Source organism: Kribbella sp. ALI-6-A (assembly GCF_001984195.1).
In the GTDB taxonomy this organism is placed as follows: domain Bacteria; phylum Actinomycetota; class Actinomycetes; order Propionibacteriales; family Kribbellaceae; genus Kribbella.
This window is the reverse complement of record NZ_MTQN01000012.1, coordinates 1,691,944-1,747,342: the sequence shown is the minus strand read 5'-3', so window position 1 is coordinate 1,747,342 and position 55,399 is coordinate 1,691,944. Positions and strand designations below refer to the sequence as shown.

General features: G+C 69.8%; 57 protein-coding genes (2 of these 57 running past the window's edge). 28 read left to right on the top strand and 29 right to left on the bottom strand.

Translation table 11 applies throughout. The annotated features are described in order from the left end of the window. Nucleotides 1–282, top strand: partial view of a TetR/AcrR family transcriptional regulator gene (locus BWI15_RS34830; RefSeq protein WP_077018734.1) — the final stretch only. 321 nt of this gene lie to the left of the window's left edge; the window shows 282 of its 603 coding nt (coding positions 322–603); the start codon falls outside the window, past its left edge; it ends in the stop codon at nt 280–282. 84 nt (nt 283–366) lie between these two features. Further along, entirely contained in the window at nt 367–1,776 is a 1,410-nt protein-coding gene (locus tag BWI15_RS34825) for an NAD(P)/FAD-dependent oxidoreductase (RefSeq protein WP_083751172.1), read from the top strand. On the opposite strand, the gene BWI15_RS34820 is transcribed toward BWI15_RS34825, so the two are convergent. The 8 genes from BWI15_RS34820 to BWI15_RS34790 all read right to left on the bottom strand — a co-directional run bounded on the left by BWI15_RS34820 (nt 1,760) and on the right by BWI15_RS34790 (nt 9,633). Continuing rightward, nucleotides 1,760–2,182, bottom strand: a complete 423-nt coding sequence (locus tag BWI15_RS34820) for a hypothetical protein (protein WP_077018733.1) — start codon at nt 2,180–2,182, stop codon at nt 1,760–1,762. The two genes, BWI15_RS34825 and BWI15_RS34820, sit on opposite strands and share 17 nt — an antisense overlap. Before the next feature lie 135 nt (nt 2,183–2,317). Continuing rightward, on the bottom strand, nt 2,318–2,662 hold the full coding sequence (locus tag BWI15_RS39120) for a hypothetical protein (protein ID WP_143466086.1): 345 nt from the start codon (nt 2,660–2,662) through the stop codon (nt 2,318–2,320). A 2-nt stretch (nt 2,663–2,664) separates the two neighbouring features. After that, complete coding sequence (locus BWI15_RS34815) at nt 2,665–4,551, bottom strand: ArnT family glycosyltransferase (RefSeq protein WP_077018732.1); 1,887 nt, start codon at nt 4,549–4,551, stop codon at nt 2,665–2,667. Then, the gene (locus tag BWI15_RS34810) at nt 4,551–5,777 is read right to left on the bottom strand and encodes a glycosyltransferase (RefSeq protein WP_077018731.1); all 1,227 of its coding nucleotides are present in this window, start codon (nt 5,775–5,777) and stop codon (nt 4,551–4,553) included. The genes BWI15_RS34815 and BWI15_RS34810 overlap by 1 nt, the downstream gene beginning before the upstream one ends. A gap of 63 nt (nt 5,778–5,840) precedes the next feature. Continuing rightward, nucleotides 5,841–6,233 (bottom strand): hypothetical protein, encoded by a 393-nt coding sequence (locus BWI15_RS34805; protein ID WP_077018730.1) that lies wholly within the window; start codon nt 6,231–6,233, stop codon nt 5,841–5,843. 1 nt (nt 6,234) lies between these two features. Next, nucleotides 6,235–6,591, bottom strand: a complete 357-nt coding sequence (locus BWI15_RS34800; RefSeq protein ID WP_083751171.1) for a hypothetical protein — start codon at nt 6,589–6,591, stop codon at nt 6,235–6,237. A 3-nt stretch (nt 6,592–6,594) separates the two neighbouring features. Beyond that, the gene (gene purB, locus BWI15_RS34795) at nt 6,595–8,031 is read right to left on the bottom strand and encodes an adenylosuccinate lyase (protein ID WP_077018729.1); all 1,437 of its coding nucleotides are present in this window, start codon (nt 8,029–8,031) and stop codon (nt 6,595–6,597) included. Nucleotides 8,032–8,172: 141 nt separating this feature from the next. Further along, complete coding sequence (locus BWI15_RS34790) at nt 8,173–9,633, bottom strand: alpha/beta hydrolase (protein ID WP_077018728.1); 1,461 nt, start codon at nt 9,631–9,633, stop codon at nt 8,173–8,175. Between the two features lie 177 nt (nt 9,634–9,810). Between BWI15_RS34790 and BWI15_RS34785 the strand changes: the two genes are divergently transcribed. After that, nucleotides 9,811–11,388: an alkaline phosphatase D family protein gene (locus tag BWI15_RS34785; RefSeq protein WP_143466084.1), complete on the top strand. Its 1,578-nt coding sequence runs from the start codon at nt 9,811–9,813 to the stop codon at nt 11,386–11,388. Between the two features lie 24 nt (nt 11,389–11,412). On the opposite strand, the gene purD is transcribed toward BWI15_RS34785, so the two are convergent. After that, nucleotides 11,413–12,690 carry a phosphoribosylamine--glycine ligase gene (gene purD, locus BWI15_RS34780; RefSeq protein ID WP_077018727.1) on the bottom strand — a complete coding sequence of 426 codons (1,278 nt, stop codon included), beginning with the start codon at nt 12,688–12,690 and terminating at the stop codon, nt 11,413–11,415. Between the two features lie 87 nt (nt 12,691–12,777). On the opposite strand from purD, the gene BWI15_RS34775 reads away from it, so the two are divergent. The 8 genes from BWI15_RS34775 (at nt 12,778) to BWI15_RS34740 (ending at nt 19,398) form a co-directional block, all read left to right on the top strand. Beyond that, nucleotides 12,778–13,695, top strand: a complete 918-nt coding sequence (locus BWI15_RS34775; RefSeq protein WP_237771586.1) for a carbohydrate ABC transporter permease — start codon at nt 12,778–12,780, stop codon at nt 13,693–13,695. Continuing rightward, nucleotides 13,692–14,543, top strand: a complete 852-nt coding sequence (locus BWI15_RS34770) for a carbohydrate ABC transporter permease (protein ID WP_077018726.1) — start codon at nt 13,692–13,694, stop codon at nt 14,541–14,543. Before BWI15_RS34775 ends, BWI15_RS34770 begins: the two co-directional genes overlap by 4 nt. Nucleotides 14,544–14,557: 14 nt before the next feature. Then, a complete protein-coding gene (locus BWI15_RS34765; protein WP_077018725.1) occupies nt 14,558–15,967 on the top strand; it encodes an ABC transporter substrate-binding protein in 1,410 nt (469 codons plus the stop codon). Nucleotides 15,968–16,052: 85 nt separating this feature from the next. Further along, nucleotides 16,053–17,273 carry a helix-turn-helix domain-containing protein gene (locus BWI15_RS34760; RefSeq protein WP_077018724.1) on the top strand — a complete coding sequence of 407 codons (1,221 nt, stop codon included), beginning with the start codon at nt 16,053–16,055 and terminating at the stop codon, nt 17,271–17,273. After that, on the top strand, nt 17,270–17,824 hold the full coding sequence (locus BWI15_RS34755) for a flavoprotein (protein ID WP_077018723.1): 555 nt from the start codon (nt 17,270–17,272) through the stop codon (nt 17,822–17,824). Before BWI15_RS34760 ends, BWI15_RS34755 begins: the two co-directional genes overlap by 4 nt. 79 nt (nt 17,825–17,903) lie before the next feature. After that, nucleotides 17,904–18,164, top strand: a complete 261-nt coding sequence (locus tag BWI15_RS34750) for a hypothetical protein (RefSeq protein WP_077018722.1) — start codon at nt 17,904–17,906, stop codon at nt 18,162–18,164. Between the two features lie 259 nt (nt 18,165–18,423). Continuing rightward, entirely contained in the window at nt 18,424–18,957 is a 534-nt protein-coding gene (locus BWI15_RS38545; protein ID WP_168197419.1) for a DNA/RNA non-specific endonuclease, read from the top strand. 18 nt (nt 18,958–18,975) lie between these two features. Continuing rightward, the gene (locus BWI15_RS34740) at nt 18,976–19,398 is read left to right on the top strand and encodes a hypothetical protein (protein ID WP_077018721.1); all 423 of its coding nucleotides are present in this window, start codon (nt 18,976–18,978) and stop codon (nt 19,396–19,398) included. On the opposite strand, the gene BWI15_RS34735 is transcribed toward BWI15_RS34740, so the two are convergent. After that, the gene (locus tag BWI15_RS34735; RefSeq protein WP_077018720.1) at nt 19,395–21,674 is read right to left on the bottom strand and encodes an SNF2-related protein; all 2,280 of its coding nucleotides are present in this window, start codon (nt 21,672–21,674) and stop codon (nt 19,395–19,397) included. The two genes, BWI15_RS34740 and BWI15_RS34735, sit on opposite strands and share 4 nt — an antisense overlap. 45 nt (nt 21,675–21,719) lie before the next feature. Beyond that, nucleotides 21,720–22,430, bottom strand: a complete 711-nt coding sequence (locus tag BWI15_RS34730; protein WP_077018719.1) for a hypothetical protein — start codon at nt 22,428–22,430, stop codon at nt 21,720–21,722. A 75-nt stretch (nt 22,431–22,505) separates the two neighbouring features. Here BWI15_RS34730 and BWI15_RS34725 point away from each other — a divergent pair, with 75 nt between their 5' ends. From BWI15_RS34725 to BWI15_RS34715, 3 genes are all read left to right on the top strand, one after another. Next, entirely contained in the window at nt 22,506–23,375 is an 870-nt protein-coding gene (locus tag BWI15_RS34725) for an alpha/beta fold hydrolase (RefSeq protein WP_077018718.1), read from the top strand. Between the two features lie 129 nt (nt 23,376–23,504). Continuing rightward, nucleotides 23,505–23,876 carry an FKBP-type peptidyl-prolyl cis-trans isomerase gene (locus BWI15_RS34720; protein WP_077018717.1) on the top strand — a complete coding sequence of 124 codons (372 nt, stop codon included), beginning with the start codon at nt 23,505–23,507 and terminating at the stop codon, nt 23,874–23,876. 106 nt (nt 23,877–23,982) lie between these two features. Beyond that, on the top strand, nt 23,983–24,606 hold the full coding sequence (locus BWI15_RS34715) for a hypothetical protein (RefSeq protein WP_083751169.1): 624 nt from the start codon (nt 23,983–23,985) through the stop codon (nt 24,604–24,606). Nucleotides 24,607–24,646: 40 nt separating this feature from the next. On the opposite strand, the gene BWI15_RS34710 is transcribed toward BWI15_RS34715, so the two are convergent. The 3 genes from BWI15_RS34710 to BWI15_RS34700 are packed head-to-tail and all read right to left on the bottom strand — an operon-like array spanning nt 24,647 to nt 27,705. Then, on the bottom strand, nt 24,647–25,567 hold the full coding sequence (locus BWI15_RS34710) for an ABC transporter ATP-binding protein (protein WP_077018716.1): 921 nt from the start codon (nt 25,565–25,567) through the stop codon (nt 24,647–24,649). Between the two features lie 3 nt (nt 25,568–25,570). After that, nucleotides 25,571–26,632 carry a FecCD family ABC transporter permease gene (locus BWI15_RS34705; protein ID WP_077018715.1) on the bottom strand — a complete coding sequence of 354 codons (1,062 nt, stop codon included), beginning with the start codon at nt 26,630–26,632 and terminating at the stop codon, nt 25,571–25,573. Continuing rightward, nucleotides 26,632–27,705 carry a FecCD family ABC transporter permease gene (locus BWI15_RS34700; RefSeq protein WP_077018714.1) on the bottom strand — a complete coding sequence of 358 codons (1,074 nt, stop codon included), beginning with the start codon at nt 27,703–27,705 and terminating at the stop codon, nt 26,632–26,634. Before BWI15_RS34700 ends, BWI15_RS34705 begins: the two co-directional genes overlap by 1 nt. 121 nt (nt 27,706–27,826) lie before the next feature. On the opposite strand from BWI15_RS34700, the gene BWI15_RS34695 reads away from it, so the two are divergent. Beyond that, nucleotides 27,827–28,654, top strand: a complete 828-nt coding sequence (locus BWI15_RS34695) for a siderophore-interacting protein (protein ID WP_077018713.1) — start codon at nt 27,827–27,829, stop codon at nt 28,652–28,654. A 537-nt stretch (nt 28,655–29,191) separates the two neighbouring features. Here BWI15_RS34695 and BWI15_RS34685 read toward each other — a convergent pair. Next, a complete protein-coding gene (locus tag BWI15_RS34685; RefSeq protein WP_077018712.1) occupies nt 29,192–30,409 on the bottom strand; it encodes an alginate lyase family protein in 1,218 nt (405 codons plus the stop codon). A gap of 272 nt (nt 30,410–30,681) precedes the next feature. Here BWI15_RS34685 and BWI15_RS39640 point away from each other — a divergent pair, with 272 nt between their 5' ends. Further along, on the top strand, nt 30,682–30,831 hold the full coding sequence (locus BWI15_RS39640; RefSeq protein WP_168197418.1) for a hypothetical protein: 150 nt from the start codon (nt 30,682–30,684) through the stop codon (nt 30,829–30,831). On the opposite strand, the gene BWI15_RS34680 is transcribed toward BWI15_RS39640, so the two are convergent. Beyond that, a complete protein-coding gene (locus tag BWI15_RS34680) occupies nt 30,828–31,418 on the bottom strand; it encodes a TetR/AcrR family transcriptional regulator (protein ID WP_077018711.1) in 591 nt (196 codons plus the stop codon). The genes BWI15_RS39640 and BWI15_RS34680 overlap by 4 nt on opposite strands. A gap of 94 nt (nt 31,419–31,512) precedes the next feature. Here BWI15_RS34680 and BWI15_RS34675 point away from each other — a divergent pair, with 94 nt between their 5' ends. After that, the gene (locus tag BWI15_RS34675) at nt 31,513–32,217 is read left to right on the top strand and encodes an SDR family oxidoreductase (protein ID WP_077018710.1); all 705 of its coding nucleotides are present in this window, start codon (nt 31,513–31,515) and stop codon (nt 32,215–32,217) included. Here the strand turns inward: BWI15_RS34675 and BWI15_RS34670 are convergent. Beyond that, the gene (locus tag BWI15_RS34670) at nt 32,214–32,774 is read right to left on the bottom strand and encodes a DUF4232 domain-containing protein (RefSeq protein WP_202817792.1); all 561 of its coding nucleotides are present in this window, start codon (nt 32,772–32,774) and stop codon (nt 32,214–32,216) included. The two genes, BWI15_RS34675 and BWI15_RS34670, sit on opposite strands and share 4 nt — an antisense overlap. A 62-nt stretch (nt 32,775–32,836) precedes the next feature. Further along, entirely contained in the window at nt 32,837–33,700 is an 864-nt protein-coding gene (locus BWI15_RS34665) for an SDR family NAD(P)-dependent oxidoreductase (RefSeq protein WP_077018709.1), read from the bottom strand. A 98-nt stretch (nt 33,701–33,798) separates the two neighbouring features. Between BWI15_RS34665 and BWI15_RS34660 the strand changes: the two genes are divergently transcribed. Both BWI15_RS34660 and BWI15_RS34655 read left to right on the top strand, forming a co-directional pair. Beyond that, a complete protein-coding gene (locus BWI15_RS34660) occupies nt 33,799–34,365 on the top strand; it encodes a TetR family transcriptional regulator (protein WP_077018708.1) in 567 nt (188 codons plus the stop codon). A 51-nt stretch (nt 34,366–34,416) separates the two neighbouring features. Continuing rightward, on the top strand, nt 34,417–35,559 hold the full coding sequence (locus BWI15_RS34655) for an SAM-dependent methyltransferase (protein WP_077018707.1): 1,143 nt from the start codon (nt 34,417–34,419) through the stop codon (nt 35,557–35,559). Here the strand turns inward: BWI15_RS34655 and BWI15_RS34650 are convergent, their stop codons facing one another. Continuing rightward, a complete protein-coding gene (locus BWI15_RS34650) occupies nt 35,560–36,153 on the bottom strand; it encodes a DJ-1/PfpI family protein (protein WP_077018706.1) in 594 nt (197 codons plus the stop codon). An 837-nt stretch (nt 36,154–36,990) separates the two neighbouring features. Here BWI15_RS34650 and BWI15_RS34645 point away from each other — a divergent pair. Next, nucleotides 36,991–38,454: a sialate O-acetylesterase gene (locus BWI15_RS34645; RefSeq protein WP_077018705.1), complete on the top strand. Its 1,464-nt coding sequence runs from the start codon at nt 36,991–36,993 to the stop codon at nt 38,452–38,454. Between the two features lie 45 nt (nt 38,455–38,499). On the opposite strand, the gene BWI15_RS34640 is transcribed toward BWI15_RS34645, so the two are convergent. After that, complete coding sequence (locus tag BWI15_RS34640; RefSeq protein WP_077018704.1) at nt 38,500–38,820, bottom strand: DUF1330 domain-containing protein; 321 nt, start codon at nt 38,818–38,820, stop codon at nt 38,500–38,502. Nucleotides 38,821–38,949: 129 nt separating this feature from the next. Between BWI15_RS34640 and BWI15_RS34635 the strand changes: the two genes are divergently transcribed. Next, a complete protein-coding gene (locus BWI15_RS34635; RefSeq protein WP_077018703.1) occupies nt 38,950–40,995 on the top strand; it encodes a serine/threonine-protein kinase in 2,046 nt (681 codons plus the stop codon). Nucleotides 40,996–41,045: 50 nt separating this feature from the next. Here the strand turns inward: BWI15_RS34635 and BWI15_RS34630 are convergent, their stop codons facing one another. Both BWI15_RS34630 and BWI15_RS34625 read right to left on the bottom strand, forming a co-directional pair. Continuing rightward, nucleotides 41,046–42,338 carry an adenylosuccinate synthase gene (locus BWI15_RS34630; protein ID WP_077018702.1) on the bottom strand — a complete coding sequence of 431 codons (1,293 nt, stop codon included), beginning with the start codon at nt 42,336–42,338 and terminating at the stop codon, nt 41,046–41,048. Nucleotides 42,339–42,641: 303 nt separating this feature from the next. Then, nucleotides 42,642–43,139, bottom strand: coding sequence for a VOC family protein (locus BWI15_RS34625; RefSeq protein WP_077018701.1), 498 nt, complete (start codon nt 43,137–43,139; stop codon nt 42,642–42,644). Nucleotides 43,140–43,196: 57 nt separating this feature from the next. Here BWI15_RS34625 and BWI15_RS34620 point away from each other — a divergent pair, with 57 nt between their 5' ends. Beyond that, nucleotides 43,197–44,015 carry an AraC family transcriptional regulator gene (locus BWI15_RS34620; protein WP_077018700.1) on the top strand — a complete coding sequence of 273 codons (819 nt, stop codon included), beginning with the start codon at nt 43,197–43,199 and terminating at the stop codon, nt 44,013–44,015. Here BWI15_RS34620 and BWI15_RS34615 read toward each other — a convergent pair. The 3 genes from BWI15_RS34615 to BWI15_RS34605 form a co-directional block, all read right to left on the bottom strand. Next, nucleotides 44,006–45,202, bottom strand: coding sequence for an MFS transporter (locus tag BWI15_RS34615; protein WP_077018699.1), 1,197 nt, complete (start codon nt 45,200–45,202; stop codon nt 44,006–44,008). The two genes, BWI15_RS34620 and BWI15_RS34615, sit on opposite strands and share 10 nt — an antisense overlap. Before the next feature lie 165 nt (nt 45,203–45,367). Continuing rightward, nucleotides 45,368–46,105 carry a 2-phosphosulfolactate phosphatase gene (locus tag BWI15_RS34610; protein WP_077018698.1) on the bottom strand — a complete coding sequence of 246 codons (738 nt, stop codon included), beginning with the start codon at nt 46,103–46,105 and terminating at the stop codon, nt 45,368–45,370. 139 nt (nt 46,106–46,244) lie between these two features. Further along, entirely contained in the window at nt 46,245–46,652 is a 408-nt protein-coding gene (locus BWI15_RS34605) for a DUF3151 domain-containing protein (protein ID WP_077018697.1), read from the bottom strand. 145 nt (nt 46,653–46,797) lie between these two features. Here BWI15_RS34605 and BWI15_RS34600 point away from each other — a divergent pair, with 145 nt between their 5' ends. The 3 genes from BWI15_RS34600 to BWI15_RS34590 all read left to right on the top strand — a co-directional run bounded on the left by BWI15_RS34600 (nt 46,798) and on the right by BWI15_RS34590 (nt 49,540). Further along, nucleotides 46,798–47,247 carry an HNH endonuclease gene (locus BWI15_RS34600; RefSeq protein ID WP_077018696.1) on the top strand — a complete coding sequence of 150 codons (450 nt, stop codon included), beginning with the start codon at nt 46,798–46,800 and terminating at the stop codon, nt 47,245–47,247. A gap of 89 nt (nt 47,248–47,336) precedes the next feature. After that, nucleotides 47,337–48,416 carry a type IV toxin-antitoxin system AbiEi family antitoxin domain-containing protein gene (locus BWI15_RS34595; RefSeq protein WP_237771585.1) on the top strand — a complete coding sequence of 360 codons (1,080 nt, stop codon included), beginning with the start codon at nt 47,337–47,339 and terminating at the stop codon, nt 48,414–48,416. Between the two features lie 80 nt (nt 48,417–48,496). Beyond that, nucleotides 48,497–49,540 carry a hypothetical protein gene (locus BWI15_RS34590; protein WP_143466078.1) on the top strand — a complete coding sequence of 348 codons (1,044 nt, stop codon included), beginning with the start codon at nt 48,497–48,499 and terminating at the stop codon, nt 49,538–49,540. A 12-nt stretch (nt 49,541–49,552) separates the two neighbouring features. Here BWI15_RS34590 and BWI15_RS34585 read toward each other — a convergent pair whose 3' ends face one another. From BWI15_RS34585 to BWI15_RS34575, 3 genes are all read right to left on the bottom strand, one after another. After that, nucleotides 49,553–49,900, bottom strand: a complete 348-nt coding sequence (locus BWI15_RS34585) for a hypothetical protein (protein WP_143466076.1) — start codon at nt 49,898–49,900, stop codon at nt 49,553–49,555. 123 nt (nt 49,901–50,023) lie between these two features. Next, the gene (fbaA, locus tag BWI15_RS34580; RefSeq protein ID WP_077018693.1) at nt 50,024–51,049 is read right to left on the bottom strand and encodes a class II fructose-bisphosphate aldolase; all 1,026 of its coding nucleotides are present in this window, start codon (nt 51,047–51,049) and stop codon (nt 50,024–50,026) included. A gap of 192 nt (nt 51,050–51,241) precedes the next feature. Then, nucleotides 51,242–51,964: a GntR family transcriptional regulator gene (locus BWI15_RS34575; RefSeq protein WP_077018692.1), complete on the bottom strand. Its 723-nt coding sequence runs from the start codon at nt 51,962–51,964 to the stop codon at nt 51,242–51,244. Between the two features lie 142 nt (nt 51,965–52,106). Between BWI15_RS34575 and BWI15_RS34570 the strand changes: the two genes are divergently transcribed. Beyond that, nucleotides 52,107–53,126, top strand: coding sequence for an SIS domain-containing protein (locus BWI15_RS34570; protein ID WP_077018691.1), 1,020 nt, complete (start codon nt 52,107–52,109; stop codon nt 53,124–53,126). 65 nt (nt 53,127–53,191) lie between these two features. Here the strand turns inward: BWI15_RS34570 and BWI15_RS34565 are convergent, their stop codons facing one another. Beyond that, on the bottom strand, nt 53,192–53,974 hold the full coding sequence (locus BWI15_RS34565; RefSeq protein ID WP_077018690.1) for an IclR family transcriptional regulator domain-containing protein: 783 nt from the start codon (nt 53,972–53,974) through the stop codon (nt 53,192–53,194). A 60-nt stretch (nt 53,975–54,034) separates the two neighbouring features. Here BWI15_RS34565 and BWI15_RS34560 point away from each other — a divergent pair, with 60 nt between their 5' ends. Together BWI15_RS34560 and BWI15_RS34555 are read left to right on the top strand one after the other, a co-directional pair. Beyond that, nucleotides 54,035–54,871: a CoA transferase subunit A gene (locus BWI15_RS34560; RefSeq protein WP_077018689.1), complete on the top strand. Its 837-nt coding sequence runs from the start codon at nt 54,035–54,037 to the stop codon at nt 54,869–54,871. Next, on the top strand, nt 54,864–55,399 hold the 5' portion of the coding sequence (locus BWI15_RS34555) for a CoA-transferase subunit beta (protein WP_077018688.1). The gene runs 217 nt beyond the window's last position; the window shows 536 of its 753 coding nt (coding positions 1–536); the start codon lies at nt 54,864–54,866; its stop codon lies off the right edge, out of view. Before BWI15_RS34560 ends, BWI15_RS34555 begins: the two co-directional genes overlap by 8 nt.

Below are 55,399 nucleotides of genomic sequence, written 5' to 3'. Positions count from 1 at the left end.
CAGCTCGCGCGCTACGAGCTCTCCCTGGAAGCGAGCCGACGCCCGGAGTTGCTCGACGCCATCACCCACGGCGGCCGGGTCCTGCGCGAACACCTCGCCGGCCTGCTCGGCCCGCTCGGCATCCGCGATCCCGAGCAGGTCGCCTGGCCGTTCGCCGCGATGCTCGACGGACTGCTCTGGGACCGCGTCGCCGGCGCCGGGCGGACGTTGTCCGAGCACGCCTTCGAGGCCGCCGTACGCCGGGCCGTCCGCGCGTTGCTCGAGGGCTTCCGCACGGACTGACCCCGGCGACATGCGGAGTCAGGCGGAGCCGTCATTTCGTCTCTAACGTGGAAGTCACTGTCACTTTCGCGCTCTGGGGGTCATGTGTCACTCGCCGACCGTTTCGCCGCCATCACCACGACGGAGCGTCCCGCGCGGACCGACGTGATCCTCGGCCGAGCCGTCGTGCTGGGGTCGAGCATGGCCGGGCTGATGGCGGCGCGGGTGCTCAGCGACCATGCCGACGAGGTGCTGGTGATCGAGCGCGACGAGACTCCCGCCAATGACGAGCCGCGGCCCGGCGTACCGCAGGGGACGCAGGTGCACGCGCTGCTGCCGTCCGGAGCCGCGCAGCTCGACCGGTGGTTCCCCGGCTTCTACGCCGACACGATCGCCGAAGGGCTGGTCGAGCCGACGCCGGACCAGGCCTACACGTACGTGAACGGCGTACGGCGGGTGACGCCGCCGCCGCTGACCGAGAGCCGGACGCTGATCAGCACCCGGCCGTTCCTGGAGTCCCGCGTACGGCAGCGGACGCTCGCCCGGCCGAACGTACGGCTGGTTCACGGTCGCGCCGACGGCATCGGCTTCACCGGCGACCGGGTCACGAGCGCGCAGTACGTGCCGGCCGGATCAACGGAGAAGGTCAGCGTCGACGCCGACCTGGTGGTGGACGCGACCGGGCGATCCAGCCGGCTGAGCGACTGGCTCGGCGCCGCGGGCTGGCCGCAGCCGCGGCTGACGCGGATGCCGATCAAGCTCAACTACGCCTCGGCGCTGTTCGACCGCAAGCCCGACGAAGTCCTGCTGTCCACGGCCCAGACGATGGCCGGAACCGGGCAGAAGCCGCGGATGGGCGGCGTCCTACCGGTCGAGAACAACCGGTGGCTGGTGCTCGTGGCCGGGTTCGCCGAGGACCGCCCGAGCCGCGAGTTCGAGGACTTCCAGCGGCGGTGCCGCGAGGATTTCCCGTGGGTGTACTCGCACGTCGTCGACAACAACGCGATGGCCGGCGAGGTCGTCACCTACCACCAGGCCGACAGCCGGCGCCGCGACTACGACGAGCTCGACCGGTTCCCGGCCGGGCTGATCGTCGCCGGGGACGCGGTCGCGTCGTTCAACCCGATCTACGGCCAGGGCATGACCTCGGCGACCCTGCACGCGTCCTGCCTGTCGGCGTACCTGCGCTCGAACCCGCCGCTGGACCAGCCGGCCTGGGGCTATCTGCGGGACGTGCGGGTGGTGGTCGACGCCGCGTGGCAGATCTCCACCTTCGCCGATCTCGCCCTGCCGCACGTCAACGGGCCGTTCCCGCGCGGCTACCGGCTGACCAAGTGGTTCACCGGCCTCATCTTCAGCGCGTCCCTGTACGACGCCCGCCTGAACGACGACTTCGCCCGGGTGACGACGATGCTCGCGCATCCCAACTTGCTGGCGCAGCCGAAAACGCTCGCGCGGGCGCTGCGCGGGCTGATCCCTCGTCCGGTTCCGGTGGCGGCTACAGGCGATCGGTGAGGGTGACGAAGGTGAAGTAGGCAACGCCGGCCACCATGCCGAGGTGACCGAGCAACGACAGTCCGGCGCCCGATCCCCAGGCGTCGGCGGCCTTCTCCTCGGCGTGCCGGCCGCCGCTCGGCAGCCAACGGGCCAGCAGCAACAATCCGATGATCGCCAGCAACCACCAGCCGGCCAGGGCTCCGAGCGCGAGCTCCCGGCGAGCGGTGACCAAGGCAACGACCCAGGCCACCAGCGTCAGCACGCCGACGATCGTGTGCAGCCGCAACAGCGCCGAGGAATATCCCGCGACGCCGCTGGCGCGATTCTGCTCACCCGCGCTCTCACCGCCGAGCCGGATCCGCGTCAGCAGCACGACAACAGCACCCAAGGCGGTCAGGAACCAGGTGACGTTCGACCATTCCACGAGGTGATCATTACCCCGCCGGGGCCGGACCGAACGCACGACGTGCCGGTCCGCTGGGTTGGCGGTGGACCGGCACGCCGTCGGGTGTTTCGTCAGCTGGGTTGGCGGTGGACCGGCACGCCGTCTGGTGTTTCGTCAGCTGGTTCGGGTCTGGCCGGGGAGTTGCTGGTCCGGGGTTTGCTGGTCCGGGGTTTGCTGGTTCGGGTCCTGCTGCTGGGTGCCCGGCTGGGTGCCGGGGAACTGCCGCACTCGACCACCAGGCCCACCGAACTGCGTCTGCTCGGTGCCGCTGGATCCACTCCCCCAGGCATGGCCCACCGCGGTCCCGCCGAGGAAAGCCAGTGCCGCCAGCACCGATCCCGCGCCGGCCAGCGCCAGCCCACTGGGCTTCTTGAACCCTCTTTGGCTACCGTCCCCCGCAGCCCACCCCGGGGCCGGCGTCGGGGTTGGGGGCACTGGATTGTTCGTGTTCTCGGTCATCGTCACACTCCGTTGCTGGTCAGGTCGTAGATGGTCGTGCTGCCGATGGTCTGGGCCTGGAAGTTCTGCTCGACCCAGGTGGAGATCTCGCTCGAGGTGCCGCCGCCGCGGCCGCCGAAGCCACCGCCGCCGGATCCGACGAAGTAGTGGATGCTGCCCTCGGCAACCAGTTGCTGGAACCCGGCCAGCGACGGCGCCGGGTCGGTGCCGTTGAACCCGCCGATCGCCATCACCGGAACCTTCGCGGCGATCTGGAGTGGAGCGGCGCCGTTCGCGGTGACGGCGGCCGCGGCCCAGGTGTAGCCGCTCGCTCCTTGCTGCAAGAGTGCGACCAGTTCGCTGGAGGCTCCGCGGGTCCCACCGCCGCCGAGGAATCCACCGCCACCTCGTGCTCCGAAGCCGCCCGCGCTCGCGGGACCCGCCGTCGGGAGTGCACCGGCGTGCGCCGAGTCGACGGTTGAGACCGAGTACGCCGCCGGACCGGCCAGAGCGGTCACCACCAGCAACGTTCCCGCGACCACCCCGGCCCGCCGCATCGCCGTACGCCGCAAAGTGAGCTCCGGCAGCAGCATCACCGCGCCCGCGGCCGCTGCACCGAGAACCAGGACGGTCCAGCGCAGCCAGGGCAGATAGTCCGTCGCGGACGACAGCAGCGAGAAGCTCCACCCGGCGGTCAGCAAGATCCCACCGGCGAGCACGACCCGCGGCAACCATTCGGCTCGCCGCCGCCACAGCACCATCGCGGCCGCGCCGATCAGCGCCGCGATCGCGGGTGCCAGCGCCACCATGTAGTAGCTGTGGATGATCCCCTGCATGTAGCTGAAGACGAGGCCGGTGACCACGAGCCACCCGCCCCACAGGACCGCGAACGCCCGCGTCCGGTCGGTCCGCGCAGCACGACCGGCCGCGACCACCAGCACCACTGTCGCAATCAGTGCCGCAGGCAACAACCACGCGATCTGCCCGGCGAACTCCCCACCGAACAACCGCTGCACCCCGGTCGCCCCACCCCAGCCCGGGTTGCCAGTCCCGCCACCCACCGATCCAGCCTCGTTGCCGGTCAACCGGCCGAGACCGTTGTAGCCCAGCGTCAGCTCGAGCACGCTGTTCGTCTGCGACCCACCGACGTACGGGCGCGCCGAGGCCGGCAGCAGCTCGACGATCGCGATCCACCAGCCGGCACCGACGATCATCGTGCCGAGCGCGACCAGGCTGTGGACGACCCGCTTCCCGAGCGCGGGCCGGCCGGCGATCAGGTACGCCAGCCCGAACGCCGGCAGCACCAGGAATGCCTGCAGCATCTTCGTCAGAAACCCGAACCCGACCAGCAGGCCGGCCAGCGCCATCCACCGCCACGCGAACCGCTCCGAGTCGATCGCCCGCGTCACCGCCCAGGCCGCGGCGACGAGCAGCAGAACCAGCAGCGCGTCCGGGTTGTTGAAGCGGAACATCAGCACCGCCACCGGGGTCAGCGCCAGGATCCCGCCCGCCAGCAACGCCGCCGGAGCGGAGAACCACCGCCGTACGGAGACGTGGACGAAGCCGACGCTCGCCACGCCCATCAACGCCTGCGGGACCAGCATGCTCCAGACGCCGAAGCCGAAGATCCGCCCGGACAGCCCCATCACCCACAACGAGGCCGGTGTCTTGTCCACCGTGATGAAGCTCGACGCGTCGAACGACCCGAAGAACCAGGCCTTCCAGCTCGTCGATCCCGCCTGCACGGCGGCCGCGTAGTACTCGTTGGCGTAGCCGTTCTTCGACAGTCCCCACAGGTAGGCGAGCGCGGTCAGGATCAGCAGTCCGCCGTACAGGGCCTTGTCCCGGCCGATCCGGTACGACGTGGCGACTGCGCGAGGTCTGGTCACGGGTTCGGTCAGGGTGCTCATCAGTGGCTCCGGGTCTGGTCGAGAACCGCCGGGGGTTCGAAGGTGGGCAAGGTGGGCGCCTCGTCGTCGAAGACCCAGCTCTGGAAGAGGCTGAACCGGACCACCGTCGCGGCCAGATTGGCGATCGTCAGCACGGTGACCTCGACCGCCGTGGCCGGTACGGCGACCGACGTGTACAGCAGCCACAGCGACGACGCGGTCAGGCTCCAGCCGATGAAGAAGGTGACGAGGCCGCGCAACTGGTGCCGGCCCCGGTTCTGGATGCCGCGGACGCCGAAGGTGACCCGGCGGTTCAGCGCGGTGTTGCCGATCGCCGTCACCAGCAGGGCCAGCACGTTGGCGACCTGCGCCGGCATCGTCTGCCGCAGCAGCAGGTACAGCAAGGCGTAGGCGATCGTGCTGAGTACGCCGACGCTCGCGAATCTCAGCACTCGCGCGGCGAGCGCCGTCCGGGGATCGGCGACGGCCGGGCGCCCGAAAGCTCTGCGCACTGGATCCAGTGGGAGCCGCCCGAGCGTGCGGTGCAACCGGGCGATGCCGCGCAGGTCGTCGGCGACCGTCCGGGCGATCGCGACCCGCGAGTCCAGGTCGTCGACCCAGTCGACCGGGACCTCGTGGATCCGCAGGCCGGACCGTTCGGCGAGCACCAGCAGTTCGGTGTCGAAGAACCAGCCGGTGTCCTCGACCAGCGGCAGCAACGCCTCGGCCACGTCACGCCGAATCGCCTTGAACCCGCACTGCGCGTCCGAGAACCGCGTCCCGAGTGTTGCCTTGAGCAACAGATTGTAACCGCGCGAGATGATCTCCCGCTTCGGCCGCCGAACCACCCGCGACCCGCGCGCCAGCCTGGTGCCGATCGCGACGTCGCTGTGGCCGGCCAGCAGCGGGGCGACCAGCGGAAGCAGGGCGTTCAAGTTCGTCGACAGGTCGACGTCCATGTACGCCACGACCTCGGCAGTGCTGCCGGACCAGACCTGTTTCAGCGCCCGGCCACGCCCCGGTTGCTCGATCCGCACGATCCGGACGCCGGACAGCTCCGTGCTGAGCAGCGAGCCGATCTCGAAGGTGGCGTCGGTGCTTCCGTTGTCGGCGATGCAGACCTCGGCCGGGAACGGAAAGGAGGTGTCCAGGAAGTCCCGGAGCCGCCGGATGTTCGGGCCGAGGTCGTACTCCTCATTGCGAACGGGTACGACGATCTCGACCCGCGGACGACCTGAGTTCTGCATGCCACCCAGGCTGTCGGGCCAACCTGAGGCGGTCCCTGCGCGCGGCTGGGAGTTGCCTGGGAATCAGGCCGTACGGCGGAGCCAGAGCAGGCCGAGGATCGGCAGCACCAGCGGGACGAATCCGTAGCCCTGGCCGAAGTGCGACCAGACCGTCGCGTCCGGGAAGTCCTCCGGTACGGCGTAGCTGAACGCGCCGATGCCGACCACCCCGACCAGCTCGACGACGATCGCCACCGTCGCCACCCGCCGGGACAGGTTGGTTGCCTTCGCCAACGCGAAGGTCGCCAGGCAGTAGATGACCGCGGCAACGGCCGACAGCAGGTACGCGATCGGAGCCCGGTCGAACTGGGTCGCGATCTGCACCGCCGCCCGCGCGGTCGCGGCGAGCGCGAACACGCCGTACACGAGAATCAGGATCCGTCCCGGGCCGTGCCGCGTGGCGGCGGCGTCGGTCATCTCACGCGACCCAGATCTCGTGCATGCGCAGCTCGAGCACCGGGACCACCAGACACGCGACGGCCAGCGCGCCCGCGCCCCACCGGCTGCTCTCCGCCAGCGCCCACAGCGCGCCGAGCGGCAGCACCAGCAGCGCGCCGATCAGGTAGCCGACGAAAAACGGTCCGGAGACGTCCCGCGAGGTCCCGGCCAGCTGCACGATTCCCACGACGAGCTGCGCGAGCAGCCCGACCTCGATCACGCCCAGGACGCCGAGCAGGGTCCAGTTGATCCGGCGGTCCAGTGCCGCCAGCACGATCGCGAAGACCATCGCGGCCAGCGACAGCCCGACAAGCGTCCAGGTGAGCGGTTCGTACACGAGCTAGAGGATGTCACCAGGCGCGTACGTCGCCGCGTCGGGGTAGCGCTTGGCGAGCTGGTCGATCTTGGCGACCACCGCGTTGACCTGCGCGACGGCCGCGCCGGTGAAGCTGAGCGGCTCCCCGACGATGCCGGCGATCTGCTCCTCGGTCAGGCCGAGCCGGCCGTCGGCGCCGAGGCGGCGGAACAGGTCGTTGCTGGGCAGTCCCTTGCGCAGGTCGAGCGCGGTCGCGACGGCGTGCTCCTTGATCACCTCGTGCGCGGTCTCCCGGCCGACGCCGTTCTTCACCGCGGCCATCAGGATCTTCGTCGAGGTGAGGAACGGCAGGTACCGCTCCAGCTCGCGGTCCACCACCGCCGGGAACACGCCGAACTCGGACAGCACGGTGAGGAACGTCTCGAACAGCCCGTCGAGCGCGAAGAACGCGTCCGGCAGCGCGACCCGGCGGACGACCGAGCAGAAGACGTCGCCCTCGTTCCACTGGTTGCCGGCCAGCTCTCCGGCCATCGACGCGTAGCCGCGCAGGATCACCGCGAGGCCGTTGACCCGCTCGCAGGACCGGGTGTTCATCTTGTGCGGCATCGCCGACGAGCCGACCTGGCCCTCCTTGAAGCCCTCGGTGACCAGCTCGTGCCCGGCCATCAGCCGGATCGTGGTCGCCAGGCTCGACGGCCCGGCCGCCAGCTGGACCAGCGCGGAGATCACGTCGTAGTCGAGCGACCGCGGGTAAACCTGACCGACGCTGGTGAGCGTACGGCGGAAGCCGAGATGCTGGGCGACCTCCGACTCCAGGCCGGCGAGCAGCTTGTCCTGGCCCCCGAACAGGTCGAGCATGTCCTGCGACGTGCCGACCGGGCCCTTGATGCCGCGCAGCGGGTAGCGGTCGATCAGCTCCTCCAGGCGGGCGATCGCGACCAGCAGCTCGTCGGCGGCCGAGGCGAAGCGCTTGCCCAGCGTGGTCGCCTGCGCGGCGACGTTGTGCGACCGGCCGGTCATCACCAGCGCGGCGTGCTCGGCGGCCTTCTGACCGAGCCGCACCGCCGTCGCGACGGCGCGATCGCGGACCAGTTCCAGCCCGGCCCGGATCTGCAGCTGCTCGACGTTCTCGGTCAGGTCCCGGCTCGTCATGCCCTTGTGGATGTGCTCGTGCCCGGCGAGCGCGTTGAACTCCTCGATCCGCGCCTTCACGTCGTGCCGGGTGACCCGCTCGCGGGCCGCGATCGACTCCAGGTCGACCTGCTCCAGCACCCGCTGGTAGTCCTCCAGCACGCCGTCCGGCACGTCGACGCCGTACTCCTTCTGCGCGCTCAGCACCGCCAGCCACAGCTGCCGCTCGAGCACGATCTTGTGCTCCGGCGACCACAGCTGGGCCATCGACACACTGGCGTAGCGCGACGCGAGAACGTTCGGGATCCGGGGCTTGCTGGAGTTCGGCACGCTGCCATTCTCCCTGGTCGGGCCTACTTCACCTGCCGGACCCCCACCACCGACCTCACCGCAGTCTCAACCGGGCACCGAGCGTGACGTAGGCGGTCTGAGCGGTGATCGCGAAGGTTGGTCAGTGGTGGAGGTCGGCCGTCAGGCCGGAACGGACCGGAGGTCGGCGCCGATCAGCTCGACCGCGTGCCGTCCGGCCGACAGCACGCCGGGGAAGTTGAGGAAGGCGTGCATGGTCTCGGCGTACTCGACCAGCCGCACCGGTACGCCGTCCGCCGCGAGCCGGTCGGCGTACGTCCGGGCGTCGTCACGCAGCGGGTCGCGGCCGGCGGCGAGGATCAGCGCGCGCGGCAGGCCGGACAGGTCCTTGGCCCGCAACGGCACCGCGGCCGCGGGCATGTCGCCGGCCGGGAAGTACTGCGCATCGGCCCAGCCGCCGGGAGCGATGCTGTGGAAGACACCGTCGAACAGCCGGTACGACTCGGTGTCTTGGCCGTCGTCCAACGACGGATAGCAGAGCACCTGCCGATCGGGCAGCGGCCGATGCTCGTCGCGCGCGACCAGACAGGCCCCGGCAGCCAGGGCCGCTCCCGCACTCTGTCCACCGATCACCACCCGACCGTCGCCGCCGAGCTCCTCGCGGTGCTCGCGGATCCAGTCGAGTGCATCGAGGGCGTCGTGGAGGGCGGCGGGAAAGGGGTCCTCGGGAGCCAGCCGGTAGTTGAGCGACACCACGACGACCTGGCCGGCCGTGGCAATGCCCGAGGTGGCGTACTCGATGTCGCGCAGGTCCCCGCCGACGAACCCGCCGCCGTGCAGCCAGAGCACCACCGGCCGTGGTTCCCCGGTCCGCGGCCGGTAGACCCTGGCCTGCAGCGTTCGCCCGGGCAGCCGCAGCTCGAGGTCCTCCGGCCGGGTCGACAGGTCGACCACTCCGGCGAGCTCGGGATCGGGCAGTTCCTGCCGGTCCCGGAGCAGCGCGGCGTACGGGTCGAGCTCCTCGCCGGGCGCCTGGGCGGCGAATCGCGCCAGCAGCTCGTCGGTCTCGGCCCGAAACCCCGGCCGCGCGACGATCTCCCGCGCCGGCTTGCCGAGATGACGGCCGACATGCGCGTACGGCGTCCAGTCGGGCGGCGAGGCCGCGTACTCGGCCAGCGCTCCGATGCTGCCGTCGAAGCCGCCGCCCGTCGCCGGATCCAGCCACGCGTCCTCGTCGTACCGGGAGATCTCGTCGATCAGAGCGTCCACCCCGGCGCGGAACCGGTGCAGCAGCAGCGCCGACGACACGTGCCGTCCGGCTGCGACGCCACCGAGATTGAGCGCGCTTCCGGCGTCCGCTGTCTCCCACCCTGGGTCGAGGCTCCAGTGCGCGCGACCGGCGGCCGCCTCGCGCAGGACAGCGAGGGTGATCTCGTCCCACATCAGGATGTGCGCGATCAGGTCGTGCAGCGAGTCGCAGAAGTGGCCGAGCGGTCCTGCCGTGACGCGGTACGGCTCGCGGAGCCGAGCCTCGGACAGCCCGTCGGCCAACTCCAGCAACAGCTGCCGATCGGCGCGGATCAGCTCCGCGGCGCCGGCCGCGGACATCGTCGGTGTGTGCATGGCGTCAGTCGACCACCCGGAACGCCGGTGGCGTCTTGGACTGACGAACTTGCGCAATCCACCGGCGTGGACGCCAGTCGTTCCCCGGGCGTTCACACCACGGCGGAAAGTCGTTGCCGCGGCAGTGATCGGCTGGCTCGGCCCGCCCTCGTGGCGGCCGACCCGAGGAGAATCCCCATGCAGGACCCGAGCGTCACCCCCGCCACGCCGTGGACGCCGAGCCGGCGGCGCCTGCTGTGGAGCGGAGCCCTCGGGGCCGCCGCGTTGGGGACGTTGTCGCCCGGCCCTGCCTCGGCGGGGACGAGCCGAGCCGGCACGACCGGGCACGGCCCCGTGCGTGGGCCTTTCACCCTCGGCGTGGCATCTGGCGACCCGCTGCCCGACCGCGTGGTGCTCTGGACCCGCCTCGCCCCCGAGCCGCTGGCCGAGGACGGCTCCGGCGGCATGCCGAACCGGCCGGTCCCGGTGCACTGGGAGATCTCCGAGGACGAGACGTTCCGCCGAATCGTCGCGCGCGGCATGGAGCTGGCCCGCCCGGAGGAGGCCCACTCCGTCCACGTCGACGCCTCGGGACTGCAGCCGCGGACGACGTACTTCTACCGATTCCGCACCGGCGCCGAGCTGAGCCCCGTCGGCCGAACGAAGACCGCGCCCCGGCCGACCGACCGGCTGGACCGGTTCTCCTTCGCGTTCGCGAGCTGCCAGAACTACCCGGCCGGCTTCTACACGGCGTACCGGCATCTGGCGGCGGAGGACCTGGATCTGGTCGCGTTTCTCGGCGACTACCTCTACACCGGGGACGGTCAGGGCACGATCGGCCGCGGGTACGTGCCGGTCCGCGAAGTCCAGACGCTGCCCGACTACCGGGTCCGGCTGGCTCAGGTGAAGAGCGACGCCGATCTGCAGGCCGCGCACGCGGCGTTCCCGTGGCTGATGACGTTCGACGACCACGAGGTCGCCAACAACTGGGCCGGCACCGACGTGGACCCGAACGTACCGGTGGACGAGTTCCTGGCCCGCCGCGCGGCCGGCTTCCAGGCCTACTACGAGCACATGCCCGTACGCCGTGCGCAGCGTCCGAGCGGTGCCGACATCCAGTTCTACCGGCGGCTGACGTTCGGCGACCTGGTCGACTTCTACCTGCTGGACACCCGGCAGTACCGCAGCGACCAGGTCGGCCCGGCCCGCCGGTACGAGCCCGGCCGGACGATGCTCGGCGACGTTCAGGAGAAGTGGCTGACCGACGCCCTCGCCGGACCGACCGCGCGCTGGAACGTGCTGGCCCAGCAGGTCGTGTTCTCGCAGCGCGACTTCACCGTCGGTCCCGAGCAGGGGTTCAACGACGACTCGTGGGACAACTACCCGATCGCACGTGACCGGCTGCGGGACCAGCTCGCTCGCGCGGGCAATCCGGTGGTGCTGACCGGCGACGTCCACATGAACTACGTCTCGGACATCACCGCGGACTTCGACGACCCGACGGCCGCGGTGGTCGGCACCGAATTGGTCGGGACGTCGATCAGCTCGGGCGGAGACAGCGATCCCAACGCCGCCGGTGACGCCCGCCAGCTGGCCGAGAACCCGCATCTGAAGTTCATCAACCGCGAGCGCGGGTACGTCCGCAACGTCGTCACGCCGGCCGGCTGGACCGCGGACTTCCGGACCGTGGACTACGTGTCACGGCCCGGCGCGCCGGTTCGGACCCGGGCGAGCTTCCGGATCGACGACGGCCGCCCGGGGGCCCGCCGGGTCTGAGCGGACCCGGCGGTCGCCGAGCGCTCAGACGGTGATCTCGCCGCGCGCCGCCTTCAGCGCGATGTCGGTGCGGTGCTGCGAGCCCTTGATCCGGATCTGGCCGACCCCGGCGTACGCGCGCTGGCGGGCCTCGTCGAGGTCCTTGCCGGTCGCGCTGACCGCGAGTACCCGGCCGCCGGCGGTGACGAGCTCGTCGCCGTCCTGGCTGGTGCCGGCGTGGAACACCCGGACGCCGCCGGCCTCGGCCTGCTCGATGCCGGTGATCGCGTCGCCGCTGCGCGGTTTGGCCGGGTACTTCTTGGCCGCGACGACGACGGCGACCGCGGAACCGTTCTTCCACGACAGCGACCCGGCGTCGGCGAGCTTGCCGGTCGCCGCGGCGTACAGGACGCCGCCGAGCGGCGTCTTGAGCAGCGGCAGCAGGGCCTGGGTCTCGGGGTCACCGAAGCGGCAGTTGAACTCGATCACCCGGACGCCGCGGCTGGTCAGCGCCAGGCCGGCGTACAGGAGTCCGCTGAACGGCGTGCCGCGGCGGCGCATCTCGTCGACGGTCGGCTGGAGCACCTTCGCGGTGATCTCCTCGACCAGCTTGTCCGGTGCCCAGGGCAACGGTGTGTACGCGCCCATGCCGCCGGTGTTCGGGCCTTCGTCGTTGTCGCCGAGCCGCTTGAAGTCCTGGGCCGGCTGCATCGGCAGCACCGTCGTCCCGTCGGTGATCGCGAACAGCGACACCTCCGGACCGTCCAGGTACTCCTCGATCAGCACCTGGTCGCACTCGGCCGCGTGCGCCAGCGCCTCCTCGCGGTCCGAGGTCACCACCACGCCCTTGCCTGCGGCCAGCGCGTCGTCCTTCACCACGTACGGCGGACCGAACGCGTCGATCGCCTCGGCGGCCTGCTCGGGCGTCGTGCAGACGTAGGCCCGGCCGGTCGGCACGCTCGCGGCGGCCATCACGTCCTTCGCGAACGCCTTCGACCCCTCCAGCTGCGCCGCCTCCTTGGACGGGCCGAAGACCGCGATGCCGGCCGCACGCAGCGGATCGGCGAGCCCGGCCACCAGCGGCGCCTCGGGACCGACCACGACCAGGTCGGTGCCGAGCTCCTGGGCCAGCGCGACGACCGCGTCGTGGTCGGAGCTGTCCACCGGGCGGCACTCGACCGTCTGCCCGTCGTACGCCGGTCGCAACGCGGCGATGCCCGGGTTGCCCGGGGCCGCCACCACCTGCGTAACGTCGGGATCCTGACTCAGTGCCCAGACAAGTGCGTGCTCACGGCCGCCAGAGCCGATGACAAGAACCTTCACGGACGACGAGCCTAGTGCACCCGCCTGGGTACCGGCGTCGTCCGGCCCTGGGTGGGTGCAAGACTGCGGCTTACTGGAGGTACTCGATTGACTACACGTTCCGCACCGGCGCCGCTGCGGCGCCGGCCCACCCCGGCGTCCTTGCTGTCCTGGCTGATGCTGGCCCCCTGCCTGGTGATCTTCGCGCTGTTCATCGTCTGGCCGCTGGGCAAGTCGGTCTCGCTGTCGCTGCACGGCTCCGACCTGTTCGGCAGCCCCGACGCCTTCGTCGGCCTGCAGCACTACCGCGACATGCTCGGCTCGGCGGAGTTCCGTCACATCCTGTGGGTGACCTTCGCCTTCGTGCTGCTGACCGTGATCCCCGGCGTGCTCGGCGGACTGGCGATCGTGCTGCTGCTCGAGCAGCACATCAAGGGGATCCGGATCTTCCGGACCGCCTTCGCGCTGCCGTTCGCGTTCTCGGTGGCCAGCGCGTCGGTCATCTTCGCGACCATCTACAACCCGGCGATCGGACTGGCCAACGGCCTCCTCGGCCGGTTCGGCGTGGACCGGATCGGCTGGCTGACCGACCCCGACTGGGCGCTGATCAGCGTCGCGATCACCACGGTCTGGATGAGCATCGGCTACAACGTGCTGGTGCTGTCGGCCGGCATCGGCGCGATCCCGCAGGAGATCAACGAGGCGGCCACCCTGGACGGCGCCGGCGGCTGGCGCGCGGCCCGGTTCATCACCGTGCCGATGCTCGGCCCGCAGCTGTTCTTCCTGGTGGTGATCTCCACGATCCAGTCGCTGCAGGGCTTCGGCCAGATCAAGATCCTCACCCCCGAAGGCGGACCCGAGCAGTCCACCAAAACCCTCGTCTACTCGATCTACCACACCGCGTTCGCGAACAACGCGAGCGACTTCGGCGCCGCGTCGGCGCAGGCGATCGTGCTGCTGGTCATCCTGCTGGCCTGCACGGCGATCCAGTTCGGCGTACTGGAGAGGCGGGTGCACTACAAGTGAGGCAACTGACTCTCGGCCGGGTTGTCACGTACGCCGTACTGATCGTCGCGGCGATCGCGGTGATCTTCCCGGTGTACTACGTGATCGCCGGCTCGATCATGTCGCCCGGCCAGATCTCGGCGTACCCGCCGGACCTGTTTCCGCACGGCATCTTCACCGGCAACTACGAGGGCGCGTCGTCGTCCGGGACGCCGATCGGCCGGCAGTACCTGAACTCGATCCTGCAGACCTCGATCATCACCGTGTCCCAGCTGGTCACCAGCGTGCTGGCGGCGTACGCGTTCGTCTTCATGAAGATGTGGGGCCGGACCGTGCTGTTCGGGCTCTTCCTGGCCACCTTGATGGTGCCGTGGGAGTCGATCGTGCTGCCGAACTACCTGACCATCACCAGCTGGGAGCTCGGCGGCGAACGGCTGACCGCGTCGTACGCCGGAACGATGATCGCGCTGGTGCTGCCGTTCCTGGCCAACGCGTTCGGGGTGTTCCTGCTGCGGCAGTCGTTCCTGCAGTTCCCGACCGAGCTGCGCGACGCGGCCACGATCGACGGCTGCGGGCACTGGCGGTTCCTGCGCCAGATCCTCGTCCCGCTGAACAAGCCGGCCCTGGCGGCGGTCGGGCTGTACGTCTTCCTGTCCGCGTGGAACCAGTTCTTCTGGCCGCTGCTGATCGGCGACTCGGCCGACCGCCGCACGCTGCAGATCGGCATCAGCCAGCTGAACGACGCCGAGGCCGCCGATCCGGGGCTGATCCTGGCCGGCGTCACCTTGTCCATCCTGCCCACCCTGGCCATCGTGATCTTCGGCCAGCGCTTCATCGTCCGCGGGCTGACCGCGGGCGCGATCCGATGAAAGAGGTATTGAGCATGCGATCGATCCGACAACGGCGTACGGCGACCGCTGCGTCCCTGGTGGCGATGCTCGCCCTGGTGGCGGCCGGTTGCGGGAGCAGTGACTCCGGCGACGGCGAGTCCAGCGGCGGGCAGGACGCACCCGACGCGAGCGCGCTCGACAACGCCGGCGGCGTCACCAAGGTGACCTTCTGGCACGGCATGAAGGGCGCCAACGGCGAGGCCGTCGACAAGCTGGTGAAGGCGTTCAACGCCAAGAACACCGGCAAGATCGAGGTCCAGGCCGTCTACCAGGGCGACTACGACGAGACGATCACGAAGTACAAGACCTCGGTGCAGCAGGGCAACACGCCCTCGGTCGTGCAGATCTACGACATCGGCTCGCGGTTCATGATCGACTCCAAGCAGACCGTGCCGATCCAGAGCTTCGCCGACAAGGACGGCTACGCGCTGGACTCGATCGAGCCGAACATCGCGAACTACTACTCGATCGACGGCAAGCTCAACTCGATGCCGTTCAACACCTCGATGCCGCTGCTGTACATCAACAAGGAAGCCTTCGTGAAGGCCGGCCTCGACCCGAACAAGCCGCCGTCGAACCTGGACGAGATCATGGCGGCCGCGAAGAAGCTGACCGTCAAGCAGGGCGGCAAGACCGTCCAGTACGGCTTCAACGCGGCGATCTACGGCTGGTTCGTCGAGCAGCTGATCGCGCAGTCCGGTACGACGTACTGCGACAACGAGAACGGCCGCAAGGACCTGGCCACGAAGGTCGAGTTCGACGGTGAGCAGGGCGTCAAGGTCGCCACCTGGTACCAGCAGATGGTCAAGCAGGGCCTGATGCCGAACACCGGCAAGAAGACCGACGACGCGCAGGCCGTGTTCAAGTCCGGTACGTCGGCGATGCACCTGGAGTCGACCGGCTCGCTGCGCGGCTACCTGGACGCGGCCAAGGGCAAGTTCACCGTGATGACCGCGCCGTTCCCGAAGCTGTCGGCCGACAGCACCGGCGGCCCGATCATCGGCGGCGCCTCCCTGTGGGTCAACGGCCCCGGCCACTCCGACGCCGAGAAGCGCGCGTCGTGGGAGTTCGTGAAGTTCGCCTCCACACCGGAGCAGCAGGCCGCCTGGCACACCGGCACCGGCTACTTCCCGATCAACTCCAAGGCCCTCGACCTGCCCGAGGACAAGGCGTGGGTGGCGCAGTACCCGCAGTTCACCACCGCCATCACCCAGCTCCACAACACCAAGCCGTCGAACGCGTCGTCGGGCTGCATCCTCGGCGTCATGCCCCAGGCCCGCAAGGCCTCCGAGGACGGTCTCGAAAAAGCAGTCCTCGGCACCGACCCGGCCGCCGCGATGAAGGCCGCCGCCGAATCCATCAAGCCCCAGATCGACCAGTACAACAAGACGGTCAAGAAGTAGCACGCCCACCTGAAGCGGCCGACTCGCCCCGCGATCGGCCGCTTCGGCGTGCGTAGCGGGTCCACCTGCTTCTATCGTTGTCGACATGCGCGGCGCAGGGGACCAACTCACCGTCGGTGAGCGGATCGCGTTCTACCGCCGTCGTCGTGGACTCACCCAGGCCGTGCTCGCGGGTCTCGTCGGCCGGAGCGAGGACTGGCTGAGCAAGATCGAGCGCGGCGAACGCCAAGCCCGGCGACTCGATGTCCTGGCCGACCTGGCCCGGGCTCTCCGCGTCACGATTGGCGACCTTCTCGGTCAGCCCGTATTGGTCGGGACCGATCGCGCCGGGCATGACGACATACCGGCGATCAGAGACTCCTTGATGTCTCCTCGGAGACTGTCGAAGACTCTTTTCGCGGCCGTCGAACCTGCCCTCCCGGTCGACCATCTGACGCGGCTGGCCGAGGCCGGTTGGAACGACTTCCAGAAAGGCAGGCTCGGCAAGGTCGTGTCCGTACTCCCGACGTTGATCACTGGCGCTCAGGCGGTCGAAGGCCCAGCGTCCGGCCCACGGAACAACGGCTGGGCCGTATCTGCACGGGTTCATCACCTGGCCGCGACCGCACTGGCGAAAGTGGGCGAGGCCGACCTCGCCTGGATGGCTGCCGAACGGGCGATGTCCGCCGCGGATCAATCGGAGGATCCGCTCGTGCTGGCGTCGGCGGCCAGGGCCGGCACGCATGCGCTCTTGGCAGTCGGCCGGTACGACGATGCGATGGCTCTGGGTATGCGGGCCGCGGAGTGGCTACGAGGGCGAGCACCCGATGGTCCCGCAGCCCTCAGCTTGCTCGGCATGCTGTATCTCCGATCAGCCACCGCTGCCGCCCGGCGACAGGATCGGTCGACGACTTCCAGCTTTATCGAGGAGGCTGAACGGATCGCGGATCAGCTCGGCGTCGACGGCAACTACTGGCAGACCGGCTTCGGCCCGACCAACGTGCGTCTCCACAGGGTGAGCGCGGCACTGGAGCTCGGCGATGTCGAAACCGTTCTCAACCAGCCCCGGCTGCGCTGGACGCCTCACCTTCCACAGGAGCGGGCGGCCGAGTACCACATCGCTCTGGCGAGGGCGTTGTCCATGGTCGCCAGGGACTCCGACAGTTTGGAGGAGCTGCTCGCCGCCGAGGCACTAGCACCCGAGCTGGTCCGGCACAGCGCGGTCGTTCGAGAGACGCTGAAGACGATGTACCGCCGTTCATCCCCGACGGCGTCGAAATCGCCAGCGCTGTCGCGCCTCGCACAGCGATGCAGCGTCCTGGAATGACCGGCTCGAAGGTCGTCGCGGTGGTCGGAAGCTCGGCAGGAGGCGTCGAAGACCTGCGAGTCGGTCTGGTGGAGCCATTGCTCGATCGTGGCTACCAGGTGCCGGTGACGCTGACGCCGACCGCTGCTGGTTGGCTCGACGCGATTGGCGAGGTCGACGAACTGGAGAAGCTGACCGGGCTGCCAGTGCGATCTGTCCCCCGCCTTCCAGGAAGTCGCGCGCCCCATCCCCGACCCGATGTCATAGCTGTTGCACCTGCCACCGCGAACTTGGTGGCGAAACTGGCGCTCGGTATCGCCGACAATCAGGCCCTCACGATGCTCTGCGAGAACATCGCTGTGACGCCGATGGTGGTTTTTCCTCGGGTCAACGCCGCGCACGCGCGCCAGCCTTCATGGGAGAACCACCTGCAACTCCTTCGTACAGTTGGTGTGGATCTCGTGTACGGCGACGACTTCTGGCCTCTGCGCGAGCCTCGCACCTCGGCTCCGTCACGTCCGCTCCCCTGGAGCGAATTGCTGCGCCGACTGGACCGGCTTCTGGCGGCGTGAGAGTACCCGGACAGTTTGTCCGGCCAGCGGCCGCTTCTGCGCGATTGACTCGAGGCTCGAACGAGCGAGGAGTCGACATATGTCAGCTGTCACTCAGGTCAAGGAGCAGCTCCATCACCTGTCGCTGGAGGCCAACCGCGCCGCCGGCAGTCTCGGCGGGTTCAGGAACAGCTTTGGTCAGAGCAGTGCCCAGGTACAGGCGTTGATCGCAGGCACCGCGACCGGAGCAGATCGGGACATCAGCGAGGTGCTGGACGCCGCCCGCCGGGCAGTCGGTCAAGCCGTCGAGGCGCTGCAGATCGCGGCTGCTGGATGCGCGCGCTACGCGAACCAGATCTAGCCCAGGGATGCCGTCCGAACTCCAACGAGCCGCCCAAGGACTGCTCGACTGTTTGGATCAAGTCCCACAGATGGTCGTCTATCTGCAGCGACTTGCGGTGGAGTGCCGGCAACACGCCGCGTTGGTGGCCGGCATCTCGTCGGGAAATCCAGCAGCACAGCAGGCTGCGGCTCACCTGGATGGGGCGGCGAGGGCATGCGAACAAGCAGCTCACTTCGCCGCACTCGCACCAATCCGGGCCCGGGAGTGGGCAACCCAGATGGTGGGCGGGGCACGCGAGGGAACGCCCGCCGCGCTGCCGTTGCGGCGACAGTCGGGTACGAAGGGAGCCTGGAACCAGGATCTGGACCGGCCGGCCCCGAACTCGAAGTACCTGGTCGACGAACGCTACGAGTTCACCACTGACGACAAGAGCCGGGTAGTGCTCGTCGAGGGCAAGCTGGCGATCGGCGCCAAAGATCGATCGTCGTACCGCCAGCGCCAGGCGGGTGGGACCGACCGGCGGTCCGAGGACGATGGTGGTCACCTCATCGCAAATCGGTTCATGGGACCGAGTGAGGCGATCAACCTGGTGGCCCAGCTGCGCGCTCAGAACCGGCCGAGCGCGTTGGACAGCGCCAACTGGTACGCCCTCGAGAAGAGGTGGGCGGCAGCGGCCACCGACGACCCGCCGAAGGTGGTCGAGGTGAGCATCGCGCTGCGGTACCCCACGGATAGTCTGCGGCCGTCGTCGTTCCGGGTTCGGTACCGCGTTGACGGAGGCGACTGGCAGGTTCAGCGCTTCAAGAACTGACAGGTGGAGGATGAATTCATGGAGACAGAAGACGCGGCGCGCATCGAGGGGATCGCCGAAGCGTTCCGGGCGGCGGCGCCGGAGGGGTGGGAGTCGCTGCGCATTCGGATCAACACGATCAGTTCGGTGACGGCTTTTGTCGCTCATGCCACGCTCGAATCCGGCGCGGTCGAGAGCTACTACATCGATGACGACGATGCGGAGGAAGAGGTGCTCGACGGAGTCGAAGGGCTGCGTCGTCAGATGGCAGAGAGCAATGGCGATCGGGGTGCCTGGTTCAGTGCGAGCATCGAGGTCGACCGGGACGGGAAGTTCTCGGCAGCCTTCGACTACGACTCGAAACCCAGCTTCGACTTCGAGGTCGACCACGAGTCGTTGCTTGCCGACCTTCGTGAGTTCCCCCGTGCGGAGAAGTTCTACCCGCCGTGGGCTCGGGGCTAGTTCTTGTCCTGGTGACGAATTGTCTCCGCGGCGATGCCGAGGCGGTGTTGTTCGGCCAGGACTATTCGTTGTTCGGTGGGGAGGTTTTCGTCGTCCAGGGCGCGGGGGCGGGGTTTGTCCTGCGGGCGGGGGACTTCGTCCTGGATGCGGGATGGTTGCTGTAGGGGATCTACGGCCCGGCGGTCCAGGTCCTTCGCGTCGCTCTTGCGGGCGTACTCGTCGAAGAGCAGGCGTTTGTGTTCCTGGACCTCGCGGATGCGTTCGTCGACGCTGTCCTTCGCGAGGACGCGGTGGACCTGGACCGTGCGGATCTGGCCCATGCGGTGGGCTCTGGCGATCGCCTGTTCTTCGGCGCTCGGCTTCCAGTGGGGCTCGGCGAGGATGACGACCGAGGCTGCTTGCATATTCAGGCCGACGCCGCCGGCTTCGATCTGGCAGAGCAGGACGGCGTGGTCGCGGGCGGCGGTGAACTCGTCGACCAGGCGTTGGCGTTCGGCGGGGCGGACCGCGCCGCGGATCGAGCCGGCTGCGGGGCAGATCGTTTGCTGGATCCGGTCCAGCACGCCCAGGAAGAAGGAGAAGACGATCACCTTGCGGCCGTCCTCCCGGGCCTCCTCGATGATCTCGCCGATTCGTTCCAGCTTGGCCGAGTCCTGGGCCTCGAACGCGGCCTGGCGCATCTTCATCAGGTTGCCGGAACGGACCGCCGCGACGTACGCCGTCTGGTCGGCCGGACTCGGCAGCACCCAGTCGTCGATCTCGATCTTGTCCGGCAGCTCGGTGAGCACGTCCTCCTGGTTGCGCCGTAGGTAGACCGGTGCAACGGCGCGGCGGAATTGCTTGGCTCCGGCAACGGCATTCGTTGCCTTGAGCCCCCTTGCGGTCGCCGGTTGCAGCTGCTCGACGAGGTTGCGGAACTCCTCGACCCGGTTTTCCATCGGCGTACCGGTCAGGAACACCACCCGCTGCGCCGCCGCCACCGCCGCGGCGACGACCTGGGTCCGACGGGCCTTCGGGTTCTTGACGTAGTGCGCCTCGTCGACGATCAGCAGCGCCTGGTCGTGGCCCTTCAGCACCTCGAGGCTGCCCAGAGTCCCGAACGTCGTCACCGCGACCCCGCCGTCGCGCAGCCACCGTCGCGCGGCACCCTCGCGGTGCGCGCCGTGCAGGTTGTGGGCTTCCAGCCGGGTGTGCTTGGAGATCTCGTTGAGCCAGTTCATCTGGACGCTGGCCGGGCAGACCACGAGGAACCGCTGCTGCCCGCGGGCCGCGAGATGCGCCGCGGCGGCGAGGGCCTGGATCGTCTTGCCGAGTCCCATCTCGTCGCCGAGGATCGACCGCTCCTGGTGGATCAGGTACTGCGCGCCGAAGACCTGATACCCGCGCAGCGTCGACTTGATCAGCGACAGGTCCAGCGGTATTGCGGTGATCCGCTGCCGCAGCTCCTCGGGGATGAATCCCTGCGCCGCCTCGACCTCGACCTCGACTCCGCCGACCGTCGACAAGGTCGCGTTCACCGCCGCGGCGTCGTCGGCATACTCGCGCCAGAGCTGCTCGTCGGTGTAGCCGGTGAGCGCGACCGCCTGCTCGTGCCGGGTGATCTCGCCCGCGAGCCAGCCGGTCCGGGGATGCTTGTCGATCGTCTCGAGCCGGCTCAGCGCCAGCAGCGCCGCCTGCTTCTTGTCCCGTCCCGAGAACCACATCGACAGCCGGCGCCGAGCGGGAGCAGCGGCGGCCAGCCACTCATGAGTGATGCCCGTCAGCTCCCGCACGGGCCCGATCAGTTGGGTGGCGGCCCGGTCCGCCCGCCGGATCGCGGTCAGCGTCGCCAGCAGGTTCCGCTGCTCGTCGTCAGGCCGGTCCGGCTGGAACCTGAAGCGTGCCGACTTCGCGACGTCGGCCACGACGGCCCGGACCGCTTCGGTGATCTTCTCGGCGGTCTTCGGCCCGATCCCGGGCAGCGCGACGAGTTCGGCGGTCGACACTCCGGCCAGCCGCCCGATGGTCCGGTAGCCGGCCTGCTCCAGCGTGCTGACCCGCTTGCCCATCACCTCCTGCAAGGCGGTGACCGGCAGGTTCTCCAGTTCGCTGCCGATCTGCCGCCGGGTCAGTACGGCGAGCTGCTCGCGGGCCTGCTCCCGCAGCGCCTCGGGCTTGCCGACCAGCGCCTCGGCCCGCGTCCGGAGCTCGTCGATCCGGCGGATCAGGTCGCGCGCCGGCTTGCCGACACTCGACCGCATCCGGTCCGCGTCCGGCGACTCCCCCTGATCGCTCACCGAGCCAGTCTGCCGCCCGTCACGCTGCGCGTTCAACGGGTGGGGTCAGTAGTGCCAGTAGGACTTGCCGTCGGCGTTCCAGATGAGCGGGACGGTGGTGCGGTTGGTGAAGGCCATGCCGAGCCCGCGGGCCAGCTCGATCGAGCGGGAGAGCTGGAGCGAGTACGGGTGCTTGTTGTCGTCCCACCACTGCTCGATCTGGGTGATGCAGGTCTGGTTGGCGAACGTCGGGTTGGAGCACGGGTGCGGCGGCAGCCACTTCTGCAGGTGGCGGAAGTTCACCGCGGTGGCGCCGTCGAGCGGCTTGATGGTGCCGGTGGCGTCGAGGCAGTAGCCCGCGCTGGGAATCGTCCATTTCACGTAGTGCTGGCGCCCACCGGTGGAGGGCAGCGGCTGCATCCCCGCGCAGGTCGCGTCGCCGATCTTCTCGGAGGTGACGCGCTGGACCTGGGTGAGCGGGCGACCGGCGCCGTCGTTGAAGCCGTCGAGCAGGACCCAGTCGCCTTCGCGCACGAACCGCTCGGCCGACTTCGGCGGCCAGGCCTTCGGGTCACCCCACGAGATGTCCGAGGTGGTCTTGCTCAAAGGCGTCCAGACCCACTGCCCGGCCGCGGTACCGCCGGCCCAGTACTGACCGGCGGAGCGCTCGAACATCAGCGAGTACTGACCGTAGTTCTCGGTCGGCACCGCGGCCGCGGGCCGAGCACCGCAGACGAGGACGAGCGTCGCGAGCAGGATCGCCAGCTTCCTCCGCATGACCACCGACAGTAGTCCTGTTCAGGAACCCCGGCCGGGATTAGGGTCCAGAAAAGTCCGAATCGAGGAGTTCACATGCCGGATCTCGTCACCCACACTCTCGACGTCCCCGGGGCCGTCCTGACCTACGACGTCCGCGGCGACCTCGCGGACCGTACCCAGCCGGTGCTGCTGCTGATCGGTTCGCCGATGGGCGCGAGCGGGTTCCCCACGCTGGCGTCGTACTTCACCGACCGTACGGTCGTCACCTACGACCCGCGTGGTGTCGAGCGCAGCAAGCGCACCGACGGGAGCGGTGAGCTCTCGCCCGAGCAGCACGCCGACGACCTCGCGGCGCTGATCGAGACGCTCGAGGCCGGTCCGGTCGACGTGTTCGCGAGCAGCGGCGGCGCGGTCAACGCGCTGGCCCTGGTCGCGCGCCGCCCCGAGCTGGTCCGGCGGGTCGTCGCGCACGAGCCCCCGCTGGCCGGGCTCGTCCCGGACGCCGAATACGCGCTGGCCGCGTGCGAGGACATCTACCAGACCTACCAGCGCGACGGGATGGGCCCGGCGATGGCGAAGTTCATCGCGATCACCCAGTACGACGGGGAGATCCCGGCCGATTGCACGAGCCAACCGGCACCCGACCCGGCGATGTTCGGCCTGCCGACCGAGGACGACGGCAACCGCGACGACGCGCTGCTCGGGCAGAACCTGCGCGGCTGTACGTCGTACCAGCCGGACGTGGACGCGCTCGCCAAGTCCACCGACCGGCTGGTGATCGCCGTCGGTGAGGAGTCCAGCCGGCAGCTGGCGCGGCGTGGTGGCGAGGCGATCGCGGAGCGGCTCGGGCTGACGCCGGTCGTCTTCCCGAGCAACCACGGTGGCTTCCTGGGCGACGAGTACGGCATGCCGGGCAAGCCGGAGGAGTTCGCCGGCAAGCTGCGCGAGGTCCTGGACGCCTGAGAACCCGGACGTGCACCACCCACCAACCACCTCCGCGCCCGGTCGGTCAGGCGTGACGACAGCCTGCGGAACGCGTTCGGACCGGGTTGGTGGGTGGTGCACGTCCGCCGATCTGGTTAGCTGGTGGGTATGACTGAGAAGCCTGAGATCGAATTTCCGGACGGCCCGCCGCCGGCGGATCTGGAGATCACCGACATCACCGAGGGCGACGGCGCCGAGGCCAAGGCCGGTTCGCGGGTGAACGTGCACTACGTGGGCGTGGCCCACTCCACCGGCGAGGAGTTCGACGCGTCGTACAACCGGGGCGCGCCGCTTGCCTTCCAGCTCGGCGTCGGCCAGGTCATCCAGGGCTGGGACACCGGCGTCCAGGGCATGAAGGTGGGCGGCCGCCGCAAGCTGGTCATTCCGCCGCACCTGGCCTACGGTGACCGGGGCGCGGGTGGCGCGATCAAGCCCGGCGAGACCCTGATCTTCGTGGTCGACCTGATCAGCGTCAGCTGACCTCCTGCTCTCCGGCCCCCGGGTGCGTCACAATCGACGCAGCCGGGGGCCTTTTGCGTAGTCGTACTCATCCGCCCAGCGGCCCGGACAGGTTTGACTGGAAGGCATGACGACGATGGTTGCCACCTCTGATCCGGTGACCCGGACCGCCGGCTGGACCCGGTACGCCGCCCTGGCGGCCAAGGCGGCCCTGTTCGTGCTGTTGCTGACGGCCATGATCTGGCCGGACCTGAGCGGCATCAAGGGCAAGGCCTCGACCGCACGGCTGGTCGTCTACCCAATCGGCGCGATGGTGCTGCCGTTGTGGTGGTGGGCCTACGGGCGGACCCGGTCCAAGCTGCACCGGGCGTTCCCGTGGACCGCCGACCTGCTGATGACGCTGCCCTGGCTGATCGACCTGGTCGGCAACCGGCTGAACCTGTTCGACACGGTCAGCTGGTGGGACGACGCGATGCACTTCGTGCTGTGGGGATTCCTCACCGCCGGCGTCCTGCTCGCGTTCGCGCCGCGTCCGCTGTCCCGCGGCCTGACCGCCTTCGTGGCCCTCGGCTTCGGCGCCACGGCCGCGGTGGTGTGGGAGGTCGGCGAGTACTACGCGTTCATCCGCCACTCCAACGAGCTGCAGACGGCGTACACCGACACGCTCGGCGATCTGGCGCTCGGCACGCTGGGTGCTCTGGTGGCAGGGTTGATCGTCTTCCGGACCCGCCACCAACATTTGGACGGTTAACCAGGCAACGTCTGGGTCCACCACCCACGTGACCAGCGGGTCAGCGGTTGGTCGGCCGGCAGACGTTGCTGGCCAGAGCGCTGGCGGCCAGCGCCCTTGCGGCCGGGTTCGGGGCGGCGCCGGGGACGGTGTCCTGTACCGCGGACGGGGTGGGCTCGCGGGTGGTGTGGCGGCCGATCGGGACGACCATCGGCGAGCCGGCGACCGGGTCGGGCACGATCTTCACCGCCAGGCCGAAGACGTTCTCGACGATCTGCTCGGTGATCACCTCGCGGGGATCGCCCTCGCAGACGATGTCGCCGTCCTTCATCGCGATCAGGTGGTCGGCGAAGCGGCAGGCCTGGTTCAGGTCGTGCAGGACCAGGACGATGGTCCGGTCGTCGCGCTTGTTCAGGTCGACCAGCAGGTCGAGCACCTCGAACTGGTGGGTCAGGTCGAGGAACGTGGTCGGCTCGTCGAGCAGCAGGATGTTGGTCTCCTGGGCCAGCGCCATCGCGATCCAGACCCGCTGGCGCTGACCGCCGGACAGCTCGTCGATCGGCCGGTCGGCGATCTCCAGTACGTCGGTCGAGATCATCGCGGCGGCGACCGCCTCGTCGTCGGCCTTGGTCCACTGCCGGATCCAGCCCTGGTGCGGGTACCGTCCGCGCCCGACCAGGTCGGCGACGGTGATGCCCTCCGGCGCCGTCGGCGACTGCGGCAGCAGACCGAGCTTGGTCGCGACCTCCCGCGTCGACACCTGCTGGATGCTCTTGCCGTCCAGCAGCACGGCGCCCTTCGACGGCTTCAGCAGCCGGGCCAGCGTCTTCAGCAGCGTGGATTTGCCGCACGCGTTGGCCCCGACGATCACCGTGATCTTGCCGGTCGGGATGCGCACCGACAGGTCGTGGATGATCTCGCGCTGGTCGTAGCCGACCGCGAGCTGCTCGGCCGCAAGACTGTGCTCCACAGAGTTCTCCATCTCTCAGCCACCACTCCCGACCCGGTTCGACCGGGCCAGCAGGAACATCAGGTACGGCGCGCCGACCACACCGGTGACCACACCGACCGGCAGTTGGGTGTCGCCGAAGGCGTGCTGCGCGATCAGGTCCGACAGCGCCACCACCAGCGCGCCGATCAACGCCGACGCGATCATCGCCGGACCGGGCGACCGGGTCAGCCGGCGCGCGATCGGCGGCGCCACGAAGGCGACGAACCCGATCGGCCCGGCCGCCGCCGTCGCGACCGCGGCCATCAGGACCGCGATCACGATCAGTCCGAGCCGCGAGCCCTCGACCCGCAGCCCCAGCCCGTACGCCGTCTCGTCGCCGAGCTGCAGGATCCGCAGCCGGTGCACCAGCACCACCACGAACGGCGCCAGCACCACGAGCGTGATCGCCACCGTGCGGACGTGCGACCAGTCCCGTCCGTTCAGGCTGCCGGTCAGCCAGATCAGCGCCTGCTGCGCGACCTCGACCCGGGCCTTGGTCAGCAGGTACGACGTGAGGCTGGTGGCGATCGCGCCGATCCCGATGCCGACCAGGATCAGCCGGTAGCTGGACACGCCGCGGCGCCAGGCCAGTACGTACATCGTGAACGCGGTCAGCAGCGCGCCGGCGATCGCCATCCCGGCAACGGCCGGACCGGTCAGCCCGAGCGTGACGATCGCGAACACCGCGAACGCGCTCGCGCCGTACGTGACGCCGATGATGTCCGGGCTGGCCAGCGGGTTGCGGGCGATGCTCTGGAAGATCGCGCCGGACATGCCGAGCGCGGCACCGACCAGCAGCGCGGTCAGCGCCCGCGGCAGGCGAAGCCGGTTCACGATGAACTCGGTCGCCTTGTCGCCCTGGCCGAACAACGTCTTGACCACGTCGACGACCGGGATCTTGAAGTCGCCGAGCGACAGCGAGACGCAGAACGCGACGAACACCAGGACGGCGACCACGGCCGTGACGACGACGTTGCGCGCGTGGCGGACCGTGCGGGCCCGGGTGATCACCTGGGCGGGCGTCAGGTCCGGCGTACGGTCGGTGAGCTGGGTCATCACAGATCGGCCAGCTTCCGGCGGCGGACCAGCGCGATGAAGAACGGCGCACCGATCACGGCCGTGACGATGCCGACCTGCAGCTCACCGGGCTGGGCGACGACGCGGCCGAGCACGTCGGAGCCGAGCAGCAGGATCGGGGCCAGCAGCATCGAGTACGGCAAGATCCAGCGGTAGTCCGGGCCGGTGATCAGGCGGGCGACGTGCGGGATCGTGAGGCCGATGAAACCGATCGGACCGGCTGCGGCAGTGGCCGCGCCGCAGAGCAGGACGACGGTGACGGCGGTGAACACCCGGGTCAGGCCGACCCGCTGACCGAGCGAGCGGGCCACGTCGTCGCCGAGCGACAGAGCGTTCAGCAGGCGGCCGGAGACCAGCGCGAGCACGATCCCGACCAGGATGAACGGTGCGACCTGCTCGGCGATGTCCGAGCCACGGCCGGCCAGCGAGCCGACCGACCAGAACCGGAACTGGTCGAAGGTGTCCACGTCGCCGATCAGCAGCGCGGTGGTCAGCGAACCGAGCATCGCGGTCATCGCGGCGCCGGCCAGCGCGAGCTTGACCGGGGTCGCGCCCTCCCGGCCGAGCGATCCGAGCGTGTAGACCGCGACCGAGGCGGCGGCCGCGCCGGCGAAGGCCAGCCAGACGTACGCCGTCAGGCTGGTCAGCCCGAACCAGTAGATGCCGCCGACAACGAAGAGCGCGGCGCCGCCGTTCACGCCGAGGATGCCGGGGTCGGCCAGCGGGTTGCGGGTGACGCCCTGCATCAGCGCGCCGGACAGTCCGAGCGCCGCGCCGACCAGCAAACCGATCAGTGTTCTCGGCACCCGCAGGGAGTGGACAATCACGTGGTCGGTGTTCGTCTCGTCGTAGTGGCGCAGGGCGTCGAGCACCGTGCCGAGCGGGATCTGTTTCGACCCGACGGCGATGCTGAGCAGGCAGACCACCAGCAGGAGCGCGACAGCCGCCAGCAGCCCGGCGACCAGGGTGGTCCGGCGGGCCGGCGAGCGCCGCGGTCCGGCGTTCGGGCTGGTGGTGGCCGGCCTGGTGACGGCGGCAGGCGGCGAGGGCATTGGACTTTTGGGATCCTCTTAGGTAAGGCTTACCTCTAGACGCCTCAGAATAGCCCGCTCGCCCCCGGGACGCACCTGGGGACCCCTGCTTTGTCACTACTTTCCCTGCGGAGACCCTGCGATGACCACAGTGCTCGAGCGGCCCATCACATTCGACTCCGTGCGCGTGACGGTGGCGGCGATCGAGGATCTCAGCCCGCACCTGCGCCGGGTGACGTTCGTCGCACCGCGCCTCGCGGACGTCGTACCGGCCGGACCGGACCAGCGGATCAAGGTGCTGCTGAGCCCGCCGAACGGCAGCGAGCTCACGCTGCCCAGCGGCCCGGACTGGTACGCCGAGTGGTGCGCGACGCCGGAGGACGAGCGGTTCGTGATGCGCACGTACACGATCCGCGCGGTCCGGCCCGAGGTCGCCGAACTGGACGTCGAGTTCGTGCTGCACGGCGTGAACGGACCGGCTTCCGCCTGGGTGAGCGCGGCCGAGATCGGCGACGAGATCGGGCTGATCGTGCCGTTCGAGGTGGACACCACGAGCACCAAGGGCCTGCTCCAGTCCGGCGTCGACTACGTGCCGCCGGCCACCAGCCGGAAGCGGATCCTGGTCGCCGACGAGACCGCCCTGCCCGCCCTCGCGGCGATCCTCGAGGAGCTGCCCGCCACGGTGCACGCGACGGTCTTCGTCCAGGTCCCCGACCCGCGCGACATCCGCGCGCTGCCGACCGCCGGCACCGTCGACCTGACCTGGATCACCCCGGCCGGCGACGGCCCGAAGTCGTTGCCCGAAGCCCTCAAATCCGCGACTCTCCCGTACGACGCCGACTACGCCTGGGTGGCGGGCGAGTCGAGCATGATCAAAACCGTCCGCCGCCACCTGGTCGACAGCGCCGGCCTGTCCAAGCAGTGCATCTCCTTCCAGGGCTACTGGAAGCGCGGCGAAGCCCAGGTCTGAGCAGTCACGTGAGTTCGGCCAGCCGGTGATGCCACCACGCACCGCCGTACAGGCCGCGGCCAGGTGGGGAGTGCGGATCCGGAAGAGTCCGACGCTCGAACTCCTCGTCCAGCGCTGCGACAACTCGCCCCAGCTCTCGTCGGGCACGAGGCGGTAGACCGCTCAGCGCCCACTGGAGTTGGTCACGCCTCTCCACCGGGTCACAGCATGGGCAGTCGTTCAGCGGTAGGTACAGCCATCGGCCCGGTTGCCCGAGGAAGTGCCGACAGTCGCCAAGCGCCCCGGCGACGAGGCCGGGCCATGCTTTTCGGTGTTCCCACGAACGAATGGCGGCATTGGTCGCGGAAGTGACTCCGGCGACGGTGGAGAAGCGGACGCCCCGCTTCGGAACATGCTGGGCGCGAAGCGCGCCGGGCGACCTACGCGGCATCGCCCTTTCGGTGGTCGGACATGCGGTGAATCTTCGCGGTTCGTGCGTCGTACGGCAAGTGTCGTGCCCCGGAGAGCAAGTGGCCTCCGGGGCACGACGCCGACCGACTAGCTCGGGTTCTCCGCGTGGGTGAGGGTTTCCCAGGCGACGAAGAGGTTGTTGGAGCCGGCCGGGCGGCGGGACTCGGTGAGGGCCTGGGTGTTGGTCATCGCGATGCCCAGGCGGGTGTGGAGGCCGTTGTAGCCGACCTCGGTGATCGGGCCGAGGCCGCGCTTCAGCGTGCCGTTGCACAGCCAGGACGGGACCGGCTCCAGGTTGCGCTCCCAGCGGGAGTGGAATCCGAGCGCCTGGCGCAGCCGCTCACCGAACTCGGGATAGAGGTTCTCGCCCTGGATGTAGGAGGTCTCCATCACGTGCGAGATCGCCGAGATGCCGTAGCCGGTGTGTACGAAGTCGCGGCAGGTCTCCTGAGTCAGGCCGGTGACGAAGGTGCTCTGGCCCTGCCAGTAGTTGACGATCTTCTCGCGGGTGTCGAGGTTCTGGCTCGGCTTGGTCCGCGGCAGCGGGCCGTCGGACTCCAGGTAGACGAACGCGGGCGTCCGGACCCGGAACAGCGAGATCGCCTTGTCGTACACGGCCTTGTCGTCCAGGAACACCCCGATGCCCTGGATCGCCTCGGTCATGCTCAGCTCCCAGTTCCCGTTGGAGTTGGAGCCGTTGATGATCTCGGGCAGGTAGACGTTGCGCAGCATCGTGCCGAACCGGGCCTGGTTGGGCCAGTTGCCGTAGGCGTGCTTGATGATCTCGGCCGCCTTCGGCCACGACGACGCGGCCCACGCGGTCTGCAAGGGTGCGTTGCTGTTGGTGTGGTCGCGGATCGTCGCCGACCACGCGTCCATCAGCTGGATCGCCTTCTGGGCATAACGATCGTCACGGGTGATGTACCAGATCAAAGCGTCGGTGTACGCCGCGATGGCGTCCTCGCGCTCGTCGGTGCAGCCGTAGTTCGGGTTCGAGTACGAGCCGCACTCGACCACCGCGCGCGGTTTCGCGGTCCGGGTCAGCGAGGCGTACGCGCTGTTCTTCGCCTGGTTGAAGGCGTTCGTCCACGGCTGGGCGCCGGCCTGCACCTTGGCCCGGACGAAGTCGAGCTGCGGCCTGCTGACCCCCACACCGGGGTGGGTGAACGTGCCGGGCGCCAGGACGGCGGACGGCGTCTGGTTCGCGGCGGGCTCGGCTTTCGGCGCCGCGACGGCTGGACTGCTGAGAGTGCCTGCGACCAGAGCGGCACAGGCCGCGGCCAGCAGGATCGGCTTCTTGCGCATGGGCGGATGTCCTGTTCTGCGGGGGCGGTAGGACACTGCGATTCCCCCAATACCGCAGGGTCTTTTCGGAAGTTTGACGACGCAGGGTGAACCCGTCAATATGCAAAGCCGAAGAAACTTCACTGTGGAACAAAAGTCTGGTTTGTCCCACTGCCTGGAACGAAGTGAGGTCTTGTCCCATGAGATGACGCCAGTTCCGCACCCTCGGGACCGCCGCTCGGGCCGTCCCGGCACTACCCTCCGTCACCAGCACCGCGTACGCCGCGCCGCACATGGCGATGCCGCGGACCAACGGCTGGCTCGCGGCCGGGCAGCGGGACGGCGTCTTCTGCTACGCCACGGCGCACGCCGTCCGTACGAGATTGGTGCCGTCGGCAACTAATCGCGCGACGGCGGCGAAGGCGTGGAACGGACCGCGCTAGCGGGCGTGGCCGGCCAGGTCGTGGGCGCGCAGGCCGGCCGTCTCGAGGACGAGCGAGGCCATCTGTACGCCGACACCGCGCAGCGGCTGGGACCGGACGACGCTGCGGGAGCTGGCGCCATCGAAAACCATCGTGAGCTGGATGGCCGCGGTGTCAGGGTCGTCGGCGCCGCCGCGGATCAGTTCGGCGCGGAAGAAGTCGGTCAGCGCCTGCTTGAAGTGGCGGGCGACGACGCTGCCGGGGTGCTCGGGGTTCTTGAGCTCGATGGCGGTGGCAACAAACGGGCAGCCGTAGTAGTCGTCGCTCGCGGCCAGCTCGTCCTGGCGCTCGAAGACGGCGAGGATCCGGTCGCGCGGCGGACGCTCGTCGTCGGGGCTGGGCAGCAGCAGGGCGTTGTAGTACGGCCCCCGGGCGGCCAGGCTCTCCGCGATCACCTCGTCCTTGGACCGGAACAGCTGGTACATCGACTTCTTCGACACCCCGGCGGCCTTGCAGAGTGCGTCCACGCCGATGCTCACGCCGTCGCGGTAGAACAGTTCGCTCGCAGCCTCCAGCAGCCGCTCGCGGGATGTCGCCTGGCTCTTCATACGTCGAGCGTACCGGCTCGTTTTGGGAATGGAAACCGATCGGTATATCTTGAAGCGAAACAGATCAGTTTCCCCTCTTCGACCGGAGCTTCCCATGACTTCACTGCACGGCGCCGTCGTCCTCGTCACCGGTGGCAACCGCGGAATCGGCAAGGCGGTCGTCGACGACCTGCTCGGCCGCGGCGCCGCCAAGATCTACGCCACCGCCCGCACGCCCGAGCCGAGCACCGACCCGCGCGTCGTCCCGGTGCCGCTCGAGGTCACCGACCAGGCCTCGATCGACGCGCTGGTCAAGGCCGCGCCCGACGTCACCGTGCTGGTCAACAACGCCGGCTGGGACATCCCCGGCAACTCCTACCTGGACACGCCGCTGGACGACCTGCGGCAGCTGATGGAGGTCAACTTCTTCGGCCCGCTGGCCGTGACCCGCGCCTTCGTCCCAGCGATCGAGCGCAACGGGGGCGGCCACATCCTGAACATGCTGTCCGCGCTGTCCTGGGTCGCCTACCACGGCGCGTACGCCGCGACGAAGGCCGCGTTCCTGTCGCAGACCAACGCACTGCGACTCGAACTGCTCGGCAAGGGCATCGGCGTGACCGGCCTGCACATGGGCTACGTCGACACCGACATGACCAGCGCGGTCACCGCCCCGAAGGAGAACCCGGCCGACATCGCCAAGGCCGCGCTCGACGGCGTGGAGAGCGGCGCCCACGAGGTGCTCGCCGACGACACCGCCCGCGGCGCCAAGCAGGCCGCCTCGGCCGACCTGACCGACGTGTACGCCCAGCTCAAGGGCTAGTTCCTCAGTTCCCGCGCCCAGGCCGTCAGCTCGAGCTTGCCGGTGGTGCCGAGATCGGTCACCACCGGCCAGACGGCCTGGCTTTCGCCCGTGCGCGCCGCGACCTTCAGGAACTGCCCGGTCTGCGGATCGGCGCCGTCCGCCACGGTGTTGCTCCAGGCAACAACCGCCAGCGCGGTCTGGCCCTTGCGCAGCCGGACCGGCTTCGGCCCCGGATCGATCGCCATGTACGACGAGTCGTGCGCGACCGTCGTACCGAGCGGCTTGCGCCAGTAGTCCAGGACGGCGACCTCCGGATACCCGTCGAGCGTGAGCGTCGCCGGCCGGCAGTTCGTCACGGTCAGCACGACCGCGCGGTGCCCGAGCGCGGCCTCGACCGGGCCGACCGTGACCTGCGCTCCGGACGCGGGGCACACCTTCGGCGGCGGAGTCGGAATTGGTCCTCCGGTCGCTTCGCCGGTCGGCACCGGGGTCGCGGGAGGCGGCGCGCCGCGGCTCGCCACCTCGGTTCCACACCCGGCGACCAGCACAACGATCAGCAGCACACAGAGCCTCACGCTCGCGAACCTACGCCGTCCCGGGTTCCCGGGCCGCCGCGACAGCGGCGACCCTGGGTCGATCAGAGATGAGCGAGCGGGTCGAGCTCAGCCGGGCTGGTCTCGTCGGCGTCGGTCGAGCGGCTCGTTCCGATCCACCGGGCGCCCTCCTCCGCACGCTGCCGCTCGTAGTCCTCGGCGACGATCAGCGCGTCGCTGCCGAGCAGCAACCGCTCGGGCACCTCGTCACTGTCGGCCAGTTGCAGCACGACCTGCGCGACCTTCGCCGGGTCACTGCCGGCGATCCCGCCGGTCATGTAGTCCCGCAGCCGGCCGATCGACTGCTCGTACGCCTCGCTGATCGGGTAGATCTTCATCGACGATCCGGCCCAGTCCGTGCTCATACCACCCGGCTCGAGCACGGTCACCTTGATGCCCAGCGGATTGAGCTCGCGCGCCAGCACGCCCGAGAATCCGCCGACCGCCCACTTCGCCGCCTGGTACGCCGACAGCCCGGGTGCGACCGAGCGTCCTCCGACCGACGACACCTGGACGAAGTACCCGGCGCCCTGCGAGCGGAAGACCGGCAGTGCCGCGCGGGTCACGTTGACCACGCCGAACAGGTTCGTCTCGACCTGCTCGCGGAAGTCGTCCAGCGGGATGTCCTCGAACGCCACGAAGTTGGCGTAGCCCGCGTTGTTCACCACCACGTCCAGCCGTCCGAACGCCTCCACCGCCTCCCGCACGGCAGCCTGCGCGGCGGCGAAGTCGGTGACATCCAGCGCGACCGCGCGCACCTGGTCGCCGTACTGGGTGACCAGGTCGGAGAGCTGCTCGGGCCGGCGGGCGGTGGCGACCACCTGGTGTCCGGTGGCCAGTGCGGCCTGCGCGATCTCGCGGCCCAGACCGCGCGAACTGCCGGTGACGAGAAGGACCTGCTGCTTCATCGTGCTGCCTCTTTTCGTTCCTGACTGACTAGTTAGTTGAAGTGAAGCACGCAGAATCATCGCCGTCAACTATCTGGTTAGTAAGGTAGTCTGGGGACATGGCCGGAGACGCTGAGGCAACCAGGAAGCGACTGCTGCAGGCAGCCCGCAAGGAGTTCAGTGCGTACGGCATCGCCGGCGCCCGGGTGGACCGGATCGCCGCCGAGTCCGGCTCGAACAAGGCGCAGATCTACCACTACTTCGGCAGCAAGGACGGCCTGTTCGACGCGGTTTTCAGCGAGATCGTCGACCACACGGTGAGCGCGACCCCGATCGACCCGACCGACCTGCCCGAGTACGCCGGCCGCCTGTTCGACGGCTACGAGCAGCACCCGGAGATCCAGCGACTCGCGACCTGGTACCGGCTGGAGCGCGCCGGCACCAACGCGCCACTGGACAAGATCATCGAGAGCAACCGGCACAAGACCGAGGCGATCGCGCAGGCCCAGCGCGAAGGCTTGCTCCCCACCAAGTACGAGCCGATCGTGCTGCTCAGCCTGGTCATCCACCAAGCCGCGTTGTGGGCGAGCATGACGCCGGAGTACGACGCCCTCGTCGAGCAGAAGTCGTCGGCCGACCGGCGCAAGGTCGTCACCGAGGCTGTCGCGGCCTTACTGCGGGACTGAGCCGACACGCTCCGACAGGAATTTCGCAGAGATCTTGCGTAAAATGGCTCGGTGATCGATGTCGTCGCGGTACTCCGTCCGGAAGATGTAGTCGTCGATTTCCTGTCCGTGCTCGACCCGGCCCGTGGTCGCGAGGTCCACCTGCTCGTCGCCGATCGCGGCGCCTATCTCAAGCTGCCGGTCGATGTTCCCCTGGCCGGCCGACTGGCTCCCCTTGCCGATCTGCTCGCCGGCTCCTCCGACGGCGCCAAGCCGTTCTCCCCCGGCACCGCCGCCGACGCGATCGCCCTGGAGACCGGTGACGTCGAGGCGACTGTCTGGACCCACAACCCGGCCGACCGTCGCGAACGCCGTGGCCGCTGGGGTCTCGAGCTGGCCGACCTCGTACGCCGTGCTCCGGTGCTGCACGCGGTGGGCGACGCGCACTGGTTCCAGTGGATCACCGACATCGACGAGCGACTGAGCCCGTCGCTGATCGAGAGCAAGCTCGACTTCGTCAACACGCACGGCACCGCGCTGCTGGGACTGGACGAGCAGGACGACGACGCGCTGCTCACCTCGAGGGTCCACTCGGTCGAGCGATTCTTCGGGTCGACTCCGGACGAGCGGGCCCGCCTGTACGCCGTGATGGGCGGCAGGGGCGAGCACGCCGCGACGGTGTCCGACCCGTGGGAGTTCGCGACGTCGCCGTACGAGGTGGATCGGCTGGACGCGGTGCTGGACTGGGTGCGGTCGCACCTGGACCCGGCGGCCGGGCGGGTGATCGAGGTGGGCGCCTGCGAGGGTGCGCTGACCCGGCGGCTGCTGGCCGAGGGCTACTCGGTCGACGCGACCGAGCCGAACCCGGCCTTCCTGGAGCGCCTCCGCGCGCTGACCGTGACTGCGCCCGGCAACCTGCGCGTGCACCCGCACAGCTACGAGGACCTGACGACCACTCGGCGGCTCACCGGCTCGGCGTACCTGCTGATCGAGTTGCTGTACTACGCGCAGGACCTGGCATTGCTGGACCGGTTCCCGACGGATCGGTTGTTCGTGGCGATGGAGCCGGTGAAGCTCGCAGCGCAGTCCTGGCCGTCGGGCTGGAGTGTCGAGGAGCAGGTCGAGCTGGCCGCGCCGCGGTTCGAGCCGGTCGTCAGCGGCCGGGCCTACCTGCGCAAACGCGGCAGCCGCGGCGTACTGCTGCGGCGGCGGTGATCAGCTGACGTACAGATCGCGGTCGCGGGTGTACTCCATCGAGGCGGCGATCCGGTCGGCCAGCTCGTGCGACAGGTCGCGCTCGACGATCCGCAGGGCCAGGTCGATGCCCGCCGTGATGCCTCCGGCGGTGACCAGCGTGCCGTCGTCGACGACCCGGTTCTTCTTCAGCTCCGGCCCGTACGCCGTGAACTCCTCCCAGGCGTTGCGGTTCGTGGTGGCCGGCCGGCCCTTCACCAGCCCGGCCTCGCCCAGCAACATCGAGCCGGTGCAGACCGAGCCGATCCAGTCGAGCTGCGGGGCCAGCTCAGCGAGCCGTGCCGGGAGCACCCCGCGCTGAGCCTCGGCCCATGAGCCGCGCTCGGCCCGGTTGAGCCAGCCACCGCCCGGCACGAAGAGGGCGTTCGGCGTCCCCAGACCGACCGGTGCGCGGAACTGCAGCCCGTGCATCCCAGTGACCTCGACCGGGCCGTCCAGCCCGACCAGTGCGAGCTCCAGCTCGTCCGTGCGCGCCGCCGCGTGGCTCCACACCTCGAACGGGCCCATCACGTCCATCTCGTCCACACCGTCGAACACCAGCATCTCGATCCGCATGGCTCCATCCCAACGGGCGGCGGCAGCCGCGGCCAGCTGTCCGGCGGCCGGTCTTCGACAGGATCTGGCCAGCTCGGTGCAGCAGGCCCGGACCGCCACTGGGCGCAGGAGAAGGACCGCTGGGCGCAAGGCGCTCGCACCAACAGTGATCGGTCCGCTACCCATGGTGGAGACATCCCGCCACCGGAGGTCCGCCCATGCCTCGTTCCGCGCCCGCCCGCGCCCTGGTACGCCGTCCCCACGCCGGTTCGCTCATCGCCGTCGCCACCACGGTGCTGGCCGCCGGTGTCTCGCTCAACGCAGTGATGACCCCGGCGTCGGCCGTGCACGGCGCCTCTGCCGCTGCAGCCGCGACGGCTTGCGACAGTGCGGCGGCAGGCTTCATCCCTGTGCTCCAGCTCGACCTGCCGGAGCGCGGTAGCTTCCTGAACCAGACCCCGCCGTACAGCCTGAACCGGACCGGTGAGGTCGGCTCCAACTTCGACCGGGTCGGCTACTGCGTCGAGCTGAACGGGCCGGACGGACCGCAGTGGGTCTGGGCGGCGATGGAGCCGTTCACCGCGACCGCTACCCGGATCGGCCTGCCGACGCGCCCTGGTGAGCTCGTCCGGCAGCGAGTCGGCGACCTGGAGGTCCGGTCCAATGTGCCGGGCGTGACCACCGGCAGCGGCCAGACCGGCTACCTGGAGATGTGGCCGAACCAGTACCAGGAGAGCGCCAGCACCCAAGTGGCCAACGCGTCGCCGATCACCTTCGACGTGGACGACAACCCGACCTCACCGCTGGGCTACGGCTCGTTTCCAGGTCGGTCAGATCGGCGCGGACCGGCCGTCGAGCATGGCAGCCAAGCAGGTGTTCGCGATCAACACGTTCACCGAGTCCGCCAACGGCACGCTGTCGCTCGGCATCGGCACGAACAACGCCGGCCAGCCGGACTGGACCTTCGCCAACAACGCGAGCCGCTACTCCCAGCGCCGGCTGACGGCGTACGTGCGGACGGCGTTGGTCAGCGTGACGGAGTCGCCGCAGGACCGGCAGCTGATCCCCCGCGACAGCCGGAACGGCGCCGTCGTACCGGTGGCGGGCACGGTCACCGATCCCGGCGTACGGCGAGTGCAGCTGCGGGTGACGGGCAACGGGCGGACCGAGACGTTCTCCTCGTCCTCCAAGTCGTTCCGCTTCACCCCGCGGGTCACGGCGGGGCTGCACGAGTACAGCTTCGAGCTGCGAGCCACGGGGCCTGGCATCGACCGGGTGGTCGCCCGGCGCGACGGCGTGGTCGCCGGTGACGTGCTGGTCGTCCAGGGCCAGTCCAACGCGGAGGCGGCCAAGTACAGCGGCGCCGCGAACGCGGAGGAGTCGCCGTACCTGCGCAGCTTCGGTACGCCGACGTCTGACGGCACCATCTCCGGTGCGGACCGGGTCTGGCACTACGCGACCGGTGACGTGACCAACCAGTCCGGCTCGGTCGGCCAGTGGGCGATCCGGATGGGCCGCAAGCTCGTGGACACGTACAAGGTGCCGGTGGCGCTGTTCAACGGCGCGCACGGCGGTCAGCCGATCAGCTTCTTCCAGCGCAACGACGCCGCACCTAACGACCTCGGCTCGAACTACGGCCGGCTCCGGCAACGCCTGCAGGCGGCCGGCGTGCTGGGCAACGTCAGGGGAGTCCTCTGGTACCAGGGCGAGTCCGACAACGACAACGCCGCGGTGCACGTCGCCGGGTTCAGCGAGCTGCTGCAGGACTGGCGCTCCGACTTCGGCACGGCCAGCCGGTACTACGTGTACCAGGTGCGCACCTCCCCCTGCGGTACGACGACCAACATGAACCTCCGCGAGGCCCAGCGGCAGCTCGGCGACACGGCCGGCGTGACGCTGCTGTCCACCAACGGGCTGTCCGGCCACGACGGCTGCCACTACGCGTACCTCGGTGGCTATCGGGAGATGGGCGACCATGCGTTCGCCGTACTGGGCAGAGACCTGTACGGCGGCCCGTCCGCTGGTGTCGCGCCGCCGAACCCGTCGGCTGTGACCGCCGGCGGATCGCAGCTCGTCGTACAGCTTCGGTCGACCGATCCGCTGACCGTGGACGCCGGTGCTCACGCCGACTTCGTGGTGGAGGGCGGAGCCGTCTCAGTGACGTCGGTGGCCTACCAGCCCGGCGGCAAGCTCGTGCTGACGCTCTCGGGCCCGGCCACGGCTGTGACCGGCCTGACCTACCAGGGCCACCTGGGCGCGGGCCCCTGGATCACCAACGCGACCGGAGCGGGCCTGCTCGCCTTCAAGCTGCCCGTCACCTGACCAGGACGCGGCCGGCGCCCACCGCCCCGAGGCACCGGCCGCGTCCTAACCGAGCACGTCCGTGGCGACGTGGTCGCGGTCCACTCCCTCGATGAGCATCGTCACACCGTCGGAGTTGCCGGTCCGCAGCGGCAGGATCTCCTGGTACGCCGGGGAGTCGTACCAGCCGCGGGCCTGCTCGTAGCTGGGGAACTCGATCACGATCAGCGTGCCCGGCCACTCGCCCTCCAGGTGCTCCGGCTGGTTCCCGTGCACGATGAAGTGGCCGTCGTACGGCGCGAGCGTGGCGTCGATCCGCTCCAGGTACTCGACGATCTCGGCGCCCATCCGGACGTTGCTCAGGTTGGCGATCGCGTAGTGCGTCATCTCGGTCCCTCCCGGTGATCTGTGCTGGTGGGACCAGCCTGGCCGGGAAGCTGTACGGCGACGATTACGTCCGGGGTCATGCCGCCGGAGCCGGGGGGGGTGGGCTGGTGCCGACGTACGGTAGATGGCATGTCGGGTACAGGGGGCCTGCCGGTGGACAAGCCGGTGGAGGCGGAGGAACGGATCGGGCCGTACCGGCTGATCCGGCGGCTCGGGCAGGGCGGCATGGGCGTCGTCTACCTGGCCGAAGGGCCGGAACGGCGTGAGGTGGCGCTCAAGGTGCTGCGCCCGCACGTGGCGCACGACCCGACCGCCCGGGCCCGGCTGGAGCGCGAGGCGACGACGCTGCGCCGGATCGACCACCCCGGTGTGGCCGGCATCCTCGACCACGACCTGCGCGGTGACCGGCCGTACCTGGTGACGCGCTTCGTCCCGGGGCGTCCGCTGGACGAGCAGGTGGACGACCGCGGCCCGCTGACGCCGCAGCGCTGGCTGCCGCTGGCCGGCTGTCTGGCCGAGTCGCTGCAGGCGATCCACGCGGCCGGAGTGATCCACCGCGATCTCAAGCCGGGCAACGTGATGATGTTCAACGGCAAGCCGGTGATGATCGACTTCGGCATCGCCCAGGCCGCCGACGACCTGCGGCTGACCCAGACCGGTCTGGTGATCGGTACGCCGGGCTACCTGGCTCCGGAGCTCATCGAGGGCGAGATGGTGTCCGAGTCGGCGGACTGGTGGGGCTGGGCGGCGACGGTGGCGTACGCCGCGACCGGACGCCGGCCGTTCGGCAAGGGACCGTTCGAGGTCGTGCTGAGCCGGGTCCACAGCGGTCAGGCCGACCTGGAGGGCCTGGACCCGCGGCTGAAGCCGTTGCTCGCCGCAGCGCTGTCGCCGGACCGGCGGGACCGGCCGACGCAGCTCGAGATCATGACCGGCCTCAACCGGTACGCCGAGGGCCGGGACGCGCTGGTTCCGCCCGCCGAGGTGCTGACCGCGAAGGAGACCGTCCAGCTGCACCCGCCGACCGCCGTGATGGCACAGGTCGCGGCGGAGGACGCGCCGACTGTCGCCGGGACGCGGCTGATGCCGGACGGCGGCACGCGCGTAATGCCCGACGGGACTCGGGTGATGCCGGGTGACGACGCTCCGGGCGACCCCGACCCGGCTGAGGTCGCCCAGCTCGTGCCACCGGTGATTCCGCCGCTCTCGGCGTTCGCGCCGCTCCGCGACAAGCTGCGGGACGTCGCCGCCGAGCAGAAGGCCGCCCGGCTCGCGGCGAAGGCGTCCGCCGTACCGGTGCATCCGGCCACGTACAGCCCGGTCCCCGGAGCCGCTGCTCCACCGGCGATGCCGCTGCCGTACCAGCCGGCGCCCGCTGGTCTGGGCGGACCAGCAACTGGGCCGAACTACGCACCGCCGACCGGACCGATCTACGCTCCCCAGCCACCCGCGTCCAACTACCCGGTGCCGGCGAAACCGCAGTACGACAAGGCGATCGAGAAGCGCCCGTCCGGTCCGCCGCTGCCACCCGCATCCCGTGGCGGCCTGCTCTTCGCCCTGCTACTCGCTCTGGCCGCGCTGATCGCCGTACTGCCGGTCCTGGGCATGCTGGTCGCCGGAGCCCTGACTGTCCTTGCCCGCATGGTCGACAAGTCCAGTACGGCGTTGCTGCGGCGGCGGGAAGCCCGTGGCTATCGCGGGAAGTCGGACGGGTTCGTGGCGGTTGCCGCCAGCCCGGTGCATCTGACCAGCGCGACGCTGGTGTCGCTGCCTGCCGCGCTGCTGCCGGTCATCGTCGGCTTCACCGTCGGTGGGATCACCACGCTGATCGTGGCGGTGGCGATGGGCTTCGACTGGGTACCGCTGGCGCCGGTGAGCACGGCGGTCGGCGCAGTCATCGGGCTGCTGACCGCATGGGGTGGTCCGGGTGGTTCCTCGCTGCGGCGGGGTGCGCGGGCCGGGCTCCGGACGGTGTTCCGGCCGGCCTGGCTGAGCGCGCTGGCGTCCATCGCCTTGCTGGTGGTCACCGCGATGCTCGCGTACCGGGGCTTCACCGCCGGCACGAACTGGGCTCCGCTCGCCGACACCTTCCGGCTGCCCGACTTCTCCAGCCCTACGCTCGGCGACGTGCGGGAGCTGCCGGTGATCCGCGATCTGCCGTTCGTCGGCCGCTGACCGAACGCTGCGGCCGGCGCACCTGACTGCGGTGCGCCGGCCGGCTCCGATCAGATCCGGTTGTCCAGGATCAGGATCTGCGAGCGCTCCGGGCCGACACCGACGGCCGAGATCGGCGCGCCACTCATCGCCTCGACCGTGCGGACGTAGGTCTGCGCGTTCTTCGGCAGGTCGTCGAAGCTGCGGCAGCCGGTGATGTCCTCGTCCCAGCCGTCCAGCTCCTCGTAGACCGGCGTCGCGTGGTGGAAGTCGGTCTGCGTCATCGGCATCTCGTCGTGCCGGACACCGTTCACGTCGTAGGCGACGCAGACCGGGATCTTCTCCCGCCCGGTCAGCGTGTCCAGCTTGGTGAGCACGAAGTCGGTGACGCCGTTGACCCGGGCCGCGTACCGCGCGATCACCGCGTCGTACCAGCCACAGCGCCGCGGCCGGCCGGTCGTCGTACCGAACTCGAAGCCCTGCTGGCGCAGCCATTCGCCGTCCGCGTCGAGCAGCTCGGTCGGGAACGGCCCTTCGCCGACCCGGGTCGTGTAGGCCTTGACGACCGCCATCACCCGGTCGATCCGGGTCGGCGGGATCCCGGCTCCGGTGCAGGCGCCGGCCGAGATCGCGTTCGACGACGTGACGAACGGGTAGGTGCCGTGGTCGACGTCGAGCAGCGTCGCCTGGCCGGCCTCCATCAGCACGGTCTTGCCGGCGTCGAGTGCCTTGCCGAGCAGCAGACTCGTGTCGGCGACCATCGGGCGCAGGCGGTCGGCGTAGCCGAGCAGCTCGTCGACCACCTCGGAGATCTCCACCGCCCGGCGGTTGTAGATCTTCACCAGCAGCTGGTTCTTCTGCTCCAGCGCGCCGGTGACCTTCTGCTCGAGGATCTTCTCGTCGTACAGGTCCTGGATCCGGATGCCGATCCGGTTCATCTTGTCGGCGTACGTCGGGCCGATGCCGCGCCCGGTGGTGCCGATCTTGCGGCTGCCGAGGAACCGCTCGGCCACCTTGTCCAGGGTCCGGTTGTACGGCGGGATGACGTGCGCGTTCGCGCTGACCACGAGCCGGCTGGTGTCGACGCCGCGGGCCTGCAGCGCGTCCAGCTCCTCGAACAGCACGCTCAGGTCGACCACCACGCCGTTGCCGATCACCGGGGTGACCCCCGGCGTCAGGATCCCGCTCGGCAGCAGGTGCAGCGCGTACTTCTCGCTGCCGATCACGACCGTGTGGCCGGCGTTGTTGCCGCCGTTGAACTTCACCACGTAGTCGATCGCGGTCCCGGTGTTGCCGAGCAGATCGGTTGCCTTGCCTTTGCCCTCATCGCCCCACTGGGCGCCGACGAGCACGATTGCGGGCATCTCAGCCCTCCTCTTCAACGCGTCGGCCGAAGGCCTGTTCGCCTTGCGTGGCCGGCCGCTGGAAACGGTGAAGCCCGGACGCGTTCACCGAACATTCATCCGGCGTGCGTTCCAGGCTCTTACGACCGAAGCCTACCGGACCCGGGGGCCGCGATGGGGGTGCGTCCAGGTGACCTCGGTCGCCCGTACGGGGTTGCCATTTTCCGTGATCACGTGCACACTCTTAGTCAGCGGCCCGCCGAAACTGCCGCAGGGGACGGTTCCGGCGGGCCGCTTCCTTGTGCCCTGACCGCGGTCCTTGCCTCAGGCCTCCGTCGCGCCTGTGCCCTCCGGGTTCGACGCCAGCCATTCCTTGACCCGTCGGTCGGCCTCCTCACGGGAGACGTCCTCGACCTTGGTCAGGATCGCCCAGCGGTGCCCGAACGGGTCGATCACCGTGCCGTAGCGGTCGCCGGTCATGAACGTCGAGACCGGCTCGACCTGCCGGGCGCCGTACTCGATCGCCTTCGCGAACGTGGCGTCGACGTCGGGCACGTAGTGCACCAGCGACGAGTGCACCCACTCGCCGTTCGGGGCCCGCAGGCCGATCTGCGGCATCTGGTCGCTGAGCTGCAGCATCGAGTTGCCGAACCGCAGTTCCGCCTGCCCGAGCCGGCCGTCGGGCATGTCCTGCCGGCTGACCAGCTCGGCGCCGAACACCTGGGTGTAGAACTCGATCGCCTTTGGCCCGTCGGCCACGGCCAGGTACGGGGTGAGCGAGTGATAACCGTCGGGGATGGGGTTTACCGTGTTCGTCGTCATGCCGAACAGTCAACGCCGGACCGGCCCGCCGGGTCTTGGAAGAAAGCGACAGGCACCGTGACCCAGCCGCCGGACAGCGAGAAGGGCATCCTGCACCCGCAGGAGCAGGCCCGGCACCGCAGCCTGAGCCGGCTCGCGCCCGGACCGGCGGCCGGCCGGTTCGTGGAGTGGTACTGGATCGTCGAGTGGGACCTGGCCGAGCCGTACGTCGCCGAAGTGCTGCCGTACCCGAGCGTGAACGTGACCTTCGAGCAGCCCGGCGGCGCGTTCCTGAACGGCGTCTGCACGCGCAAGTTCGAACGTGGACTGGTCGGCCGCGGCCGGGTCTTCGGGATCAAGTTCTGGGCCGGCGGCTTCGGCGCGGTGACCGGCCGCGACGTGGCGTCGTTCCGCGACCAGGTGCTGCCGTTGACCGAGGTCTTCCCCGACGCCGACCGGCTGGCCGACCTGGTCTTCGCCGAGGAGTCCGACGTACGGCGGCGCGCGGTGGTCGAGGCCTACCTGGCCGACCACCTGGTCGCCGACGACCCGTCGTACGAGCTGGTCCGGCGGATCGTCGCGGCGATGGCCGAGGACCGCTCGGTGACCCGGGTGGACCAGCTCACCGAGCGGTTCGGCGTACCGATCCGCACGCTGCAACGCCTTTTCCGCCGCTACGTCGGGGTCGGCCCGAAGTGGGTCCTGCGCCGCTACCGCCTGCACGACGGCGCCGAACTCCTGGCCCGCGGCAAAGTGACCGAGCTCGCAGACCTTGCCGTTGCCCTCGGCTACTTCGACCAGGCCCACTTCGCCCGCGAGTTCAAGGACCAGATCGGCCTCACCCCGAGCGACTACGCCGCCCGCACCGCTGCCGAACGCCAGATCACCTACCGCTGACGGAACAGCGCGACTGCCATGGCGGTCGCGGTGGCCAGCAGGGCGATCGCGAAGCCGTACTGGGCCGAGTGGCCGTCGACCGCGCGGCCCGCGAAGGCTGCGCCGAGGGCGACGCCGGCGGCGCTGCCGGAGTTGAGCCAGGTGAAGGCCTGCGTGAGGACCGTGGGTGCGACCTCCGACTCGGCGAGAACGGCCGACAGGGTTTGGATGGGAGCGATCGCCAAGCCTGGAAGGGCCAGCGCGAGTCCGAGCGCCAGTGGGGAGTTCACCAGCAGCAGCGGGATCGTGCTGATGGTCAGAGCAGCCAGGGCCAGGACGAACTGCTTCGACGGCCGCATCGGCCAATGCCTCGCCCCGTAGGCGAATCCGGCGAAGAGGCTGACCAGGCTGGTGATCGCGTAGAGCGGTCCGGCCAGCGAGGGGCTGCCGCTGTCGACCGCGAAGGCCGTGACCGAGACCTGCATGCTGCCGAAGAACAGGCCGATGCCGATCGTGGTGGCAACCAGTATGAGGAAGCCGCGGGTGAGCAGACGCGCCGAGCTCTCCCGGCGATCGGCCGAGGCGGGCGGCGGCGCCGTACTGCGTTGAACTGCCAGGGCCAGGCCGCCTGCGATCAGGAGACTGGTGGCCAGAGCTGAGCCGGCTACTGGGCTGGTCAGCGAGCTGACTGTGCCGATGAGTGCTGGGCCGACCATGAAGGCGACGCCGGTGCTCAGGGCTTCCAGGGCGAACGCAGTGGACAGTCCTGGCCGACCACGAAGGGCATGGGCCCAGCGGGCGGAGGTCTGCGCTCCTACTTGGGGCAGCGTGCCTCCGGCGAGCACGCCGGCCAGGACCAGCTGCCACTGGGTTTGGTTAGTAGTGGTGAGGGTGATCAGCAGGGCCACTGCGGCGGCATGGAGCAGCAGGATGATCGGCAGCATGCGGGTCTGGCCGTAGCGGTCGATCAGGCGAGCGACCTGCGGTCCGGCCAGGGCTTCGGCGACCGCGAAGCCACCGGTGACGGTGCCGGCCACGGCGTACGAGCCGGTGGAGCCGTGCACCAGCCAGACGATGCCGAGGCCGGTCATCGCGATGCCGATGCGCGCTGGAACCGATGCGAGGAAGAACTTCCACGCTCCCGGCGTCGCGAGGACGCTGCCGTAGCTGGTGCGGGGCGTGCTGATCCGTCCGGTGAGTGCCGGCACGGCAATGCCTTTCGCTACCCGGTGGGGCGGTGATCTGACCGTGGGCGTCCAGCTTCATCGGTCCGTCAGTGCCGCCAACAACCGTCCATTTTCGGCAGGAAGCGGGGACGCACGCCGCCTGCCGGCTCTGTCACCGGGCAGAACATCGAGGTGTCTGTATCGGCATCAGTGTACCGCGAACGCACCAGCGCGCAGGATCGGCACCGACCGGCTACTGCCGACCTCCGCGGCGATCGCCACGTCCTGCGGGTAGCCGTACTGGATCAGCTCCCGCCCACCAGCAGACTCCTTCAGCAGCTCCGGCAACTCCCCCGCCACCTCCCGGTACGCCGCCGCGGCGGCCCGGGCTTCCGGTGAGAGCGGGCCGACGCTGAGGTCCTGAAGGGCTGCGATGAACGCGCCGGCACCCCAGAGATCTTCTACCGCAGGGCGCAGTGAGCCGTCGGGCCAGCGTTCGCCGGCAGCAATCGCCACGACGGTGGTGTTTCGTGTTGCTGCCCACTGCGCGGCTGCTTGGTAGTTGCGGAGGGAGACGGCCAGGACCGTGGAGCCGCTGTCGGCGAGTTGCTGGGAGATGGTGGAGCCGTTGGGCGACGGCAGGACCAGTCGCTCGACGTCGCGGGCCTGACGGATGGTGGCCGGGGACAGACTGATGCCGTCCGGGCCCGCCTCGGACCGGCCGACGGCGAGCGCGGCGGCGTGCTGTTCGGCGTACTGGCGGGCTGTGCTGTCGCGCCAGCGGTAGGGCAGAACCGTGATGCCGCGGTCGGCGGCGACCGTCACCGAGGTGGTGAACGAGAGGACGTCGACGACCGCGACCAGGGCACCGGGAACCGCCGTGGCGCCGGCCGGGCTCCAGTCGAAGCCGACCCGGTACCCGGACTGGTCGTAAGGGCTGGTCACCCCGCAGATCCTGTCCCTCCGACCCCCGGCCCACAACGCATTTCGTGGGTCAACCCATGAAATGGCCCGTTGGCCCGTCGAATTCCGGTGGGCCAACGGTGCATTTGGCGGGTTCACCCACCAAATGCACCCGGAGGAGTCAGCTCAGGACGTCGGCCGCGGTGGGCGACGAGTCGCGCAGGAAGGTGGCGCAGCGTTCGGCCTCGTCCTTCTCGTCGATGGCGGCCGCTGCCTTGCCCAGCACCGCCAGGCAGCGCAGGAAGCCGCGGTTCGGCTCGTGCTCCCACGGGACCGGGCCGTGGCCCTTCCAGCCGTTGCGGCGCAGCAGGTCGAGCCCGCGGTGGTAACCGGTCCGGGCGTACGCGTAGGCCTCGATCGTCCGGCCGCCGGCGAACGCCTCCTCGGCCAGTTCGGACCAGGCCAGCGAGGAGGTCGGGAACCTGGCGGCCGCCTCCACCGCCGGCAGCCCGGCGGCGAGTTCCGCCGCGGCCGGGTCCTCGGGGAGTAGGGTCTCGGGTGGACCACTCAGCAGATTGTTCAATTCCATAGGCACATCTTCGCCGATCACGCAGCCGTTGCGGCACGTGACCGTCTGGCGAAATCCGTTGACCGTTCACGTACCGGCCACGGATGCTTGAGACCCTGCGTCGTACCGCCGTGGTTCCCAGCTACGGCCGGAAAGGAGGCACCGGATGAGCGTCATCGTCCTGAACGCGTCGTACGAGCCGCTGCACACCGTCTCGATCCAGCACGCCATCCGGATGCTGGTCCGTGAGGTCGCGGTGGTCGAAGAGGCGCACGGCGAACGGACCATCGGGCCCTTTCCAGTGCCACGGGTGCTCCGGCTGGTGCGCTACGTCGTCACCCACTGGCGGTACGCGGCCGGCCGGATGAAGTACAGCAAGCACGGCGTGCTGCGGCGGGACAGGTTCCGGTGTGCCTACTGCGGACTGGACAACGCCGACACCATGGACCACGTCCAACCCAGGTCCAGAGGCGGCCGCACGGAGTGGCTGAACGCGGTCGCCGCCCATGCCGCCTGCAACGAGCGGAAGGGCAACCGGACGCCGTCCGAGGCCAACATGCCCCTGCTGTGGCAACCCTGGGTACCAACCCGCGCCGAGCTCGTCATAGAGACATGACGGGCCTTTTTTATGCCCTTTTCCAGGGTCGTCCACAGGCTCACGACGAGGTGCTCGCCGGTGGTGGTGATCGCGGCATCTTCTGAGGTGTGAACCCAACCCTCAGCGTGCTGCGCGCGATCCGCGGCGGCGTCTTCACCCGCGCCGACGCCCGCGCCTGCGGCTACACCGATCCCGACATCGACACCCTGCTCAGCACCGGCGGCTGGCGCCGGATCCGCCCCGGCCGGTACGCCGCCTTTCGCGATCTGACCCTGGTCACCGACGAGACCCTGCACGTACGCCGGACGTTCCAGCTGCTGCGCGAGTCCTCGGGCCGGATCGCCAGCCACCAGTCGGCGGCGGCCCTGCACGGGCTTCCGCTGTGGGGGCTCGACCTGTCCGAGGTGCATCTCACCCTCGCGGCTCCCGAGGAGATTCCCGGGGTGCTGCGCGGGCGGGTGGTGGCGAAGCCGGACGTCGTACGGCATGTGCGGAGCCCTGTGGGACCTGGCGTCGTGGCGTGGAACGGGGTGCGCCTGACGTCGCCTCCGCGCACGGTCGCCGAGGTGGCGGCGACCTGTCCACCCGCGCCTGCGCAGGCTGTTGCGGATGCCAGCCTGTACTCGGGGCTCACTACGACGGCCGCTTTGCGGAAAGCCACCGAGCATCTGATCGAGGGGGCCGAACGGGCTCGGAGCATCGTGACTCGGGCGACGTCTGAGTCGGCGTCGGTCGCCGAGTCCCGGCTGCGCGTGATTCTGGCCGACGCGGGGCTGCCCATGCCGTCCTCGTCCCCGCCGCCCGGCGTCGACGCGGACCAGCTCGGCTGTTCGTTGTGGTTTCCCGCCGAGCGGACCGTCGTCGAGTTCGAGCCGTACCGCCCGTACTGGACCGATGCGGCCGACGAGGGCGCGCCCGCGCTCGCCGCCTATCTCGCCGAGGCGGCCGACCGAGCGTTCGGTGTCCCGCGGCCAGGTCTGCCCGTCGATCCGTCGCCGGCCGGCTACTGCTGGATCTCCTGGGCCGATCTCGACGATCCGGTCGAGGTGACCGAGCGGGTGCGCACGACGTTCGCCCGAGCGCACCGTGCGACCGCGGTCAGGACCCTCGATCCCGCCCGTCGAGCCCGTCGAGCGCGCCGTTCGGCCGAGCTGAGCACTCAGGGTCCGATCACCCGTCAGAGCTAGTCACTTCGTTCGCTGGAGGGATCCGCTGCGCGGCCGCACTGGCGACGGTGGTGGTACCAATCGAAGGAGCTGAGGCACACGTGCACACCATGAACCGCCGAAGGATTCTCCGCGCCGGAGCGCTGGGAATCGCCGTCGTCAGCGTTGCCGCCGTACTGGCTGGAGCGCCGTCGGCCGCGAGCCCACCGACGCCCGTCGCCGCAGCGGCATCTCACGTCATGGAGGTCGCCGGAAAAGCCGGCGGTGCGCTCGGCCCGGAGTGGCGTGACTACGCCGGTGACCCGGTCAGCTTCGAGGTCGACGCGCGAGCCGTCGATCCGCTGAACCCGACCGGAACGTTCCACGTCGTCCATCGCAAGCCGGACGGGCGACTGCTGGCCGAGTTCAGCGGCAAGGTGACGAGCCTGTACGCCGTGGACGAGGTCGCGACGCTGACCGGCGTGATCGACGAGGCCGAGCATCCCGGGCTGCCGCTGGAGATGGCCGGTCAGAAGATCGCGCTCACCGTGTACGACAGCGGCCGGCCGCGCGGGTCTGCTCCGCGGGCATCGGATCGGATCGGCTGGGTCTGGGGTTTCTTCGGCGCGCCGGTCAGCCGCGTCCAGGGCACTGCTCCGCACTTCGCCGTGAGCTGGGGTGACTTCCGCGTTGAAGGCGGGCCGGATCAGCGGTCCTCCGCTGCCCAGGTGGACGTGCAGTCGGACGCGGCCGGCTCCCGGATCTACGCGGTCCTGGGCGGGACCAGCAAGTCGCCGCCGTTCGTCGGCGATCCACTGCGCTTCGCCCTTGCCGCTCGGATTGCTCCCGGAGACAACGCCTTGCAGGTGAAGGGCGGATTCCACGTGACCCACCACAAACCCGACGGGCAGGTCGTCGCCGACTTCCAGGGACGGATCACCTGCCTGGCTGTTGGTGGTCCGGTCGCCGTAGCCACCGGCGTCGTCACCAAGTCCCTTTCAGCCCCGCAGTTGGTCGGCAAGCCGGTCTCGTTCTCCCTCAAGGACGGCCGCACCGACCGCCTCGGCTGGCTCTGGGGCTTCACCCCGGCTGACGAGCCGATCACCGACTGTCAGTCCATCACCCCGTTCTACGCCCCTGACTGGGGAGGACTCTCCGTCCGATGATTCCGAGCCGGCTCACCCAGCGATGTCGTCCAGCCGGTCCCAGGGCAGGGCCCGCACCGCGATCTGGTCCGTGCGCACGACCACGTCCAAGGGGAACTGCAGATCCGCGGCGAGCATGCGCTCGTACTGCGCCGAGAACCGGTGTGGCTCCGTGGCGATCTGCCGGGGTGTCACCTGGAACGGCACGTCGTCGACCGCCCAGAACGGGAGGTTGAGGTGCCAGTCGAGTTCGCTGACGGGCACGGTTGTGGTGGGTAGGTCCAGCTCGCGCAGCCGATCGGCGTTCCAGACGAAGTCGAGCACGATGTCGCGCAGTTCGGTGGGCACGAGGTGGAGCAAGGGGAACTGTCGTCGCGGCATTCGTCGTCCCTGGATGCACGAACGGACCCGCTGCTGGCGCAGCGGGTCCGTCGGTGGTGCGAGTGCGGAGCCGCGATCCCCGCCTGGTGATGCGGGAGCCGGCGGCTCAGCGGTGGTGCTGGGTCAGGCGTTGAGCGACGTGCCCGTCGAGCGCAGGTGCTCGCAGGCCTCGGCGACGCGCTGGGCCATGCCGGCCTCGGCGGCCTTGCCCCAGGCGCGGGGGTCGTAGGCCTTCTTGTTGCCGACCTCGCCGTCGACCTTCAGCACACCGTCGTAGTTGCTGAACATGTGCGCCGCGGCCGGGCGGGTGAACGCGTACTGCGTGTCGGTGTCGACGTTCATCTTGATCACGCCGTTGTCGACCGCGGCGCGGATCTCCTCCAGCGTCGAGCCGGAGCCGCCGTGGAAGACCAGGTCGAACGGACGGTCCTTGCCGACCTTCGCGCCGACCGCGTCCTGGATCTCCTTCAGGATCTCCGGGCGCAGCTTGACCGAGCCGGGCTTGTAGACGCCGTGCACGTTGCCGAAGGTGAGCGCGGTCAGGTAGCGGCCGTTCTCGCCGGTGCCGAGCGCCTCGACCGTGGCCAGGCCGTCCTCGACCGTGGTGTACAGCTTGTCGTTGATCTCGTTCGCGACGCCGTCCTCCTCACCACCGACGACGCCCACCTCGATCTCCAGCACGATCTTGGCCGCGTGCGCCTTGGCCAGCAGGTCCTTGGCGATCTCCAGGTTCTCGTCCAGCGGAACCGCCGAACCGTCCCACATGTGCGACTGGAACAGCGGGTTCTCGCCGCGGGCGACCCGCTCGGCGGAGATCTCCAGCAGCGGCCGGACGAACCCGTCCAGCTTGTCCTTGGGGCAGTGGTCGGTGTGCAGCGCGATGTTCACGTTGTAGTTCTTCGCGACCTCGTGCGCGTACGCCGCCAGCGCGACCGAACCGGTGACCATGTTCTTGATCGTCGAGCCGGACAGGTACTCCGCACCGCCGGTGGAGACCTGGACGATGCCGTCCGAGCCCGCCTCGGCGAACCCGCGGATCGCGGCGGTCAGCGTCTGCGAGGAGCTGACGTTGATGGCCGGGTAGGCGAAGCGGTTCTGCTTGGCCTTGTCCAGCATCTCGGCGTAGACCTCAGGGGTGGCAATAGGCATGTCTCGCGGTACTCCTCACAGCACAGTTCATGTGGGTTGAGCTCCAGTATCGCCATCGCGGACCTCGTCGTCCGTGGTGGCCCACCTGTTGAGCCGGTCAGGATGACCGGGGAGCGAACAACAGGCAACAGTCGGTCTGCAACATCCGAAGAACCGTGCGCTACAGCCTCGGGTTCTTCGGACGCCACGGGGTCAGGTGGACGATCCGGAGCGCGGGCCGCGGGGAGTGAGGGCCATGTGCAACCGGTAGCGGTCGGCGCGGTAGGCCGACCAGGACAGTTCGACGACCTTGCGGCCGGCGAACGTCGTCCGCTCGAGGACCAGCAGGGGTGCCCGCCGGGCCACGCCGAGGACGCGGGCGACATGACCGTCGGCGTTGTCCGCCCGGACGGTCTGCTCACCCGAGGTGACGACGACGTCGTACTCGCTGGCGAAGACGTCGTACAGGGTGCCGAGTTCGCGGCCGAGCAGGCCGGGGAACAGCGCGGACGGGTAGTACCCGACCTCGTAGGCCATCGGGGACGCGTCGGCGGTACGCAACCGCTCGACCCGGATCACCTTCGTGCCCTTGGCGACGCGCAGTCCCTTGGCGGTCTCGTCGGAGGCCTCGATCTCGGTGGCCGACAGCACCACCGTGCCCGGCTCCAGACCCCGGGCCCGCATCTCGCGGGAGAACGAGGTCAGGTGCAGCTGGGAGTCGACCTGCGGTCCGGTGACGAACGTGCCCTTGCCGTGCACGCGTTCCAGCGCGCCGGACTCGACCAGGTCGCTGATCGCCTGCCGGACGGTCACCCGGGAGACGTTCAGCTTGTCCACCAGGGCACGCTCGGACGGGATGGGGTCGCCGGGGTGCAGTTCGACGTCGATCAGCCGTTCCAGCACCGACCGGACCTGGGCCCGCTTGGTAGCCACCATCGAATCTCGATCCTCCAGACCTTCGGCGTTGCCGCGGGGGGTGCCCGAGACGACCGCTCACTGCTATCGTGCGCAGCATACCTGTTAAGACCAGATAGGACCAGTGATCCCAGTGGTGTCTGTCCCCGCCCCTGCTACCCAGATGGCGCGCGAGATCGCCGAGCAGCCGGCCGCCCTGGCCGCCACGTTCGAGCACGTGCTGCCCAGCCGGCACGACGTCACCCGGCTCGCGGCCGGCCGCCGGCACGTGATCTTCGTCGCCCGGGGCTCCTCGGACAACGCCGGGGTCTACGGCCGCTACCTGACCGAGATCCACGCCGGTCGGCAGGCCTCGCTGGCCGCGCCGTCGGTGGCCACGCTGTACGGCGCGAACCTCGACCTGTCGAACTCGCTGGTCGTGGCGGTCAGCCAGTCCGGCGCGACCCAGGAGATCGTCGACACCGCGGAGTGGGCCAAGCGCAACGGCGCCGCGATCGTCGGCATCACCAACGACGCCGACAGCCCGCTGGCCGCGACGGCGGACGTCGCGCTGATCACCCAGGCGGGCAAGGAACTGGCCGTCCCGGCGACCAAGACCTACACCACGCAGCTGGCCGCGATCACCGTCGCCGTCGACGCACTGGCGCAGAAGCCGGGCACGCTGGACGCGGACATCGCGCGCGTCCCGGAGGCCGCGGCGAAGATGCTGGAGGGCTCGGTCGACGCGGCGGCGGAGCTGCTCGCCGGTGCTCACGACGTGCTGTCGAGCGGCCGGGGTCTCACCTTCGGCACCACCTTGGAGGTGGCGCTCAAGCTGGAGGAGACCTGCCTGCAGCCGGTCCGCGGTCTGTCGTACGCCGACCTGAAGCACGGCCCGATCGCGGTGGTCGACGCGGATCTCGTCACGATTCTCGTCGCGGCGGCCGACGGTCCGGCGCTGCCGGGGATGACGGAGCTGGCGTCGATCGTGCGCGAGAAGGGCAGCAAGATCCTCGGCATCGGTGGGGACGCGAAGTTCGCTTCCCTGTGTGACGTGAACCTCGCTGGGCCCGATCTGCCGGAGACCCTTGCGCCGTTGGCCTTGGTAATCCCTGCCCAGCGCGCCATCGAGGCGCTGGCCCGCAAGCTCGGCCTGGACCCGGACGCCCCGCGTGGTCTCCGCAAGGTCACCCAGACCGACTGATTTTCACCACGAACAACAAGAGCCGCAGCTCCCCCAGGTTCCGGGGAGCGGCGGCTCTTTCGTGCTCAGATCCGGCCGCGGCGGCGGAGGGCTGTGCCGATCTGGTCCGCGCATTCCCGCAGGGGCTTCAGGACCTCGGCGCGGAGGGCGGCGCGCGTACTGCGGGAGGCGTGGGCCGACACGTTCAAGGCGGCGGTCGCCCGGCCGCGCGAGTCCAGGATCGGTACGGCGATCGAGCGGAGTCCCAGTTCCAGCTCCTGGTCCACGACCGCGTAGCCGTCGGTGCCGGCTTGCTTGATCACCTCGCGGAGCTCGTCGGGTGACGTCACCGTGTGCTCGGTGAGCTGCTCGGTCTCCACCGACGACAGGTACGCCGCCAACTCGTCATCAGGCAGCCCGGCCAGCAGCACCCGGCCCATCGACGTCGCGTACGCCGGCAGCCGGGCCCCGACACCCAGCGCGACCGTCATGATCCGGCTGGTCGGCACCCGCGCCACGTACACGATGTCGGGCAGGTCCAGCGTCGCGATCGAGCAGGACTCGCGGGTCTGCGCGCTCAGCTCCTCCATGAACGGACCGGCGATGTCCCCGAGGTCCAGCGACGACAGGTACGCCCAGCCCAGAGCCAGCACCCGCGGCGTCAGCGCGAACCGCCGGCCGTCGCTCCGCACGTAGCCGAGCTGCTCCAGTGTCAGCAGGATCCGCCGCGCGGTGGCCGGCGTGATGCCGACGTCGCGGGCGACCTCGCTCAGCGTCAGCGACGGTGTCTCCGCCGAGAACGCGCGAATCACCGCCAGCCCACGCTCCAGCCCTTGCAGGAACGTACCTGTGGACGCCTCACCGGACATCGGCTAGCCTTTTCGTTGAAAGAAGAACTTTTCGCTCAGCGAAATCCTAGCGGAGCTTTCATGCCGAGTCCAGCCCCTCCCGGAACCATCACCGCGCTGTCCGAAGCGATCGCCGAGCACGTGCACGACGGGGACACGGTCGCACTCGAGGGCTTCACGCATCTGATCCCGTTCGCCGCGGCGCACGAGATCGCGCGCCAGGGCCGCCGCCACCTGACCCTGGTCCGGATGACGCCGGACCTCGTCTACGACCAGCTGATCGGGCTCGGCGTCGCCGACCGGCTCGTCTTCTCGTACGGCGGCAACCCCGGCGTCGGCTCGCTGCACCGGCTGCGCGACGCGGTGGAGAACTCCTGGCCGCATCCGCTCGCCGTCCAGGAGCACAGCCACGCCGGGCTCGCGAACGCGTACTCCGCCGGCGCCGCGCGGCTGCCGTTCGCCGTACTGCGGGGTTATCGCGGGACCGACCTGGAGCGGCAGCGCGACATCATCTCCAGCGTCACCTGCCCGTTCACCGGCGAGGAGCTCGCCGCGGTGAAGGCGGTCAACCCCGACGTCACGGTGATCCACGCGCAGCTCGCCGACCGCGACGGCAACGTGATGCTCTGGGGCATCACCGGCGTCCAGCGCGAAGCCGTGCTGGCCGCGGACCGGGCGATCGTCACGGTCGAGCAGGTCGTCGACGAGTTCCCCGAGCGGACCGGCGCGGTGATCCTGCCGAACTGGGTGCTGAGCGCGGTCTGCGTCGTCCCGAACGGCGCCTGGCCCTCGTACGCCGCCGGCTACTCCGTCCGGGACAACGACTTCTACCAGCGCTGGGACGCGATCGCGCGGGACCGGGACTCGTTCCTGGCCTGGGCGGCCGACAACGATCTCAAGGAGAGCGCGGATGCCTGAGTGGGACAGCGCCGAGATGATGAACGTCGCCGCGGCGCGGGAACTGCACGATGGCGACGTCTGCCTGGTGGGCGTCGGGCCGCCCAACCTGGCCGCGAACCTGGCCCGCCGGACGCACGCGCCGAATTGCCGGCTGGTCTACGAGTCGGGCGCGATCGACGCCAAGCCGCGCCGGTTGCCGCTGTCGATCGGGGACGACGACCTGGCCGCGACGGCGACCGCAGTGGTGTCGGTGCCGGAGATGTTCAACTTCTGGGTCGGGGCCGGCCGGATCGACGTCGGGTTCCTCGGCGCGGCGCAGATCGACCGGTTCGGCAACATCAACACGACCGTGATCGGCGCCCACGCGCATCCGAAGGTCCGGCTGCCCGGCGCGGGCGGTGCGCCGGAGATCGCGGCCGCGGCCCGCCGGGTGATCGTGATCGTGAAGCAGTCGCCGCGCACGTTCGTCGAGACCGTCGACTTCGTGTCGTCGGTCGGCTACGGCCCGACCGGGCGGGAGCGGGTCGCACCGGGTGCGGGCCCGAC

Coding starts and splice junctions, on each gene's coding strand:
- BWI15_RS34715 (WP_083751169.1), top strand. CDS start 23,983: ATGACGACGATGGTTGCCACCTCTGATCCGGTGACCCGGACCGCCGGC.
- BWI15_RS34755 (WP_077018723.1), top strand. CDS start 17,270: ATGACCGGCTCGAAGGTCGTCGCGGTGGTCGGAAGCTCGGCAGGAGGC.
- BWI15_RS34635 (WP_077018703.1), top strand. CDS start 38,950: ATGTCGGGTACAGGGGGCCTGCCGGTGGACAAGCCGGTGGAGGCGGAG.
- BWI15_RS34600 (WP_077018696.1), top strand. CDS start 46,798: ATGAGCGTCATCGTCCTGAACGCGTCGTACGAGCCGCTGCACACCGTC.
- BWI15_RS34725 (WP_077018718.1), top strand. CDS start 22,506: ATGCCGGATCTCGTCACCCACACTCTCGACGTCCCCGGGGCCGTCCTG.
- BWI15_RS34570 (WP_077018691.1), top strand. CDS start 52,107: ATGGCGCGCGAGATCGCCGAGCAGCCGGCCGCCCTGGCCGCCACGTTC.
- BWI15_RS34730 (WP_077018719.1), bottom strand. CDS start 22,430: ATGCGGAGGAAGCTGGCGATCCTGCTCGCGACGCTCGTCCTCGTCTGC.
- BWI15_RS34630 (WP_077018702.1), bottom strand. CDS start 42,338: ATGCCCGCAATCGTGCTCGTCGGCGCCCAGTGGGGCGATGAGGGCAAA.
- BWI15_RS34565 (WP_077018690.1), bottom strand. CDS start 53,974: ATGTCCGGTGAGGCGTCCACAGGTACGTTCCTGCAAGGGCTGGAGCGT.
- BWI15_RS34790 (WP_077018728.1), bottom strand. CDS start 9,633: ATGCACACACCGACGATGTCCGCGGCCGGCGCCGCGGAGCTGATCCGC.
- BWI15_RS34675 (WP_077018710.1), top strand. CDS start 31,513: ATGACTTCACTGCACGGCGCCGTCGTCCTCGTCACCGGTGGCAACCGC.
- BWI15_RS34720 (WP_077018717.1), top strand. CDS start 23,505: ATGACTGAGAAGCCTGAGATCGAATTTCCGGACGGCCCGCCGCCGGCG.
- BWI15_RS34785 (WP_143466084.1), top strand. CDS start 9,811: ATGCAGGACCCGAGCGTCACCCCCGCCACGCCGTGGACGCCGAGCCGG.
- BWI15_RS34650 (WP_077018706.1), bottom strand. CDS start 36,153: ATGCGGATCGAGATGCTGGTGTTCGACGGTGTGGACGAGATGGACGTG.
- BWI15_RS34560 (WP_077018689.1), top strand. CDS start 54,035: ATGCCGAGTCCAGCCCCTCCCGGAACCATCACCGCGCTGTCCGAAGCG.
- BWI15_RS34765 (WP_077018725.1), top strand. CDS start 14,558: ATGCGATCGATCCGACAACGGCGTACGGCGACCGCTGCGTCCCTGGTG.
- BWI15_RS34575 (WP_077018692.1), bottom strand. CDS start 51,964: ATGGTGGCTACCAAGCGGGCCCAGGTCCGGTCGGTGCTGGAACGGCTG.
- BWI15_RS34645 (WP_077018705.1), top strand. CDS start 36,991: ATGGCAGCCAAGCAGGTGTTCGCGATCAACACGTTCACCGAGTCCGCC.
- BWI15_RS34625 (WP_077018701.1), bottom strand. CDS start 43,139: ATGACGACGAACACGGTAAACCCCATCCCCGACGGTTATCACTCGCTC.
- BWI15_RS34740 (WP_077018721.1), top strand. CDS start 18,976: ATGGAGACAGAAGACGCGGCGCGCATCGAGGGGATCGCCGAAGCGTTC.
- BWI15_RS34640 (WP_077018704.1), bottom strand. CDS start 38,820: ATGACGCACTACGCGATCGCCAACCTGAGCAACGTCCGGATGGGCGCC.
- BWI15_RS34680 (WP_077018711.1), bottom strand. CDS start 31,418: ATGAAGAGCCAGGCGACATCCCGCGAGCGGCTGCTGGAGGCTGCGAGC.
- BWI15_RS34710 (WP_077018716.1), bottom strand. CDS start 25,567: ATGGAGAACTCTGTGGAGCACAGTCTTGCGGCCGAGCAGCTCGCGGTC.
- BWI15_RS38545 (WP_168197419.1), top strand. CDS start 18,424: ATGGTGGGCGGGGCACGCGAGGGAACGCCCGCCGCGCTGCCGTTGCGG.
- BWI15_RS34750 (WP_077018722.1), top strand. CDS start 17,904: ATGTCAGCTGTCACTCAGGTCAAGGAGCAGCTCCATCACCTGTCGCTG.
- BWI15_RS34605 (WP_077018697.1), bottom strand. CDS start 46,652: ATGGAATTGAACAATCTGCTGAGTGGTCCACCCGAGACCCTACTCCCC.
- BWI15_RS34695 (WP_077018713.1), top strand. CDS start 27,827: ATGACCACAGTGCTCGAGCGGCCCATCACATTCGACTCCGTGCGCGTG.
- BWI15_RS39120 (WP_143466086.1), bottom strand. CDS start 2,662: ATGACCGAGAACACGAACAATCCAGTGCCCCCAACCCCGACGCCGGCC.
- BWI15_RS34700 (WP_077018714.1), bottom strand. CDS start 27,705: ATGCCCTCGCCGCCTGCCGCCGTCACCAGGCCGGCCACCACCAGCCCG.
- BWI15_RS34705 (WP_077018715.1), bottom strand. CDS start 26,632: ATGACCCAGCTCACCGACCGTACGCCGGACCTGACGCCCGCCCAGGTG.
- BWI15_RS34665 (WP_077018709.1), bottom strand. CDS start 33,700: ATGAAGCAGCAGGTCCTTCTCGTCACCGGCAGTTCGCGCGGTCTGGGC.
- BWI15_RS34760 (WP_077018724.1), top strand. CDS start 16,053: ATGCGCGGCGCAGGGGACCAACTCACCGTCGGTGAGCGGATCGCGTTC.
- BWI15_RS34815 (WP_077018732.1), bottom strand. CDS start 4,551: ATGAGCACCCTGACCGAACCCGTGACCAGACCTCGCGCAGTCGCCACG.
- BWI15_RS34660 (WP_077018708.1), top strand. CDS start 33,799: ATGGCCGGAGACGCTGAGGCAACCAGGAAGCGACTGCTGCAGGCAGCC.
- BWI15_RS34685 (WP_077018712.1), bottom strand. CDS start 30,409: ATGCGCAAGAAGCCGATCCTGCTGGCCGCGGCCTGTGCCGCTCTGGTC.
- fbaA (WP_077018693.1), bottom strand. CDS start 51,049: ATGCCTATTGCCACCCCTGAGGTCTACGCCGAGATGCTGGACAAGGCC.
- BWI15_RS34585 (WP_143466076.1), bottom strand. CDS start 49,900: ATGCCGCGACGACAGTTCCCCTTGCTCCACCTCGTGCCCACCGAACTG.
- BWI15_RS34805 (WP_077018730.1), bottom strand. CDS start 6,233: ATGACCGACGCCGCCGCCACGCGGCACGGCCCGGGACGGATCCTGATT.
- BWI15_RS34810 (WP_077018731.1), bottom strand. CDS start 5,777: ATGCAGAACTCAGGTCGTCCGCGGGTCGAGATCGTCGTACCCGTTCGC.
- BWI15_RS39640 (WP_168197418.1), top strand. CDS start 30,682: ATGGCGATGCCGCGGACCAACGGCTGGCTCGCGGCCGGGCAGCGGGAC.